This window comes from Microbispora cellulosiformans (assembly GCF_008728085.1).
GTDB classification, from domain to species: domain Bacteria; phylum Actinomycetota; class Actinomycetes; order Streptosporangiales; family Streptosporangiaceae; genus Microbispora; species Microbispora amethystogenes.
This window is the reverse complement of record NZ_VYTZ01000004.1, coordinates 561,825-619,495: the sequence shown is the minus strand read 5'-3', so window position 1 is coordinate 619,495 and position 57,671 is coordinate 561,825. Positions and strand designations below refer to the sequence as shown.

General features: G+C 71.5%; 46 protein-coding genes (2 of these 46 cut by a window edge). 28 read left to right on the top strand and 18 right to left on the bottom strand.

The features are described from left to right. Both F5972_RS14085 and F5972_RS14080 read left to right on the top strand, forming a co-directional pair. On the top strand, positions 1-755 hold the 3' portion of the coding sequence (locus tag F5972_RS14085; RefSeq protein WP_150933878.1) for a putative RNA methyltransferase. It extends 61 nt beyond the left edge of the window; 755 of the gene's 816 nt are visible here — the last part of the coding sequence; its start codon lies off the left edge, out of view; its stop codon occupies positions 753-755. 110 nt (positions 756-865) lie between these two features. Next, complete coding sequence (locus F5972_RS14080) at positions 866-2,647, top strand: S9 family peptidase (protein ID WP_150933877.1); 1,782 nt, start codon at positions 866-868, stop codon at positions 2,645-2,647. An 18-nt stretch (positions 2,648-2,665) separates the two neighbouring features. Here the strand turns inward: F5972_RS14080 and F5972_RS14075 are convergent, their stop codons facing one another. Next, a complete protein-coding gene (locus F5972_RS14075; RefSeq protein ID WP_225311458.1) occupies positions 2,666-4,198 on the bottom strand; it encodes a PP2C family protein-serine/threonine phosphatase in 1,533 nt (510 codons plus the stop codon). A 158-nt stretch (positions 4,199-4,356) separates the two neighbouring features. Here F5972_RS14075 and F5972_RS14070 point away from each other — a divergent pair, with 158 nt between their 5' ends. The 3 genes from F5972_RS14070 (at position 4,357) to F5972_RS38110 (ending at position 10,452) form a co-directional block, all read left to right on the top strand. Next, positions 4,357-8,571 carry a HAMP domain-containing protein gene (locus F5972_RS14070; RefSeq protein WP_150933876.1) on the top strand — a complete coding sequence of 1,405 codons (4,215 nt, stop codon included), beginning with the start codon at positions 4,357-4,359 and terminating at the stop codon, positions 8,569-8,571. A 3-nt stretch (positions 8,572-8,574) separates the two neighbouring features. Continuing rightward, positions 8,575-9,207 carry a response regulator gene (locus F5972_RS14065; RefSeq protein WP_150933875.1) on the top strand — a complete coding sequence of 211 codons (633 nt, stop codon included), beginning with the start codon at positions 8,575-8,577 and terminating at the stop codon, positions 9,205-9,207. A 99-nt stretch (positions 9,208-9,306) separates the two neighbouring features. Next, a complete protein-coding gene (locus F5972_RS38110; RefSeq protein WP_225311457.1) occupies positions 9,307-10,452 on the top strand; it encodes a MerR family transcriptional regulator in 1,146 nt (381 codons plus the stop codon). A 241-nt stretch (positions 10,453-10,693) separates the two neighbouring features. On the opposite strand, the gene F5972_RS38105 is transcribed toward F5972_RS38110, so the two are convergent. Next, positions 10,694-12,850: an NYN domain-containing protein gene (locus F5972_RS38105; protein ID WP_225311456.1), complete on the bottom strand. Its 2,157-nt coding sequence runs from the start codon at positions 12,848-12,850 to the stop codon at positions 10,694-10,696. Between the two features lie 228 nt (positions 12,851-13,078). Continuing rightward, a complete protein-coding gene (locus F5972_RS14045) occupies positions 13,079-16,120 on the bottom strand; it encodes an RNA polymerase sigma factor (protein WP_191910103.1) in 3,042 nt (1,013 codons plus the stop codon). A 141-nt stretch (positions 16,121-16,261) separates the two neighbouring features. On the opposite strand from F5972_RS14045, the gene F5972_RS14040 reads away from it, so the two are divergent. Next, positions 16,262-16,804, top strand: a complete 543-nt coding sequence (locus F5972_RS14040) for an orotate phosphoribosyltransferase (RefSeq protein WP_150933873.1) — start codon at positions 16,262-16,264, stop codon at positions 16,802-16,804. Here F5972_RS14040 and F5972_RS14035 read toward each other — a convergent pair. Further along, entirely contained in the window at positions 16,776-17,222 is a 447-nt protein-coding gene (locus tag F5972_RS14035; RefSeq protein ID WP_150933872.1) for a hypothetical protein, read from the bottom strand. The two genes, F5972_RS14040 and F5972_RS14035, sit on opposite strands and share 29 nt — an antisense overlap. A 65-nt stretch (positions 17,223-17,287) precedes the next feature. Next, positions 17,288-17,992, bottom strand: coding sequence for a DedA family protein (locus F5972_RS14030; RefSeq protein WP_225311455.1), 705 nt, complete (start codon positions 17,990-17,992; stop codon positions 17,288-17,290). Between the two features lie 177 nt (positions 17,993-18,169). Here F5972_RS14030 and fbaA point away from each other — a divergent pair, with 177 nt between their 5' ends. The 4 genes from fbaA (at position 18,170) to F5972_RS14010 (ending at position 22,164) form a co-directional block, all read left to right on the top strand. Beyond that, positions 18,170-19,192 carry a class II fructose-bisphosphate aldolase gene (gene fbaA, locus F5972_RS14025; protein ID WP_150933871.1) on the top strand — a complete coding sequence of 341 codons (1,023 nt, stop codon included), beginning with the start codon at positions 18,170-18,172 and terminating at the stop codon, positions 19,190-19,192. Between the two features lie 102 nt (positions 19,193-19,294). After that, positions 19,295-19,717, top strand: coding sequence for a DUF3151 domain-containing protein (locus F5972_RS14020; RefSeq protein ID WP_150933870.1), 423 nt, complete (start codon positions 19,295-19,297; stop codon positions 19,715-19,717). 160 nt (positions 19,718-19,877) lie between these two features. Then, entirely contained in the window at positions 19,878-21,161 is a 1,284-nt protein-coding gene (locus tag F5972_RS14015; protein WP_150933869.1) for an adenylosuccinate synthase, read from the top strand. Between the two features lie 73 nt (positions 21,162-21,234). Then, positions 21,235-22,164: a glycerophosphodiester phosphodiesterase family protein gene (locus F5972_RS14010; RefSeq protein ID WP_150933868.1), complete on the top strand. Its 930-nt coding sequence runs from the start codon at positions 21,235-21,237 to the stop codon at positions 22,162-22,164. A 178-nt stretch (positions 22,165-22,342) separates the two neighbouring features. On the opposite strand, the gene F5972_RS14005 is transcribed toward F5972_RS14010, so the two are convergent. Both F5972_RS14005 and F5972_RS14000 read right to left on the bottom strand, forming a co-directional pair. Further along, a complete protein-coding gene (locus tag F5972_RS14005) occupies positions 22,343-22,546 on the bottom strand; it encodes a ferredoxin (RefSeq protein WP_150933867.1) in 204 nt (67 codons plus the stop codon). 21 nt (positions 22,547-22,567) lie between these two features. Then, positions 22,568-23,764, bottom strand: a complete 1,197-nt coding sequence (locus F5972_RS14000) for a cytochrome P450 (protein ID WP_150933866.1) — start codon at positions 23,762-23,764, stop codon at positions 22,568-22,570. 175 nt (positions 23,765-23,939) lie between these two features. Here F5972_RS14000 and F5972_RS13995 point away from each other — a divergent pair, with 175 nt between their 5' ends. Continuing rightward, a complete protein-coding gene (locus tag F5972_RS13995) occupies positions 23,940-24,632 on the top strand; it encodes a TetR/AcrR family transcriptional regulator (RefSeq protein WP_150933865.1) in 693 nt (230 codons plus the stop codon). Further along, complete coding sequence (locus tag F5972_RS13990; RefSeq protein ID WP_150933864.1) at positions 24,629-25,003, top strand: nuclear transport factor 2 family protein; 375 nt, start codon at positions 24,629-24,631, stop codon at positions 25,001-25,003. Before F5972_RS13995 ends, F5972_RS13990 begins: the two co-directional genes overlap by 4 nt. Positions 25,004-25,030: 27 nt before the next feature. Here the strand turns inward: F5972_RS13990 and F5972_RS13985 are convergent, their stop codons facing one another. Next, positions 25,031-26,149, bottom strand: coding sequence for a magnesium and cobalt transport protein CorA (locus tag F5972_RS13985; protein WP_150933863.1), 1,119 nt, complete (start codon positions 26,147-26,149; stop codon positions 25,031-25,033). A gap of 362 nt (positions 26,150-26,511) precedes the next feature. Here F5972_RS13985 and purD point away from each other — a divergent pair, with 362 nt between their 5' ends. From purD to F5972_RS13965, 4 genes are all read left to right on the top strand, one after another. Beyond that, a complete protein-coding gene (gene purD / locus F5972_RS13980) occupies positions 26,512-27,753 on the top strand; it encodes a phosphoribosylamine--glycine ligase (RefSeq protein WP_150933862.1) in 1,242 nt (413 codons plus the stop codon). Beyond that, positions 27,750-28,637 carry a phosphoribosylaminoimidazolesuccinocarboxamide synthase gene (locus tag F5972_RS13975; protein WP_150933977.1) on the top strand — a complete coding sequence of 296 codons (888 nt, stop codon included), beginning with the start codon at positions 27,750-27,752 and terminating at the stop codon, positions 28,635-28,637. Before purD ends, F5972_RS13975 begins: the two co-directional genes overlap by 4 nt. Positions 28,638-28,811: 174 nt before the next feature. Continuing rightward, positions 28,812-30,089 carry a UDP-N-acetylglucosamine 1-carboxyvinyltransferase gene (gene murA, locus F5972_RS13970; protein WP_150933861.1) on the top strand — a complete coding sequence of 426 codons (1,278 nt, stop codon included), beginning with the start codon at positions 28,812-28,814 and terminating at the stop codon, positions 30,087-30,089. A 262-nt stretch (positions 30,090-30,351) separates the two neighbouring features. After that, positions 30,352-31,596, top strand: coding sequence for a transcriptional regulator (locus F5972_RS13965; RefSeq protein ID WP_191910115.1), 1,245 nt, complete (start codon positions 30,352-30,354; stop codon positions 31,594-31,596). 117 nt (positions 31,597-31,713) lie between these two features. Here F5972_RS13965 and hisC read toward each other — a convergent pair whose 3' ends face one another. After that, complete coding sequence (gene hisC, locus F5972_RS13960) at positions 31,714-32,769, bottom strand: histidinol-phosphate transaminase (RefSeq protein WP_191910101.1); 1,056 nt, start codon at positions 32,767-32,769, stop codon at positions 31,714-31,716. Positions 32,770-32,801: 32 nt separating this feature from the next. Then, positions 32,802-33,314: a hypothetical protein gene (locus F5972_RS37220; protein ID WP_191910100.1), complete on the bottom strand. Its 513-nt coding sequence runs from the start codon at positions 33,312-33,314 to the stop codon at positions 32,802-32,804. Positions 33,315-33,488: 174 nt separating this feature from the next. Here F5972_RS37220 and F5972_RS13950 point away from each other — a divergent pair, with 174 nt between their 5' ends. Together F5972_RS13950 and F5972_RS13945 are read left to right on the top strand one after the other, a co-directional pair. Further along, entirely contained in the window at positions 33,489-35,621 is a 2,133-nt protein-coding gene (locus tag F5972_RS13950; protein WP_150933860.1) for a glycoside hydrolase family 6 protein, read from the top strand. Positions 35,622-35,673: 52 nt separating this feature from the next. Continuing rightward, on the top strand, positions 35,674-36,417 hold the full coding sequence (locus F5972_RS13945; RefSeq protein ID WP_150933859.1) for a polysaccharide deacetylase family protein: 744 nt from the start codon (positions 35,674-35,676) through the stop codon (positions 36,415-36,417). Here the strand turns inward: F5972_RS13945 and F5972_RS13940 are convergent. The 6 genes from F5972_RS13940 to F5972_RS13915 all read right to left on the bottom strand — a co-directional run bounded on the left by F5972_RS13940 (position 36,396) and on the right by F5972_RS13915 (position 44,379). Then, positions 36,396-37,556 carry an acyltransferase family protein gene (locus F5972_RS13940; protein WP_150933858.1) on the bottom strand — a complete coding sequence of 387 codons (1,161 nt, stop codon included), beginning with the start codon at positions 37,554-37,556 and terminating at the stop codon, positions 36,396-36,398. The two genes, F5972_RS13945 and F5972_RS13940, sit on opposite strands and share 22 nt — an antisense overlap. Before the next feature lie 55 nt (positions 37,557-37,611). After that, positions 37,612-38,286, bottom strand: a complete 675-nt coding sequence (locus tag F5972_RS13935) for an NUDIX hydrolase (RefSeq protein WP_111700359.1) — start codon at positions 38,284-38,286, stop codon at positions 37,612-37,614. Between the two features lie 63 nt (positions 38,287-38,349). Next, positions 38,350-40,185, bottom strand: coding sequence for a DUF4434 domain-containing protein (locus F5972_RS13930; protein WP_150933857.1), 1,836 nt, complete (start codon positions 40,183-40,185; stop codon positions 38,350-38,352). 62 nt (positions 40,186-40,247) lie between these two features. Then, complete coding sequence (locus tag F5972_RS13925; RefSeq protein WP_191910099.1) at positions 40,248-41,336, bottom strand: glycosyltransferase; 1,089 nt, start codon at positions 41,334-41,336, stop codon at positions 40,248-40,250. A gap of 14 nt (positions 41,337-41,350) precedes the next feature. Next, positions 41,351-42,613, bottom strand: a complete 1,263-nt coding sequence (locus F5972_RS13920; protein ID WP_150933856.1) for a nucleotide sugar dehydrogenase — start codon at positions 42,611-42,613, stop codon at positions 41,351-41,353. Positions 42,614-42,711: 98 nt separating this feature from the next. After that, positions 42,712-44,379: a glycosyltransferase family 4 protein gene (locus F5972_RS13915; RefSeq protein WP_150933855.1), complete on the bottom strand. Its 1,668-nt coding sequence runs from the start codon at positions 44,377-44,379 to the stop codon at positions 42,712-42,714. 56 nt (positions 44,380-44,435) lie between these two features. Between F5972_RS13915 and wecB the strand changes: the two genes are divergently transcribed. The 9 genes from wecB to F5972_RS13870 all read left to right on the top strand — a co-directional run bounded on the left by wecB (position 44,436) and on the right by F5972_RS13870 (position 56,085). Beyond that, the gene (gene wecB, locus F5972_RS13910) at positions 44,436-45,563 is read left to right on the top strand and encodes a non-hydrolyzing UDP-N-acetylglucosamine 2-epimerase (RefSeq protein ID WP_150933854.1); all 1,128 of its coding nucleotides are present in this window, start codon (positions 44,436-44,438) and stop codon (positions 45,561-45,563) included. Between the two features lie 214 nt (positions 45,564-45,777). Next, positions 45,778-47,847 (top strand): glycosyltransferase family protein, encoded by a 2,070-nt coding sequence (locus F5972_RS13905; RefSeq protein WP_150933853.1) that lies wholly within the window; start codon positions 45,778-45,780, stop codon positions 47,845-47,847. A gap of 198 nt (positions 47,848-48,045) precedes the next feature. Continuing rightward, positions 48,046-48,987, top strand: a complete 942-nt coding sequence (locus F5972_RS13900; protein WP_150933852.1) for a CPBP family intramembrane glutamic endopeptidase — start codon at positions 48,046-48,048, stop codon at positions 48,985-48,987. Positions 48,988-49,029: 42 nt separating this feature from the next. Continuing rightward, positions 49,030-50,304, top strand: a complete 1,275-nt coding sequence (locus F5972_RS13895; RefSeq protein WP_150933851.1) for a sensor histidine kinase — start codon at positions 49,030-49,032, stop codon at positions 50,302-50,304. After that, positions 50,292-50,951 carry a response regulator transcription factor gene (locus F5972_RS13890; RefSeq protein WP_150933850.1) on the top strand — a complete coding sequence of 220 codons (660 nt, stop codon included), beginning with the start codon at positions 50,292-50,294 and terminating at the stop codon, positions 50,949-50,951. The genes F5972_RS13895 and F5972_RS13890 overlap by 13 nt, the downstream gene beginning before the upstream one ends. A 203-nt stretch (positions 50,952-51,154) precedes the next feature. After that, on the top strand, positions 51,155-53,485 hold the full coding sequence (locus F5972_RS13885) for a DUF222 domain-containing protein (RefSeq protein WP_225311454.1): 2,331 nt from the start codon (positions 51,155-51,157) through the stop codon (positions 53,483-53,485). Beyond that, positions 53,443-53,634, top strand: a complete 192-nt coding sequence (locus F5972_RS13880) for a hypothetical protein (RefSeq protein ID WP_150933848.1) — start codon at positions 53,443-53,445, stop codon at positions 53,632-53,634. Before F5972_RS13885 ends, F5972_RS13880 begins: the two co-directional genes overlap by 43 nt. A gap of 234 nt (positions 53,635-53,868) precedes the next feature. Continuing rightward, positions 53,869-54,396, top strand: a complete 528-nt coding sequence (locus F5972_RS13875; protein WP_150933847.1) for a DUF1697 domain-containing protein — start codon at positions 53,869-53,871, stop codon at positions 54,394-54,396. A gap of 60 nt (positions 54,397-54,456) precedes the next feature. Beyond that, complete coding sequence (locus F5972_RS13870) at positions 54,457-56,085, top strand: ABC-F family ATP-binding cassette domain-containing protein (protein ID WP_150933846.1); 1,629 nt, start codon at positions 54,457-54,459, stop codon at positions 56,083-56,085. A 5-nt stretch (positions 56,086-56,090) separates the two neighbouring features. Here the strand turns inward: F5972_RS13870 and F5972_RS13865 are convergent, their stop codons facing one another. Next, positions 56,091-56,603 (bottom strand): NUDIX domain-containing protein, encoded by a 513-nt coding sequence (locus F5972_RS13865; RefSeq protein WP_263641826.1) that lies wholly within the window; start codon positions 56,601-56,603, stop codon positions 56,091-56,093. Positions 56,604-56,691: 88 nt separating this feature from the next. Between F5972_RS13865 and F5972_RS13860 the strand changes: the two genes are divergently transcribed. Beyond that, the gene (locus F5972_RS13860; protein WP_150933845.1) at positions 56,692-57,156 is read left to right on the top strand and encodes a hypothetical protein; all 465 of its coding nucleotides are present in this window, start codon (positions 56,692-56,694) and stop codon (positions 57,154-57,156) included. A gap of 11 nt (positions 57,157-57,167) precedes the next feature. Here the strand turns inward: F5972_RS13860 and F5972_RS13855 are convergent, their stop codons facing one another. Continuing rightward, positions 57,168-57,671 carry the end of a cytochrome P450 gene (locus F5972_RS13855; RefSeq protein WP_150933844.1) on the bottom strand. 708 nt of this gene lie beyond the right edge of the window, so 504 of the gene's 1,212 nt are visible here — the last part of the coding sequence; its start codon lies beyond the right edge, outside the window — the gene reads right to left on this strand; it ends in the stop codon at positions 57,168-57,170.

Sequence of the window (57,671 nt, the reverse complement as noted above, 5' to 3'; positions counted from 1 at the left end):
AAGGGGGATCGGTGCGGTGCGGGAGCGGCCATTCCTTCGACGTCGCGCGCCAGGGATACGTGAACATGCTCACCCGGCCCGCCGGCACGGCCGACACGCCCGGCATGGTCGCGGCGCGGGCGCGCTTCCTCGACGCGGGCCACTACTCTCCGCTGGCCCGCCGCCTCACCCGGCTGTGCGCGGGCGCGGAGGTGGTCGCCGACGCGGGCGCGGGCACCGGCCACTACCTGGCGGCGGCGCTCGGCGACGGCGCGGTGGGGATCGCGCTCGACGTGTCCAAGCACGCGCTGCGGCGGGCCGCCCGGGCCCATCCCCGTGTCGGCGCGGTCGTCGCGGACGTGTGGCGGCCCCTGCCGGTCGGCGACGCCCGCGTCGACGTGCTGCTGAACGTCTTCGCGCCGCGCAACGCGCCGGAGTTCGCCCGGGTCCTGCGGCCGGGCGGGACGCTGGTCGTCGTGACGCCCGGCCCCGGCCACCTGCGCCCGCTCGTGGAACGGCTCGGCCTGCTGTCGGTGGACGAGGACAAGGAGCGCCGCCTGGAGGAGAGCCTCGGCGGCGTGTTCACCCGGGAGGGCGAGGAGATGGAGGAGTTCACACTCTCTCTCGGCCACGAGGAGGCCGGAGCGGTGGTCGGCATGGGCCCGAGCGCCTGGCACACGCGGCCGGAGGAACTGGCCGCGCGAATCGGCGACCTGCCCGATCCGGTCGAGGTGGCCGCCTCGTTCCGCGTCTCCCGCTGGACGGCCCGCACCTGACCTTTCCTCTGTGGGCGGAATCGTCGCCCGACATCACCCATTTAGCGGTCATTGTCGCGCCTCACAGGACATACTGAACGCGACCCCGTAGGTGCGCAGGGGAGGGCGGCATGAAGGCCGAGGAACGCTGGCAGGCCAGGTTCCGGGCACCGCGCGTGACCCTGCCCACGTGGGCGCGGCAGGCGCCGCATCGTGCCGTCTACCGCGGCAACGCCTCCGGCGCCTGGGAGATCTACGCCTGGGACCGGTCGAGCGGGCGCACCCGCCAGGTCACCGACCGCCCCAACGGCACCCGGCACGGCGCGATCGACCCGACCGGCCGCTGGGTCTGGTGGTTCGGCGACTCCGGCGGCGACGGGCAGGGCGTCTGGTCGCGGCAGCCGTTCGACGGCGGCCCCGACGTGCCCCTGTCCATGCCGCCCGGTCATCCGGGCGGGCTCGCGCTCGCCTCCGACGGCACCGCGGCGGTCGGCCGTTCCTCCCGGGACGGTTTCGAGATCCTGCTGGCCAGGCCGGAAGACGAGCCGGTGCGGCTCTACCACCACGACGAGTACGCCGTGGTCGCGGACATGTCCCTCGACGGGGCGGTCGTCGCCGTCAACCACAGCGAGTACGGCGACCTGCTGCACCCGGCCGTACGGGTGCTGAAGGCGAACGGATCGGTGGCCGCCGAGCTGGACGACGGGCCCGGCAAGGGGGTGATCGGAGTCCGCTTCGCCCCCGTGCCCGGCGACCGGCGGCTGCTGGTCCTGCACGAGCGCCGGGGCCGCCGCGAGCCGCTCGTGTGGGACACGGTGACCGGCGAGCAACGGGAGATCTGGTTGCGTGGGCGCGGGGAGATCTCCGCCGACTGGTACGACGACGGCCGCGCCCTGCTGATCGTCCACAACCACCGGGGCCGCACCGAACTGTTGCGCTACGACCTCGCCGGGGGCGGTCTCACCCCCATCGACAGCCCGCACGGGGTGATCGAGGCGGCGGCGCCGCGGCCCGACGGCACCGTCGAGTACGCCTGGTCGAGCGCGGCCCACCCTCCGGTGATCAGGTCGAGCAACGGCCACGTCGTCTTCAGCCCCGGCCGTACGCCACCGCCGTCCGTGCCGCTGGAGGACATCGACGTGGAGGGCCCGGCCGGCCGCATCCACGCCCTCGTCTCCCGGCCGGAACGGGCCGCCGCGCCGTACCCTGCGGTGTTCCTGTTGCACAGCCAGCCGGCCGCGTTCGACGGCGTCCCGGGCGGGCAGGACGACGACTCCTTCCAGCCGCAGGTGGCGGCGTGGGTGGACAGCGGCTTCGCGGTGATCCGGGTGAACCACCGCGGCTCGGCCGGGTACGGCTCGGCCTGGCGCGACGCGCTGCGCGGAGACGTCGGCCACATCGAGCTCGCCGACGTGGCGGCGGTGCGCGACTGGGCCGTGGAACACGGCATCGCCGACCCCGACCGTCTCGTGCTCGCCGGGGCCTCGTGGGGCGGCTACCTGACCCTGCTCGCGCTCGGCACCCAGCCGAAGGCGTGGGCGGCGGGGATCGCGACCATGCCCATCCCCGACCACGCGGCGATGTACGAGCAGGAGGCCGAGTGCCTGCGCGCGGCGCACCGGGCGCTGCTCGGCGGCTCTCCGGCCGAGGTGCCCGACCGGTACGCCGCCTCCTCCCCGATCACGTACGCCGACATGGTCGAGGCGCCGCTGCTGATCATCGCGGGGGACGACGATCCGCACTGCCCGATGGAGCAGATGGAGCGCTACGTGCGGGCCCTCGCCGACCACGGCCGCGAGGCGACCCTCTACCGGTACGCGGCGGGGCCCGACGGCACGCCGGCGGTCGAGGAGAGGGTCCGGCAGATGGCGGCGTCCATCGACTTCGCCGTCCGCGCCCTGGGCCGGGCCTGACCAGCCTGAGGCAGCCGGTCAGGGAGCGCGCAGGACGAGGATGGCGAGGTCGTCGGCGCTCGGTTCGGGCGCGAAGTCCTGCACGGCGCGGCGGATGCGCTCGGCGACGGCGCGGGCGGACAGGTCGGCGCACTCCGCCAGCAGCCGGGCGAGGCCGCCGTCGTCGTCCAGCAGCCGGTCGCCCGACCTCCGCTCGGTCACCCCGTCGGTCACGCCGAGCAGCACGTCACCGGGCGTGAGCCGCAGCTCGTCCTCCTGGAACCTCGCCTCGGGGAACACCCCGAGCAGCGACTGCGGCGAGGCGACGACCTCGACCTCGCCGTTCGGCCGCAGCCGCATCGCCTCCGGGTGCCCGGCGGAGACGAGCCGGATGTCGAGCCCTTCGGGCACGACGTTGATCTGGCCGTGCAGCAGCGTCAGGAAGCGGGCGCGCTCCCCCTCCTCCAGGATCGCCTGGTTGAGGCGGCCCACGACGGCGGCCACGCCGTACCCCTCGCGGGCGAGCAGCCGGAGCGTGTGCCGGGCCAGCCCGGTCACGGCGGCGGCCTCGGGGCCGGTGCCGCACACGTCGCCGATCGCGAACCGCCAGACGCCCTGGGCGACCGGGAACAGGTCGTAGAAGTCGCCGCCGACCTCGTTGGTCTCCCCGGCCGGCTCGTAGATCACGTGGAAGTCGAGACCGGGCGTGTCCGGCTCGTCGGGCGGCAGCAGGCTGCGCTGGAGCGCCCGGTTGGCCGCGGCCTGCTGCGCGTACAGGCGGGCGTTGTCGAGCGCCAGCGCCGCGCGCCGGCCGAGGTCCTCGGCGATCTGCATCGCCTCGTCGGGGAAGTGGTCGCGCCGGCCCAGGCACATCACGCCGAGCCGCCGCCCGCGCGCGGTCAGCGGGTACGCCAGCGCCTGCCACTCGCCGAGCGGCAGCACGGCGGGCCCGTCGTCCCCCGGCAGCGCGACGTCCTCCAGCTCGTCGCGCATGACGTCGATCTGCGTCTCGTCCGCGTGCCACAGGTACGCGGGGCGCAGGTCGCCCGAGCCGTCCTGCGCGGTGTAGACGGCGCACCAGCTGGCCAGGCGCGGCACCACGATCTGCGCGATGATCGCCGGCACCATCTCGGGGTTGAGCGTGCCCGCCAGCAGGTCGCTCGCGTCGGCCAGAAAGCCGAGCCAGCCCGGGCCGTGCGCGGCCTCCAGCAGCCACTCGTCGCTCTGCACCGGCTCACCGCCGGGCAGGTCGAGCCGGGCCCACCGGGTGCGCAGGGACGAGGTGAACGTCACACCCCAGGTCGCGGCCTCGGCCTGCGGCCCGAAGTCGGGGTCGTCCGACTTCTCCCGCACCTCCACCTGGACGGTCTCCCCGTGGTGCAGCCAGGCCACCTCGAAGGGCCCTCCGGACGCCCCGGCGACGAGTTCGCCCACCAGGCGCTCGGCTTCCGGGCACACGGACAGGGCCGCCCACGCGGTCATCACTTCACGCGTGAACCGCTTCGCGTCGGGTACGGCCGTCTCGCCCGGCGTGAATGACGCGGCGAGAACGGCACGAGGGGAAACAGCCACCGCTTCTTGCTTACCACACTTCGGGCTGACGCCGGGTCAGGCAAGGGGGCCCCGCACCCCACGGAACGTGACAGACTGGCATGGAGTCCACGGCTGGACAAGGCCGTACTGGCCGCTGCCTTGGTCGCGTCAGCCCCGATCGGGGTAAAGGAGGCTAGATGTCGCCCGCCAACGTCGAACTGGCCGGGACCGAACGGACCTACACCGAATCCGATCTCGTTCCCTTTCTGGAAACCCTCATCACCTGGCGGGACGGCGACTTCCGCCGGCGCGTCTCCCACGCCCCCGCGGGGATCCTCAGCGAGATCAGGCTGCTGCTCAACGAGGTGGCGGACCGGCGTGAGCACCTGGCCAACGAGCTGGCCCGGGTGCGCCGCGAGGTCGTCAAGGAGGGCCGGTTCACCGAGCGGCTGAGCCCGGGACCGGGCGTGGGCGCCTGGGCGGAGAGCGTGGGCTCGGTCAACGACCTCATCGACGCGATCGTCACCCCGGTCAGCGGCGCCGCCGACGTCATCGACGCGGTGGCCAAGGGCGACCTGTCCCGCCGGATCGACGTGGACCGCGCGGCCCGGGGCGAGGTGCGGCGGCTCGGCAAGGCCATCAACGGCATGGTCGACCAGCTCTCGCTGTTCACCTCGGAGGTGACCCGGGTCACCCGCGACCTCGGCACCGAGGGCCGGCTGGGCGGCCGGGCCAACCTGCGCGGCATGTCGGGAAGCTGGCGCGACCTCACCGAGGCCGTCAACACGATGTCCGACCGTGTCTCGGCGCAGGTGCGCGACATCGCCGAGGTGACGACCGCGGTGGCCAAGGGCGACCTGAGCCGCAAGGTCACCGTCGACGCCGTCGGCGAGATGCTGGAGCTCAAGCACACCGTCAACACGATGGTCGACCAGCTCTCGGCGTTCGCCGAGGAGGTCACCCGGGTCGCCCGCGAGGTCGGCACCGAGGGCAAGCTGGGCGGTCAGGCGCAGGTGCGCGGCGTATCGGGGACGTGGAAGGACCTCACCGACAACGTCAACTTCATGGCGAACAACCTGACCTCGCAGGTCCGGCAGATCGCCGTGGTGTCCACCGCCGTCGCGAAGGGCGACCTGTCCAGGAAGATCACCGTGGACGCCCAGGGCGAGATCCTGGAGCTCAAGGAGACCCTCAACACGATGGTCGACCAGCTCTCGGCCTTCGCCGACGAGGTCACCCGGGTCGCCCGCGAGGTCGGCACCGAGGGCAAGCTGGGCGGCCGCGCCGAGGTGAAGGGCGTGTCGGGCGTCTGGAAGGACCTCACCGACAACGTCAACTCGATGGCCAGGAACCTCACGTACCAGGTGCGCAACATCGCCCAGGTGACCACGGCCGTCGCCAACGGCGACTTCACCCGGAAGATCGACGTCGACGCCCAGGGCGAGATGCTCGAACTCAAGAGCACCATGAACACCATGGTCGACCAGCTGTCGTCCTTCGCCTCGGAGGTGACCCGCGTCGCCCGCGAGGTCGGCACCGAGGGACGCCTCGGCGGCCAGGCGCAGGTGCGCGGCGTCTCGGGCAACTGGAAGGACCTCACCGACAACGTCAACTTCATGGCGAACAACCTGACGTCCCAGATCCGTCAGATCGCCGTCGTGTCCACCGCCGTCGCCCAGGGCAACCTGTCGAAGAAGATCACCGTGGACGCCCAGGGCGAGATCCTGGAGCTCAAGGACACGATGAACACGATGGTCGACCAGCTCTCTGCGTTCGCCGCGGAGGTGACCCGCGTCGCCCGCGAGGTCGGCACCGAGGGACGCCTCGGCGGCCAGGCCCGGGTGCCGGGCGTCTCGGGCGTCTGGAAGGACCTCACCGACAACGTCAACTCGATGGCCAACAACTTCACCTACCAGGTGCGCAACATCGCCCAGGTGACCACGGCCGTCGCCAACGGCGACCTGACCCGGAAGATCGACGTCGACGCCCAGGGCGAGATCCTCCAGCTCAAGAGCACCATGAACACCATGGTCGACCAGCTGTCGTCCTTCGCCTCGGAGGTGACCCGCGTCGCCCGCGAGGTGGGTTCGGAGGGTCAGCTCGGCGGCCAGGCCCGGGTCGAGGGCGTCGAGGGCACCTGGAAGCGGCTCACCGAGAGCGTGAACGAGCTGGCCGGCAACCTCACCACGCAGGTCCGCGCGATCGCCGAGGTGACCAGCGCCGTCGCCAGGGGCGACCTCACCCGGTCGATCACCGTGGAGGCCCCCGGCGAGCTGGCCCAGCTCAAGGACAACATCAACACGATGGTGTCCACCCTGCGCCAGACCACCAAGACCAACCAGGAGCAGGACTGGCTCAAGTCCAACCTGGCCCGGATCTCCCGCCTCATGCAGGGCCACCGCGACCTCATGGAGGTCGCGCGGCTGATCATGAGCGAGCTCACCCCGCTCGTGTCGGCCGGGCACGGCGCCTGCTACCTCTACGACGACGGCCGGCTCAACCTCATCGCCGGGTACGGCATCCAGCCGGGGTCCTCCCCCAAGCCGCGCTTCGAGCTGGGCGAGGGGATCATCGGCCAGGCCGCCCTGGAGGCCAAGCAGATCATCCTGGAGAACGTCCCGGCCGACTCGATCACGATCGAGACCGGGCTCAGCCGGTCGCACCCGGCGCAGATCGTCGTGCTGCCGATCCTGTTCGAGAACAAGGTGCTCGGCGTCCTGGAGATGGCCTCGTTCACCCAGTTCAGCCAGGTGCACGTGGCGTTCCTCACGCAGCTCGTCGAGACCATCGGCGTCACCATCAACACGATCATGGCGAACTCCCGGACCGAGGCGCTGCTGACCGAGTCGCAGCGGCTCGCCATCGAGCTGCAGGAGCGCTCCGACGAGCTGCAGCGCCAGCAGGAGGAGCTGCGCCGGTCCAACGCCGAGCTGGAGGACAAGGCGGCGCTGCTGGCCAAGCAGAACCGGGCCATCGAGATCCAGAACTTCCAGATCGAGCAGGCCCGGCGGACGCTGGAGGAGCGCGCCGAGCAGCTCGCGGTGTCGTCCCGCTACAAGTCCGAGTTCCTGGCGAACATGTCCCACGAGCTGCGTACCCCGCTGAACAGCCTGCTCGTGCTCGCCAAGCTGCTCACGGAGAACGCCGAGGGCAACCTGACGCCGCAGCAGGTCGAGTTCGCCCGCACCATCCACGACGCGGGCTCGGCGCTGCTCCAGCTCATCAACGACATCCTCGACCTGTCCAAGGTCGAGGCGGGCCGCATGGACATCCACCCGCAGGCCATGTCGGTGGCCGCGCTGGTCGAGTACATGGAGGCGACGTTCGCCCCGCTCGCGCGCGACAAGGGGCTCTCCTTCACCGTCGACGTCGATCCCTCGGTGCCCGGCGACGTCAGCAGCGACGAGCAGCGCCTGCAGCAGGTGCTGCGCAACCTGCTGTCCAACGCGGTGAAGTTCACCCACGAGGGCGAGGTCAGCCTGGAGGTGACCCGCGCGGCCGCCGACGTGCCGTACGTGGACGAGAAGCTGCAGGGCGCGCGGGACATGCTCGCCTTCAAGGTCGTCGACACCGGCATCGGCATCGCGCCGGACAAGCTCGAAGTGATCTTCGAGCAGTTCCGGCAGGCCGACGGCACAACCAGCCGCAAGTACGGCGGCACGGGCCTCGGCCTGTCGATCTGCCGGGAGATCGCCCGCCTCCTCGGCGGCGAGATCCACGTCCAGAGCACGCCCGGAGCGGGCAGCACCTTCACGCTCTATCTGCCGCCGAGCTACTCCGGGCCGCTCGCCGCGTCCGACGGCGGTGCGATCACCTCGCTGGCGTCCGTGGACGGACCCGAGGTGGACGTGCCCGAGCTGCACATAAAGGAGATCCTCCCGGAGATCCCGCTGCCGACCGACCCGCCCATGGCGCAGCTCGCCCCGTTCCCCGACGGCCACGTCCACGACTGGCAGGGCGACGACCCGCTGTCCGGAGCCAAGATCCTCATCGTGGACGACGACATCCGCAACGTCTTCGCGCTGACCAGCGTGCTGGAACGGCACGGCTCGACCGTCGTCTACGCCGAGAACGGCCGTGAGGGCATCGAACAGCTCGAACGCAACGAGGACGTCGCGCTCGTCCTGATGGACATCATGATGCCCGAGATGGACGGCTGGGCGACGACCTCGGCGATCAGGAAGATGCCGCAGTTCGCCGATCTCCCGATCATCGCGCTGACGGCGAAGGTCATGCGGGGCGACCGGGAGAAGAGCATCGCGTCGGGCGCGTCCGACTACGTGCCGAAGCCGGTCGACGTGGACCGGCTGCTCGAACGACTGCGCGGATGGCTCATGCGCGGGCGGAACGTGGGCACAGAAAGGACGAGGGGCGTGCCGGCCCCCGAGCCCCGCGACTCCCAGGAGGCATGATCGATGCCTGACCGCGCCAGGGTCCTGCTGGTCGACGACCGCGAGGAGAACCTGATCGCCCTCGAGGCGATCCTGAGTTCGCTGGACGTCGTGCCCGTACGGGCACGCTCCGGCGAGGAGGCGCTGAAGGCTCTCCTGTCGAGCGACTTCGCCCTCATCCTGCTCGACGTGCGCATGCCCGGCATGGACGGCTTCGAGACGGCCGCGCACATCAAACGCAGAGAGCGCACCAGAAACATCCCGATCATCTTCCTGACCGTGGTCGACAGCGCGCCCGACTACGCCTTCCGCGGGTACGCCGCCGGAGCGGTCGACTACCTCACCAAACCGTTCGACCCCTGGGTGCTGCGCGCGAAGGTCTCCGTGTTCGTGGAGCTCTACGCCATGAACCGGCGGCTCACCGAGCAGGCGGCGCTGCTGCGCGAGCGGCTGGCCGGTGAACTGCCCGGAGGCGGCGGGACCGACCTGACGTCCGTCCTGGCCGAGCTGGCCAAGCGGCTGGCCGCCGTCGAGGACGACCTGCGCCGGGTGCGGGAACTGGCCGGCGAGCCGGACGAGTCACCGCTGAGCGGCGCGATCTCCGACCTGGGCGAGCGGGTCGCCCACCTGCGGGCCGGCTTCGACGCCCTCGGCTGAGGCTCGACGCCCTCGGCTGAGACATCGCCTCATCCCCGCCGGACCGGACCTCCTCCGCCGGCTTGCACCTCCCCCAGGGGGAGACGGAAGGGTGGAGGCATGGACGGCGACACGTTGTGTTCGATCGGCGAACTGGCGGCGCGAACCGGGCTGACGATCAAGGCGATCCGGTTCTACTCCGACCGCGGGATCGTGCCGCCCACCGACCGAAGCCCGGCCGGCCACCGCCGCTACGGCCCTGACGCCGTGGCCCGCCTGGACCTCGTACGCACACTGCGCGACCTGGGAATCGACCTTCCCACGATCAGGAAGGTTCTCGACCGGGACGCCACCCTGGCCGAGGTCGCGGCGGCGCACGCCGAGGCGCTGTCGGTGCAGATCCGCGTGCTGCGGTTGCGGCACGCGGTGGCGCTCGCGGTGGCCAGGCGCGGCTCCACCCCTGAGGAGACGGATCTTATGCACAGACTCGCCCGGCTCACCGAAGACGAACGACGGCGGCTGATCGACGACTTCCTCGACGCCGCCTTCGGCGAACTGGACGCCGACCTGACCGGGATCAGACGCACGATGACCCCCGAACTCCCCGACGACCCCGAACCCGAGCAGGTCGAAGCCTGGGTCGAACTCGCCGAACTGTCCGCCGACCCGGCCTTCCGGGCCGCCCTCAGGCGCATCGCCGAGCAGCACGTAGCCGACCGCGCAGCCGCCACCGCCCCACGCCCGGACACCGCCGTCCCACGCCCGGACATCGCCCCACATCGGGGCACCGCCCCACGTCCAGAGGCCGCCCCACGCCCGGGCACCGTCCCACGTCCAGAGGCCGCCCCACGCCCGGGCACCGTCCCACGCCCAGAGGCCGCCCCACGCCCGGGCACCGTCCCACGTCCGGACGCCGCCCCACGCCCGGGCACCGTCCCACGCCCGGACACCGTCCCACGCCCGGACGCCGTCGCGATCGTCCGCGACCAGGTCGCCCCCGCACTTGCGGCGGGCGTCGATCCTGCCTCGTCCGGCGCCGGACCGTACCTCGCCGCGATCACCGCACGGTATGCCGCGACCCTGCGCCGCCCGGACGACGCGGCCCTGCGCCGTCGGTTGCTCACGCTGCTGGAAACCGCGAACGACCCGCGCCGCCAGACCTACTCCCGGCTGCTCGCCGTGGTCAACGGCTGGCCACCCCCGGACGACCCGACACCCGCCCTCACCTGGTGCGTCCGGGCCCTGCGCACCCGGACTCCGGGTTAGCGGGGACTCCACGAACCTTGGCCGGGCCGGTCACGGCGCCGGAAGGCCCACGGTCCTCCTTTGGCCGGGCCGGTCACTGAACCGGAAGAAACCCCCGGCCTTCCCCTGGCCGAGTCGGTCACTGCGCCGGAAGCAACCTCCGGTCCTCGCGAAGCCCGCTTCGCTGGGCCTTCGCTGCGGTCCTCGGTCCCTTCCGCTCCGCTCCCTCCAGCCCGTTGATCGTTGGCGCTCACGGCGCCGGCTAGCGGCGGGCCCGCTCCAGGGCGTCCCAGAAGCCGCGCCGCAGCGCGTGCCGGACCTCGTCGTGGAGGAGGAAGTCGATCGGGAGCGACGACCCCTGCAGAAGCCTGGCCTCCAGGTCGGACGGCATGCGGGGCTTCCGGGCGAGCACCGCCTCCAGCCAGAGCGCGGGAGCGTCCCTGGCCACGGACTCGCCGAAGTCGTGGCCCTCCTTGTGCGCGGCCTGCACCGCCTCGGCCAGCGTCGTGGTGCCTCCGGGCTGCATCGGCACCGGCGCTGGCTGCGGGCCGGTGTACGGCCCGAGCTGGGAGGGCGAGTAACCGCCGGGGCCGGAGGCGTACTGGGTGTGCAGCGGTGTCGTCGGTGGCGCCTGACCTGCGGGTGGCGACGGCGGAGGGGGCGCCGGCAGCGGCATGGACGGGGGCGGCATCGATGAGGGTGGCGAAGCCGGGCGCTGCTGCGACTGGCCGAGCGACTGCTGGGCTTCCGGCGGATAGCCGTTGTAGACCGGTGGGGACGGCTGCGCCGGAAGCGCCGGGCGGGCGTGCCCGGAAGATCGGCCGCCACCGTGGGCCCCGGAGTGGGCGGCGGAGTGGGTCCCGGAGCCGTACGCGCCCGAACCCTGCGTTCCCGAGCTGTGGGTCTCCGAACCGTGGCCCCCTGAACCGTGGGTCTCAGAGCTGTGCGTCTCTGAGCCTCGCGTGCCCGAACCGTGAACACCCGAACCGTGAACACCCGAACCGTGAACACCCGAACCGTGAGCGCCGGGGCCGAACGCATCCGCGTCCTGCGCACCGGAACCATGCGCACTCGACCCGTGCGCACCCGAACCATGTACACCGGATCCGAGGCTGCCCGACATGGGACCGCCGGACGCATGACCGCCCGACGAGTGACCATCCGACGAGTGGCTGCCCGACGAGTGACCGTCCGACGAGTGGCTGCCCGACATGTGGCCGCCCGACCCCGTGGTGCCCGACGCGTGAGCGCCGGACGTATGGCTGCCGGACGAGTGGGCGCCCGTGCTGTGTGCCCCTCCGCCGAGCGACCCGCCCAGTGACGATCCTCCATGCGACGCCGAACCGAGCGATCCCGGATCATGCGAACCGGCACCATGCGAAGTGGCGCTGTGCGAACCGGTGCCGTGCGAACCGGCACTATGTGAACCGGCGCTGTGGGAGCCGGCGGCGTGCGACCCACCGCTCTGTGCCAGCCCATCGGACGCCGGCGCACCAGATGCCGGAAGACCCGGCGTCGAAGCGTCTGACGACGAGGTGCCCGGCGTCGAGGCGTCTTGTGCGCCCGGATCACGTGAGCCGGAGCCGTGCGCATCCGGACCGCTCAGGGCCGGACCGCTCAGGCCCGAGCCGTACGAGGCGCTGTCGTGCCCGCCGGCGGCGGGAAGGCCTGCGGTGTGCGAGCCGAGGATGTAGCCGGCCTGCGACTGCGATCCTTGGGGCCGCGGCCCGTTCGGCGGCGAACCGTGCAGGTGGGAGCCGTTGACCTGGGTGCCGGCGGGCAGCGAGCCGTTCGTGTGGGCGACGACGCCGTTGCCGTGGTGCTGGCCGTTACCCGCCGTCAGCTGGTGCTGCCCGTTGCCGATGTTCTGGCCCGCGTCCGCCGTGGTCGAGAGCGCGACGTACGGTCGCAGGTGCGCGCCCGCGATCTCCACGAGGTCGTCGCATTCCTGGCGCAGGGTGCGCGCGGCGGACCAGGCGCCGTCCGCGGCCAGTTGCATGACCGTCACGCGGATGCCGAGGTCCTGCGCGTCGCTCACCACCTGGGTGAGATCCTCGTCACCGCTGACCACGACCGCGTCGCAGACGGCGTTGTTGCGGGCCAGGGTCATCAGGTCGCGGTGGACCTGCGCGTCCACGCCCTCGCGGCGGCCCGGGCGGATGCGTCCGAGGCGGAGCTTGAGACCGGGAATGTCGGCCAGCACGTCGTGCTCGGGCGTCCGGCGGCCCTCGACGGTCGCCTCGTACCAGTAGCAGCGCAGCAACGGCAGGCCAGTGCGCTCACGCGACAGGTTCGTCAGGAACCGCAGCAGCCCGGGATAGTCCCAGGAGACGGCCTCGCGATGGCGGGTCCCATGGACGGCCATCGCGCCGTCTGCCAGCAAGTAGCCGGCGTCAACGAACAGCGCGCAGCGATCCACGCGACACCGCCCTTCCTACGTGGCTCTCTCAGGGTAGTCAAGCGTGTGTTCCCGCGAGGGTGATTCCCGGCGATTCAGCCCTCGCCCCCTAATGGGAGATCGGGACATCCGCGGCCCCTGGAATCGGAAGCGTTCAGCCCGACCGTACCAGTTTGTCCAGGTATTACCTGCCACTCATTCGTTATCGGTCACCTTCGGGAAAAGCTCCCCTCGGACAGGCGGAATATGTCAGGACCACGTCCTCGCGCTCACGACCGCGACCCCGAAGAAGGCCGGCTCGCGCCTGGTGGCCAGACGCAGCGTGGGGCGGCGCCCGAGCAGCGTGTGGAGTGAGTCCACCGCGACGCCGCCGGTGGTGTCCGCCGCGAGGACACCCGCGTCCCGCCGGTCCTCGCCGCGACCCCGGCCGCGCTCGGTGGCGATCCCGGCCCTGACCCCCTCGGCGTTCCACACCATTAGATCGATGCGCGCCGGGGCGCCGCCGGGAGCCAGTCCGTCGAGGGGGATTCGCAGAGCCTCCTCCTCGACCCCGACGACGGCCGCGGCGTCCAGCACCACCACCCGCGTGTACGGCTGCCGCTCGTCCACGGCCAGCACCACCAGGCCCCAGGCGGCGTGGCGGACCGTCCCCGTACGCGCCGGGGCCGCCCCGGCGACCCACCAGCGGCCCCCGCCCGCGGCGCGGACCAGGGACGTGACGTCGGCGAACGCCTGGTAGCCGGGTCCCGTCGGCAGATTCCGCCGCGCGATCTCGGCCGCGCGCACGGTGACGTACGCCGGGCTGCCCGGCGCCCGCACCCTGACGTCGCCGGTGGGATGCGCCCGCCTGCCGTCCGCCGACCAGTAGAGCCCGGCCCACAGCACCCGGCCGGCCCTGGGCAGAGCGAGATCGGCGCAACTCGACGTCGGCGTCGAGTCGTCCGCGTCGAGGTCGACGGGCACGCTGGCGCCCGCGCCACGACCGGGAGCGGCGGAGGCGGCGGCGCCGCAGGGGACGGGCGGCGCGGCGGTGCTCAAGAGCGCGTTGCCGACGACCCTCGTCACGAGACGGCCGTCGGCGGCGAACCTGGCCGCCACACCCGACCCGCGTACTCCCGCCGTCGACCGCGCGGCGGCCTCCGTCCGCCCCGAGCGGACCCGGACTGTGAAAGCCCTTCCCGTGGGCGCGTCCGCGGCCACGGCCACCTTCAGGAAGAGCGCGGTCACCTCCCCGGCCGCCAGCGGCCCGCGGGCACACCGCACGACCCGGCCCTCCGCCGTGCAGGCCCACCCGTCCCCCGTGCCGCCGTCCTCCCTATCGCCGTCCCCCGCGCCACCACTCCCCGTGCCGCCGTCCTCCGTACCACCGCGCCCCGTCCCGCCGTCCTCCGTGCCGCCGCTCCCCGCACCACCTCTCCCCGTGCCGCCGCTCCCCCTCCCACCGTCTTTCGTGCGCCCGCCCTGATGAGCGCTGGAAGGCGCCCCGGCCTGCCCGTATCGGCTTCGGGCGACGAACCTGACTCCCGGCGGGAGCGTCACGGTCGCGACGACCTCGTCCTTCCCTGCCGCCTTCTTCCCCTCCTCGTTCTCCCCCTCTGTGGGTGCGCCGCCCGCGTTGCGCAGCCGTACGGCGACGAGGCCCGGCTGCCCGCGCAGCAGTGCGCCGAGCGGGTCGATGGCGACGACCGGCCCGGCCGCGCCGGGGTGCGGGGTACGCGTGGCGTGCCGCTTCCCGCTCTCGCCGCCGGGCCGGGCGCGCCGGACGGCGTGATCCTGGGCAGCGTGATCCCGGACGGCGGCGCGGGTCTGCCCGGGAACCCGCTGACGCACCTCCTGGCGGGTGGGGAACTGCTGGTGCGCCTCCCAGCGGCCCTGTTCGCGGTTCGTCTCGTACGGCGCACGAGGAACCTGCCGGCGCACCCGCTGCCGTTCCGGGGCCGAGGAGCGGCCCTCCTGTGCGGGGGCGTGCCCCGCGTTCACCCGGACGTCGGAGGAGTGCCGGGGAGCCGGAGGCCACCCGGCGTGCCCTCGGCCGTCAGGCGGTGGCGGGACCGGGTCGTCCGGCCCGGCCGGCTCCGGCATCGCGGCCGTCCCGGCCGGTGTCGCGGGACTGACCGGCTCGTCCGGCTCCGCTCCCCGCGCGAGAGCCGGGCCGGGAGTGCCTGTGCCGGTGGCGGGTCCCTGCCGGTCCGGGGCCTCTCCCGGCTCGCCCGTCCGGTTCGGTGATCCCGAGATGCTCACCGGAAGCACGCCCGCCGGTTCGGCGACGAGCAGGAAGGCCACCGTCGCCAGGCCGGCCACGGCGATGCCGCCCAGCACCGCGCGGTACGGCGCCGGCACGCTTCGCACGAGGGCCGGCAACCGCATGAGGGGCGTCCGCACCCGGTCGCCGGTGGCCCCGAGCGTCGCGACCGCGCCCGTCCAGGCGCTTCGCACGGAGACCCCGGCCCTGTCATAGACGGCCCGCAGGCCGGCCAGGGGGCTGCCGCCCATTCGGGCGCCCGCCCTGGCCTCCCCGCCGGGGGCCTGATCGTGCCGCCTGTGCGCGGCGAGGTCCGCGAGGTAGTCGTCCACGGCCGGCCCCGCGACAAGCTGGCCGACGACGTCCCGCAGCCCCTGCGTGAGGTCCACCATCTCCAGGAAGACCGACCGGCAGTCGATGCACTCGGCGACGTGCCCGTCGACCTCGGCGGCCTCCTGCTTCGGCAGGCCGTTCTCCATGTAACGCAGGATCGTGATGAGGATCGGCCGGCACTCCTCGCGCGGACCGCCGTCCAGGCGCAGCCGCACGTACGCCTCCCGCAGCGCGCGGCGGGCCCTCCCCGTGAGCTCGACGGTCGCCCTTCCCGAGAGCCCGAGCAGCGGGCCCGCCTCCGCCGGATCGGCTCCCTCGATCTCCATGTGCCACAGCGCCATGCGCCAGCGCTCCGGCAGCGAGAGATAGGCGCGGGCGAGCGGCGCGCGTTCGAGCCCCTTCAGCTCGGGGTCCACGTAGAGGGAGTCGCCGTCGGCCAGGTCGACCGCCCCGGTGGCGGCGTACCGGCGCAGCGACGCCAGCAGGTAGGGCCGGAAGGCGGAGGCCGGGCCGCCGCCGCGCCGCACCAGCTCCAGCACCCTCGCGAAGATCTCGACGAGGAGGTTCTCGACCGCCTCCTCACTCTGCGTGAGCTGCCGGGCCAGGGACCGGGCGGCGGCGGAGTGACGCCGGTAGAGCGTTCCGTACGCCGCCGTGTCGCCTCCCCGGACGGCTTCGAGCAGCTCCACGTCGGTAAGCCGGACTTGTCTACGCATTGCGACCTCGCGATTACGATGAGTTGCATCGCCAATCATTCCGCAGTCCGCGTCCTGGCTAAACCGCAGCCGGGCCTTTACTCTGCGTAGCCGTCGGCCCCTGCGAACCGTCCCGCCGGGCCGGCCGTACGCTGAGGTTCCATGAGTGACCGCGAGAAGCTGCTGGACGAGATCAAGAACAAGGGCATCGTGCACGGGCGGGTCGTGCTGTCCTCGGGCAAGGAGGCCGACTGGTACGTCGACCTGCGCCGCATCACCCTCGACGGCGTGGCGGCGCCTCTGGTGGGGCGGGTCATGCTGGACCTCACCGAGGATCTCGGCTACGAGGCGGTCGGCGGCCTGACGCTGGGCGCGGACCCCGTGGCGACGGCGATGCTGCACGCGGCGGCGGCCCGGGGGCGCACGCTCGACGCGTTCGTCGTCCGCAAGGCGGGCAAGGCCCACGGCCTGCAGCGCAGGATCGAGGGCCCGGACGTCGCCGGACGCCGGGTGCTCGCCGTGGAGGACACCACCACGACCGGCGGGTCGGTGCTCACCGCCGTGGAGGCGCTGCGCGAGGCGGGCGCGGAGGTCGTGGGCATCGCGACGATCGTGCACCGGGGCGGCGACGAGGCGCTGGCGGCGACCGGGGTGCCGTACCGCTCCGCCTACACGCTCACGGACCTGGGGATCGCGTCACACTGAACGCCTGCCGCTCGCCGGGCGGCCCGGGCGACCTGGCGGTTCCGTTCGCGAAGACCTCGACCGTGCTCGCGTCGTCCAGGACGACGTCGAGCTCGGGGTCGAAGTAGGACGCCTGCTCGCCCCGGGCCAGGTCCCGGTCGACCAGCACGTCGCCGCCCGGCACCCGGACGAACACCGGGCACCGGTCGGCCTGGCACACCACCCGTACGGTGGGCACGCGGGGCGGGGACGTCGCGGTGGAGGGCCGGGCCGCCGGGGACGGGGACGCGGCGGCCGGAGTGCCCCCCGGCTCCCCTGATCCGAACGTGGAGAACAGCGCTCTGCCGCCGATCACGATCACGGCGAGCAGCAGCACGACCGCCAGGCCGACGAGTGCCAGCCTCGCGATTCCGAGGGGATCAGACCTGTGGCGTCCCACAACCCGGAGAGTAGCGGTTGTGCGGGAAATTCATTGCTGAGCTGTCATTTATCGTCGGGCACTCGTCAGACGCCGGGGTGGTTCCGCTGTTCCACGCCGGCGTGGTGGCGGCCCTTCGGCACGACGACGGCGGCCCGGCGGCTCTTGATCACTTCACGCACGATGGGGATGATCGACAGGAGGACGACGACGAAGACGCCGGGAAGGATGTACTTGTCGATGCCGTCGACCTTCTTGCCGAGGAAATAACCGAGCAGCAGCAGCGCCTCGACCCAGACGACGCCGCCGACGACGTTCCAGACGAAGAACCGGCGCGCGTCCATCTCCAGGACGCCGGCCACGGGATTCATGAAGGTGCGGACGATCGGCATGAACCGCGCGACGACCACCGCCTTCGCCGGGCCGAACTTCTCGAAGTAGTGCTCCGCCTTCTCGACGTGCTCTCTCTTGAACAGCCGGGAGTCCGGCTTGTCGAACATCCTCCGGCCGACTTTCGCGCCCAGGAAATGACCCAGCTGCGCCCCCGCGATCGCGGCCAGCGGTGCGCCGATCAGCAGGGTCGGCAGCGACAGCGGCGCGATCCCGAAGCCCTGGGCCGCCGCGGCCGTACTGAAAATTCCAGCGGTCACGAGCAGCGAGTCGCCGGGCAGGAAGAACCCGACGAGCAGCCCCGTCTCCGCGAACACGATGGCGATGACACCGATCGTGGCGAAGGCGCCGAGCATGCCCAGCCACCACTTCGGGTCAAGAAGGTCCAAGAGCACGTCCACGGCCCGAGCCTACCTGTCCGGGATGAGACGAGACTGAGATGCGACAACGGCTGTGGAAAACCCGGGTCGCGGAATGACCGCGGCTTTCGGCGGCCTGCACCCGGCCCGGCTTTCCGGATCGGCCCGGCCTTCGGGATACTGGCCACGCCGCATACCGTCAGAAGGAGATGACTTCGCATGCCTATCGCGACTCCAGAGGTCTACGCCGAGATGTTCGACCGCGCCAAAGCGGGCGGCTTCGCGTACCCGGCGATCAACGTGACCTCGTCGCAGACCCTGCACGCCGCGCTGCGTGGCTTCGCGGAGGCGGAGAGCGACGGGATCATCCAGGTGTCGACCGGAGGGGCTGAGTTCCTGTCCGGCACCACGGTGAAGGACATGGTCACCGGGTCGGTGGCGTTCGCCGAGTTCGCCCGTGTGGTCGCCGAGAAGTACCCGGTGACGGTCGGTCTGCACACCGACCACTGCCCCAAGGACAAGCTGGGCTCTTTCGTCCGCCCGCTGCTGGACATCTCCGCCGAGCGCGTCGCGCGCGGCCAGGACCCGCTGTTCCAGTCGCACATGTGGGACGGCTCCGCCGTGCCGCTGGACGAGAACCTCCAGATCGCCAGCGAGCTGCTGGACAAGACCGCCGCCGCCAAGGTGATCCTCGAGATCGAGATCGGCGTCGTCGGCGGCGAGGAGGACGGCGTCGTCGGCGAGATCAACGAGAAGCTCTACACGACGCCCGAGGACGCGCTGGCCGTCGCCGAGACCCTCGGCCTGGGCGAGCGGGGCCGCTACATCGTGGCCGCCACCTTCGGCAACGTGCACGGCGTCTACAAGCCGGGCCACGTCAAGCTCCGCCCGAGCGTGCTCAAGGAGATCCAGGAGGCCGTCGGCGCGAAGTACGGCAAGGAGAAGCCGTTCGCCCTCGTCTTCCACGGCGGCTCCGGCTCGGCCATGGAGGAGATCCACGAGTCGATCTCGTACGGCGTGGTGAAGATGAACATCGACACCGACACGCAGTACGCCTTCACCCGTCCGATCGTGGACCACATGTTCCGCAACTACGACGGCGTGCTGAAGATCGACGGCGAGGTGGGCAACAAGAAGGCCTACGACCCGCGCGCGTACGGCAAGCTCGCCGAGGGCGGCATGGCGCAGCGCATCGTCGAGGCCTGCCAGCACCTCAAGTCGGCGGGCACCAAGCTCAAGTAGCGGGCGGACCCGGTGGGAACGGAAGATCATTCTCGTATCGATCTTCCGTTCCCACCGGCCGGACCATACCTTTCGGGGTGTTCGGCAGGTAGAACTGTCCCCATGGAAACGCACGAGAACCTCCTCGCCGGCCCGCCGCCCACCCTGCTGCCCGACAACGCCGAGGCGCGGCAGATGCTCGAGTCGGGCGCCAAGGCGGCCGACGTGGCCGCGCGCTTCCCCGCCTACCCGGCGGCCTGGGGCGCGCTCGCCGACGACTACTTCGCCTCGGGCCACGCCGTCACCTCGTACGCGTTCGCCCGCACGGGTTACCACCGGGGTCTCGACCAGCTTCGCCGCGCGGGCTGGAAGGGCCACGGCCCGATTCCGTGGGAGCACGAGCCGAACCAGGGGTTCCTGCGTTGCCTGAACGCCCTGGCCAGGGCCGCCCAGGCGATCGGCGAGAAGGACGAGGCCGAGCGCTGCGCCCAGTTCCTGCGCGACAGCAGCACGTCCGCCGCGGAGGCGCTCGCGACGGCCTCCTGACGAGCTCCCCGCACGACTCGGGCACACAGCGGCATCCGGGGCCGTCTCGCGAGTTAAGACGCCGTTCACCGCCGGCGCGGCCCTCGGGTAGTCTCTGTGTGCAAGAGGCCCCTGCCGCGCTTGCGCCAGGGGCTTTCGTCGTGGTTCGGGAGATTTGACCATGCCGGCTGTCGTTCTCGTTGGTGCCCAGTGGGGCGATGAGGGCAAGGGGAAGGCCACCGACCTGCTCGGTGGTGACGTCGATTACGTCGTCCGTTACCAGGGCGGCAACAACGCGGGTCACACCGTGGTCATCGGCGACCAGAAGTACGCCCTGCACCTGCTGCCGACCGGGGTGCTGTCGCCGGACGTCGTTCCGGTGATCGGCAACGGGGTGGTCGTCGACCCGGGCGTCCTGCTCTCCGAGATCGACGGCCTCGCCGAGCGCGGCATCTCCTGCGAGCGGCTGCTGATCTCCGCCGGCGCGCACCTGATCATGCCCCAGCACAAGGCGATCGACAAGGTCAGCGAGCGTTTCCTCGGCAAGGCCAAGATCGGCACGACCGGCCGCGGCATCGGCCCGGCCTACGGCGACAAGATCTACCGCATGGGCATCCGGGTGCAGGACCTGCTCGACCCGGGCATCCTCGGCAAGAAGATCGAGGCCGCGGTGGGCGAGAAGAACCAGGTCCTCACCAAGATCTACAACCGCAGGGGCCTCGACCCGGCGAAGGTGCTGGAGGAGTACCTCGGCTACGCCGAGCGGCTGCGCCCGCACATCGCCGACACCTCGCTGGTGCTCTCGCGGGCGCTCGACCAGGGCAAGGTCGTGCTGCTCGAAGGCGGGCAGGGCACGCTGCTCGACATCGACCACGGCACCTATCCCTTCGTGACCTCCAGCTCCCCCACCTCGGGTGGCGCCTGCGCCGGCTCCGGCATCCCGCCGACCCGGCTGACCAGGATCATCGGCATCCTCAAGGCGTACACCACGCGGGTGGGCTCCGGGCCGTTCCCGACCGAGCTGCTGGACGAGCAGGGCGAGTGGCTGCGCCAGACGGGCGGCGAGTACGGCGTGACCACCGGCCGCGACCGCCGCTGCGGCTGGTTCGACGCGGTCATCGCGCGCTACGCCACCCGGATCAACGGCGTGACCGACTTCTTCCTGACCAAGCTCGACGTGCTGTCCGGTCTGGAGCGCATCCCGGTCTGCGTGGGGTACGACGTCGACGGCACGCGCCACGACGAGATCCCCATGACGCAGACCGAGTTCCACCACGCCACGCCGGTCTACGAGGAGCTGCCCGGCTGGCAGGAGGACATCACCAGCGCCAAGACGTTCGAGGACCTGCCGCCGAACGCGCAGGCGTACGTCAGGGCGCTGGAGGAGATGAGCGGCGCCCCGATCTCGGCCATCGGCGTGGGCCCCGGCCGCACCCAGACCATCCAGATTCGCCCGCTGATCTGATGGTTCCTGGCGTACGCGCCCGGAACCGGGGGATCACCCGCGCCGCCCCGGCGGGGCGGTAGGGTACGCCGCTGTGCACGGATACGTTGAGCTGCACGGGCACCGTGGAGCGCGGGGGCTGAGGCCCGAGAACACGCTGCCCGGCCTGGCCTTCGCGCTGGAGCTCGGGGTCGACGCCCTCGAGTTCGACGTCGCCATGTCGGCCGACGGGCAGCTCGTGCTCACCCACGATCTGCACGTCTCCCCGGTGACCAGCGCGGACACCGGCATGGCCACGCCGGGGGACGAGATGTTCCCGTACGTCGGCAAGCCGATCATCGCGCTCACGCTGCCGCAACTGCGGACCCTCGACGTCGGCGTACGGCTGCCGCAGCGGCCGGACGACCGCTTCGCGCTCACGCAGGTGCCGCTGCCGGACACCCGGATGCCCACGCTCGGCGCGGTCCTCGGCCTGATCGGCGCCCTCGGCGCGGACGACGTGCGGCTGAACGTGGAGCTCAAGTCGGATCCCACCCGTCCCGGCCTGTGCCCGGACCCGCGGCGGTTCGTGACGCAGGTCGTCGACGAGCTCGACCGGCACGACCGGCTCTCCAGGTCGGCCCTGCTCAGCTTCGACTGGCGGCTCCTGGAGATCGCCCGGCCGCTGGTCGAGCGGCGGTACGCCCTCGTGGAGCGCGACACGATGACGCCGGAGTGGATGAACGGCATCCGCCTCGGCGAGGTGGGCGGCGACCTCGCGGCGGCCGCCGCCGCGGTGGGCGCGACGACACTTTCCCCCGACCGGGTGCTCGTCGACGCGACGCTGATGGCGGGGGCGGCGCGGCACAGCCTGCCCGTCGTGGTGTGGACGGTGAACGAGCCCGACGAGGCGGCCCGGCTCATGGACCTGGGCGTGGCCGGCGTCGTCACCGACTACCCCGACCGCATGCGCCGGTTGTGGAAGGCACGCGGGCTGCCGCTGCCCCGGCCGGTCAGCCCGTTGCGCCCCGTGGGAGCGCCGTGACCCTGTTGTGAGAAGACACTGTTGTGAGAAGACATGGGAAGAGCCCCGCCGGCAGACGGGGCTCCAGGGTCACCCACAAGAATGGCTTACACAGCCACTTATCAGACAACCTCATCGCAGGGTGCGCGTCAAGTAGCTGAGCGTCACAACATCCCGCGTGTCACGCCGGGCCGCTCCCTCACTCCTCGATCGAGTCGAGCGAGAGGGCACCGGACGGGCAGAGCTGGACGGCTCTGCGCACCGCCGCCGCCCGTTCGGCCGACGGCTCGGGGTCGAGAACCTCGACCGTCCCGTCGTCCTCGCTCTGGTCGAAGACCTCGGGCAGCGTGAGCGCGCACATCCCCGCCCCGACGCACCGTCCGGTATCCGCCTTGATCTTCATCGTTTCCTCCCGCGCATCGCCTCACCAGAGCACCGGCAGGCGGCGTACCCCGTAGACCGCCGAGGTGGCCCGCATCGGCACCTCCTCCGGCGGCACGGCCAGGCGCAGACCGGGGAACCGGCGCAGCAGGGCCGGATAGGCGATCCGCATCTCGACGCGGGCGAGCTGCTGGCCCAGGCACTGATGGATGCCGTGGCCGAAGCTCAGGTGGCCCTGGGCCGACCGGGTCACGTCGAGCGTGTCGCCGCCCTCGAACCGCTCGGGGTCGCGGTTGGCCGCGCCCAGGGACAGGGTCACCGTCTCCCCGGCTCTGATCATGGTACCGCCGATCTCCACGTCCTCCAGAGCCGTCCGGGTGGGCCCGATGTGCAGGATGCTGAGGTAGCGCAGCAGCTCCTCCACCGCGTTCTCGACCGCGTCCGGGTCGTCCCGGACGACGGCGAGCTGCCGGGGGTTCGTCAGCAACGCGAAGGTGCCGAGGCCGAGCATGTTGGCCGTCGTCTCGTGGCCCGCGATGAGCAGCAGCAGGCCCATGCCGGCGATCTCGGCGTCCGTCAGCTCCTCGGAGGCGGCCAGGCCGCTCAGCATGTCGTCGCCCGGGTCCTTCCTCTTGGCGGCGACGAGATCGCTCAGGTAGGCGAGCAGGTCGTACATGGCCGTCCGGATCTCGTCGGTCGACGCCTCCAGATCGAGGATCACCGACGAGTCGTGCTGGAACTTCTCCCTGTCCTCGTACGGCACGCCGAGCATCTCGCAGATGACCAGCGACGGGATGGGCAGCGCGAAGGACCGGACGAGGTCGGCGGGGGCGCCCTCGCGCTCCATGGCGTCGAGGCGGCTCTCGGTGATGTCGTGGATGCGCGGTTCAAGCTGCTTCATCCGCCGTACGGTGAACTGCCCTGTCAGCAGCCGCCGGTACCGGGTGTGGTCGGGAGGATCCATCTGCAGGAAGAATCCCGGCGGCAGGGGGTCCCGCCGGAGCTCCACCCGCTGGGGAAGCGCCGAGTGCATCAGTTCGGGCCGGGTGCTGAAGCGGGCGTCGGCGAGGATGGCGCGGGACTCGGCATAACCGGTCGCCAGCCAGCCCTCGTGCCCGTCCCCGTACGTCATCCGCTGGAGCGGCGCCTCGGCGCGGCGGCGCGCCAGCTCGTCCGGCGGGTCGAACGTACGCTCACGCGCGAGGGGAAAAGTGGACAACCGGGGTGTCGCCTCTGTCATGACACGCTCCTGCGGAAGTGGAAACGGTCGATGTGCGCGAGCGGCCCGCTCCCCCTCACTCAACAACATCATCTGACATATCGCAATGACGATTGCGTACAGTTAATTGCGGACCGATCAGTCCTGGACCGATCGGTCCGCTACGGCTACAGTGAGATCGGCGGAAGGAACGCGAATGGCCCGACGGCAGGCGCCCGGCACGAGGGAACGGATTCTGCGGGTCGCGTCCCGTCTCTTCCAGGAGAACGGGGTGCGGGCCGTCGGCATGCAACAGGTCGTCGAGGAGGTCGGCCTGGGCAAGAGCCTGCTCTACCGGGAGTTCGACGGGAAGGACGACCTCGTCGCAGCCTGGCTGCGGGAGAGCGACACGGCGTGGTGGGCCGCGGTGGACGCGGCCCTCGCGCCGCACGACGGCGACCCGGCCGGGCAGCTGCTCGCGCTCGTCGAACTGGTGGCCGCCGCGGCCGCCTCACCCGGCTTCCACGGCTGCGTGTTCTACAACACCTCCAGCGAGTTCCGGGACGACGACCACCCCGCCCGCCAGGAGGCGCTCGCCCATCTGCGCAGGATGCACGGGCGCCTGGAGACGCTGGCGGAGGCGGCCGGAGCCGCTCACCCCGGCGCCCTCGCCGACGAGCTCATGCTGGTCGTCGGCGGGATGTACGCCACGGGTGCGGCCCTCGGCCCGGACGGCCCCGTACGCGCGGGCGTCGCGGCGGCCGGGTCCGCGATCGCCCGGCACTGCGCGACCGGCACTGAGCGACCGGGCACTGCGCGACCGGCACTGCGCGACCGGGCACTGAGCGACCGGGCACTGAGCGACCGGCGACATGAACGCGACACCCCCCAGGAGGATGACCCGAGATGACCGAAATATCCCAGGCGACCGACGAGACGACCATGACGATCATGCGGCGGTTCAACGACGCTTTCCTCACCCACGACCCGGGCCTGCTCGACGGGCTGATCGCCGAGGACTGCGTCCTGGAGAACTCCGGCCCGCCCCCGAACGGCTCCCGGCACGTGGGACGGCGGGAGTGTCTCGCCTTCTGGTCCGGCATCGCGGCCTCACGCGAGTCCACCTTCGAGCCGGAGGAGATCTGGACCGCCGGCGACCGCGCCGTCATCCGGTGGACGCTGCGCTGGGGACCCGGCCCGGCGGACCGGGTGCGCGGCGTCAACGTCATGAGGGTCCGGGACGGCCTGATCGCCGAGGGCCTGGGCTACGTGAAGGGCTGACGGGCGGCCGGGGAGAGGGGAAGGCGGTCAGAGCCAGCCGTTGCGGCGGAAGGCGCGGTGCAGGAGCGTGCAGGCGACGACCATGACTCCCAGCACCAGCGGGTAGCCGTACACCGCCTTCACCTCGGGCATGTGCTCGAAGTTCATGCCGTAGATGCCCGCGATCATCGTGGGCACCGAGATGATCGCGACCCAGGACGAGATCTTGCGCATGTCCTCGTTGGCGAGCGCGTTCGAGCGCGCCAGCGCGGCCTGCAGGATCGAGTCCGACAGCTCGTTGGAGGCCTGCACCTGCTCGCACACCCGGGAGAGGTGGTCGCCGACGTCGCGGAAGTACTCGCGCATCTCCGACGGGATGCTGCGCCGCTGGGGAAGGGCGTTGAAGGGGGTCTGGAGCGGCCCCACGGCCCGCTTGAGCTCCAGCATCTCCCGCTTGAGCTGGTAGATCCGGTTGATGTCCCGGGAGCTGACCTCGGCGAAGACCGCCGCCTCGACCTCTTCGAGCTCCGCCTGCATCAGGTCGGCGACCTGGAGATACTTGTCCACCACGTGGTCGGCGATGGCGTGCAGCACGCCCGCCGGGCCGCGGCTGATCAGCTTCGCCTTCGACTCCAGCTTCTCGCGGACGTCGCCGAGCGGGCAGTAGCGGCCGTGCCGTACGGTCACCACGAAGTCGGGGCCGACGAAGACCATGATCTCGCCGGTGCCGATGATCTCGCCGCTCGCCGTCGGCACCTCGCCGTCGAGGAAGGCGACGGTCTTGAGCACCACGAACAGCGAGTCGCCGTACCGCTCGACCTTGGGGCGCTGGTGGGCCTTGATGGCGTCCTCGACGGCGAGGGGGTGCAGGCCGAACACCTCGGCGAGCCACTCCACCTCGGGCGCGGCGGGCTCGTGCAGGCCGACCCAGACGTACGCGCCGGGCATCTCGTTGGCCTCGTTGTGCTCGCGGACCATCCGGACGGCCTCGGGGATGCCGTTCGCGGCGACCTTCTTGCCGTCGATGTACGCGCCGAACTCGACGAGGGAGCTGGCCGGCGGCACGCAGCGGACGACGGGGTCCGCGCTCACGTTCGAGGCGCCGAGGTGTGTGGGCAGAACCCGGGTGTGCCTGTTGATGCGGGGAAACAGCAGAGTGGAGCGCATGGCGGTCCCTTCCCGCCCGAGCCGGCACGCTCTACGCGCGACGTGATGTCACCCCTTCATGCAGGCGTGAGCTGCCCCTCGGGACTCGTGTCGAAGTGGTCGGGAGTGCGCACGACGTACGTGCGCGAGCACGTACTGACGGGATCACCAGAGTTCATCCCAGACCACCTCCAATCACTACGAGACAGCGCGAAGCCTGTCCAACCTAGCACATCACTGCCGGACGCCTGTTCCAGGGTACCGGCGTCAAGAGCCTTCGATCATGCACTTCTTGCCAAAAAGGGGTCGGACAAACTGGTCACCCCTGTGTATCCAGGAGGCCGGACGGCGGAGGACGCGGAGAAGACTGCGAGAATGAACGGGTGCGCGTTCTTGTCATCGGTTCCGGGGGTCGCGAGCACGCTCTGTGCCGGGCCCTGCGGCTGGACCCCTCCGTCGTCGAAGTCCACTGCGCCCCCGGCAACGCCGGCATCGCCGATGTGGCCACCCTGCACCAGGTCACGCCGACGGACGGCGCGGCGGTCACCGCCCTCGCCGAGCGCCTGGGCGCCGGCCTCGTGGTGATCGGCCCGGAGGCGCCGCTCGTCGCCGGCGTGGCCGACGCGGTCAGGGCCGGGGGCATCCCCTGCTTCGGGCCGTCGGCGCGGGCCGCGGCGGTCGAGGGCTCCAAGGCGTTCGCCAAGGACGTCATGACGGCCGCGGGCGTGCCGACCGCGCGGGCGTACACGTGCGTGACCGAGGAGGAGGCCGCGGCGGCGCTGGACGCCTTCGGCCCTCCGTACGTCGTGAAGGACGACGGCCTGGCCGCGGGCAAGGGCGTGGTCGTGACCGACAGCCGCGAGGAGGCCCTCGAACACGCGCGGTCCTGCGAGCGGGTGGTGATCGAGGAGTTCCTCGACGGCCCGGAGGTGTCGCTGTTCGCCCTGTGCGACGGCACGAGCGCGGTGGCGCTGCAGCCGGCCCAGGACTTCAAGCGGGCCTACGACGGCGACAAGGGTCCCAACACCGGCGGCATGGGGGCCTACACCCCGCTCCCCTGGGCCCCGGAGGGCCTGTCGGAGCGGGTCATGGCCGAGATCGTCCGGCCGACGGTCGCCGAGATGGCCCGGCGCGGCACGCCGTATACGGGTGTGCTGTACGCGGGGCTGGCCCTGACCGCCGACGGTCCCCGCGTGATCGAGTTCAACGCGCGCTTCGGCGACCCGGAGACCCAGGTCGTGCTCGACCGTCTGGAGACCCCGCTGGGAGGGCTGCTGCTCGCGTGCGCGACCGGCGCCCTCGCGGACCATCCGCCGCTGCGGTGGCGCGACGGCGCCGCCGTGACCGTGGTGCTCGCCGCCGAGAACTACCCGGCCGACCCGGTGAAGGGCGACGTCGTCACGGGGCTCCCCGCGACGACCGAGGAGGCGTACGCGCTGCACGCCGGGACGACCCTCGACCCGGAGAACCGGCTGGTGTCGAACGGCGGGCGGGTGCTCAACGTGGTCGGCACCGGCGCCGACCTGGCCGAGGCGAGGACGCGGGCCTACGAGGCGCTGGAGCAGATCACCCTGCGCGGCTCCCACCACCGCTCCGACATCGCCCTGACCGCCGCCACCTCCTGACGCGACACGGGGTGAGGAGCTGGGAGAATGGCGGGGTGAAGCACCTGCACTCCGGCAAGGTACGCGACCTCTACGAGACCCCCGAGGGGTTGCTGCTGATGGTCGCGTCGGACCGTATCTCGGCCTTCGACTACGTGCTCGAACCCGGCATCCCCGACAAAGGGGAGATTCTCACCCGGCTGTCGCTGTGGTGGTTCGAGCAACTCAAGGACGTCGTGCCCAACCACGTCGTCTCGGCCGGCGTGCCCGCGGAGTTCGCCGGGCGCGGGGTGCTGTGCCGGAAGCTGCGGATGGTGCCGGTCGAGTGCGTGGCCCGCGGCTACCTCACGGGCTCCGGGCTGACCGACTACCGCAGGGAGGGCGTCGTCTCCGGCGTGCGGCTCCCGGAGGGGCTCACCGACGGGTCGCGGCTGCCCGAGCCGATCTTCACGCCGTCGACGAAGGCGCCGATGGGCGAGCACGACGAGCCGATGACGTTCGAGCAGGTCGTGGCCGAGGTGGGCGCGGACGTGGCCGGGCGGCTGCGCGACATCACCCTCGGCGTCTACCGCCGGGGGGCGGAGATCGCCCTGGAGCGCGGCATCATCCTGGCCGACACCAAGATCGAGCTGGGCTGGGACTCCGACGGCGTGCTGACCCTGGGCGACGAGGTGCTGACGCCCGACTCGTCGCGCTTCTGGCCGCTGGACCAGTGGGAGCCGGGCCGCTCCCAGCCGTCGTTCGACAAGCAGTTCGTCCGCGACTGGCTGCTGTCGCCCGCGTCGGGCTGGGACAGGGCCTCCGGCGAGGCCCCTCCGCCGCTGCCGGACGAGATCGTCGAGCGCACGCGCGGCCGCTACGTCGAGGCGTACGAGCGCCTCACCGGAGAGCGCTTCCGCGCCTAAGTCACACAGGTCACAGAAGTCATCTGACGTGACCTGTTCCCCCACGCGTTCTGGGGGTAGTTCCTCCCCGAAACGCCCGGGACAGCGGCTACTCTAGGCCGACGCATTCGCCGACGACGTGGCTGCCGGCCGACGCGAGTCCCCCACCTTTCCCCCAAAATAGGAGTCAGATTCATGGTCAGTTACCGCGTGCGCGGTGGCAACGTACTGCGTGGAACCGCCTTCATCCAGGGCGCGAAGAACGCCGTACTGCCCATGATCGGGGCGGCGCTGCTCGCGGCCGAAGGCCGTACGGTGCTCCGCAACGTGCCCGTCATCGAGGACGTGCGCCGGGCGGTGGAGCTCGCCGAGGCCATCGGCGCGAAGGTGGAGTTCCACGAGAGCGAGCGGACGCTCGTCATCGACGCCTCCCGGTTGACCAGCCCGGTCCTGCCCGCCGAGATCGCCCGCCGGTTCCGGGGATCGGTGCTGTTCGTCCCGGCCCTGCTCCACCGCCTCGGTGAGGCGATCATCGAGGGCATCGGCGGCTGCAACCTCGGCAGCCGCAACCTCGACTTCCACTACCTCGGCTACAAGCGCCTCGGCGCGATGGTGGACGAGGGCGAGTCCGTCATCCACATCAAGGCCGGCGGCCTGGTCGGCGCTCCGCTCTATCTCGACACCCCCTCCCACACCGGCACCGAGAACCTGATCATGGCCGCCTCGCTCGCCCGGGGCACCACCGTGATCGAGAACGCGGCGCTCGAACCCGAGGTGCTCGACGTCATCACGATGCTGAGCCGGATGGGGGCGCGCATCCGCGGCGGCGGCACCGGCTTCATCACGGTCGAGGGCGTCGACGAGCTGACCGCGGTCGAGCACACGGTGATGCCGGACCGGCTCGACGCGGGAGTGTTCGCGATGGCCGCGGCGATCACCGGGGGCGAGGTGAGCCTGGTCGGCGCCTCGCTGGAGCACCTCGGCGTGGTCCGGTGGAAGCTGGAGCAGATGGGCGTCGAGTTCGAGGAGCACGGCGCGGTCCTGCAGGTGCGCCGCGACCGGCCGCTGCGCCCGATCAACGTGATCACCGACACCTACCCCGGCTTCGCGACCGACCTGCAGTCGCCCCTGATGACGGTGGCCTGCCTCGCCGAGGGCTCCAGCTACATCCACGAGCGCATCTTCGACGGCCGCTTCGCGCTCGCGGGCGAGCTCAACAAGATGGGCGCGAACGTCGAGGTGGAGGGGAGCCGGGCGGTGGTGCACGGCCCGACGCCGCTGCACGGCGCCGACGTGACGGCCCACGACCTCAGGTCCGGAATCGCGCTCGTGCTCGCCGGTCTCGCCGCCGAGGGAGAGACGTCGATCGGGACGGGTTATCTCATCGACCGCGGCCACGGCGCGCTCGCCCAGCGCATGCAGGCGCTTGGCGCTGATGTGGTGCGTGAAATTTCCACTTCGGACGGCCACTGAGTCCGAAAACCTTTACTAACGCCCTGACCAGGGGGTATCCGGGATATTACGGATGCGGCTCGACCACCCAGAATGGTATTCCGGAAAATCTGGGCGTGACATTACGGCCTTAACCAGCGATCGTTCCAAAGAGAAGCCACAACAACGAGGGCGACGTGGGATGGGACGAACATTGGTCGAGCGCACGGAAGACACTCCGCGCGGGTCACGTCTAGGGACGGTGACACCCGACCTCACCATCGGCGTGGTGGGGTCACATGATTTGGTCGAACGCGTCATGCTCATGGGGCACTCGGCGGCCCCGGTGCCCTGTCGGCTGGTCGCCGCCGCGTACAGGGACGAGCAGGAGGCCGCGGACAAGGTGACCCGGCTCGGGCCGGGTGTGGACGCCTGCCTGTTCGCGAGCCCGGTGCCCTTCGAGCTCGCCCGGCGGGCCGGAGTGCTGACGATGCCCGCGACACACGTGCAGCTCGGCGGAGCGGCACTGGTGGCGGCGATCGCGCGGGCCTCGCTGGACGAGCGGACCGATCCGCGCCGGGTGAGCGTGGACGTGCTCGCGCGGCCGGACATCGACGAGGCGTACGCGGACCTCAACCTCCCCTCCGGGGAGGTGCACAGCCGCGATGAACCGGGGCCGATCGGCACGGTCACGGCCTTCCACGAGCGGTTGTTCCGCCAGGGGGCCACCACGGGCGCGCTCACGTGCGTCCAGGGAGTGGCCGACCGGCTGACCTCCGCCGGGGTGCCGGTCGTGCCGATCCGGCCGACGTCCGCGGCCGTACGGACGGCACTGCACACGGCGGCGCTGCTCGGCGCCCGGCACCGGCTGGAGGAGTCGCAGCTCACGGTCGTGCTGGTGGAGGTGCCGACGCTGCGCGAGCCGGTACGCCGGGCCGCGCCGCGCTACTGGCGGGACGAGCTGCGGCTGTCACTGCACCGCCTGCTCGTGCAGGAGGCCAACCGGATCAACGCGAGCGTGTGGCCGATCGACGATCACAGCTACCTGGTCGTGGCGACCAAGGGCTCGATCGCGGCCGCCACCGACGGGTTCCGGGTGCTGCCCTTCGCCGCCAGGATCCGCGAGGAGCTGGGGCTCGCCGTCGAGGTGGGCGTGGGGATGGGCCGCACGACGCACGAGGCCGAGACGCACGCCAGGGGCGCGCTCGCCCGCACCCAGGGCGGCAAACAGCCCCAGGGCTTCGCGGTGGACCGGGAGGGCCGGGCCCTGGTGCCGCCGCCCCGGATGCCTCCCCAGCCGGGTGGGCCGATCAAGCCCAAGGGCGTCGAGGTGCTGGCGCGCCTGGCGGCCAAGCTGGAAGGCGGAGACACGGTCGTGGACGCGGAGGGGGCCGGGCGCATGCTCGGGGTCACCCCGCGTACGGCTCGCCGGTTGCTGCGCACGCTGGTTGACGAGGGACTCGCGTGGCCGCTTCCGCCGAACCGCACTCCGCAGCCGGGCCGGCCGCGCCAGCTCTACCGGCTGATCGTGGAGAAGCTCACCCGGTGACCAGGTGAACGAAGGGTGTGGACGGCGCTCGGCGCCGGGCCGACGGCGTGGGGCCGGCGTGCCCCGGCAGCGCGGTCGCCGTCCGCACCCCGCTTGGACAACCGCTCATACAACCGCTCAGACGAAGGCCTGGGCGACGGCCAGGAAGACGTCGTTGGCCTCGGGGTCGCCGATGGACACCCTGGCCCCCTCGCCGTCGAACGGGCGCACGGCGACGCCCACTGCCGCGCACTTCGCGGCGAACTCCATCGTGCGCTCGCCGAGGCGCAGCCACACGAAGTTGGCCTCGGTGGGCGGGACCGTCCATCCCTGCGACAGCAGGGCCTCCCGCACGCGCGTGCGCTCCTTGATGACGGTCTCGACCCGCTCCAGCAACTCGTCCTCCGCGTGGAGGGACGCGATGGCGGCGGCCTGCGCGAGGTGGTTGACCGCGAAGGGCAGCAGCGTCTTGCGGACGGCCGCGGCCACCGGTTCGTGCCCGATCAGGTAGCCGACCCGCAGGCCCGCCAGGCCGTACGCCTTGGAGAACGTCCGCAGGACGGCGACGTTCGGGTGCTCCCGGTAGAGCGCGAGGCCGTCCGGCACGTCGGCGTCCCGCACGTACTCCCGGTACGCCTCGTCGAGGACGACCGTGACGTCTCCGGGCACCCGGCCGAGGAACCGCCTGAGCTCCTCGGTCCGGTTCACGGTGCCGGTCGGGTTGTTGGGGTTGCACACGAAGACCAGGCGGGTCTCCGGCGTGAGAGCGTCGGCCATCGCGTCGAGGTCGTGCGTCTCCTCGCGCAGCGGCACCCGGATCGAGCGGGCGCCCGAGAGGTCCGCGAGCAGCGGGTAGGCCTCGAAGGAGCGCCAGGCGTACATGACGTCCGCGCCGGGCTCGCCCACCGCCGCCAGGATCTGCTGCGCCACCGCCACCGACCCGGCGCCGAGCGCGACGTGCCCGGCGGGCACGTCGTACCGCTCGGCGAGCGCCTCGGTGAGCCGGACGGCTCCTGGGTCGGGGTAGCGGTGGACCTCGGTGGCCGCCCGCGCGACCGCCTCGACCACCGACGGCAGCGGCCCGTACGGGCTCTCGTTGGAGGACAGCTTGTACGACCGGCCCTCCGGGGAGACCACGGCCTTGCCGGGCTTGTAGGGCGGCATGCTGTCGAGGATCGAGCGGAATCGCGGCATACCGTCACCTTAGAAGATGACCCCCGGAGGCTCTACTTGTAGTAGGCGTACAGCGTCTTCCAGGTGCCGGCGTACTGGCAGTTGATCGACGGCTTGGCGGCCTTGCCCTCGGAGCAGACCTTGAGCTCGACCTCCCCGACGTTCTTCATCGTGAAGGCGAACTTCTTCTTCACGTTGTACGAGCAGGTGCGGTAGTTGCGGTAGGCCAGGTGCGGCGTGTTGGAGGAGTCGAACCAGCTGACGCGGAAGAGCGCCCAGCCGCAGGCGGACGAGGAGCGGGTCCGGTCGACGACGCTGCCGGAGACCTTGACCCACGGCGCGGGCGCGCTGGGGTCGTCCTTGGCCGCGGCCGTCAGCGAACCGCTCACCTTGGCCTTCGAACCCGCCGCGAAGTACGGGCCGAAGGGCTTGAACGCGGCCTGGGCGGCGGTGCCCTGGGTGGTGGCGGCCTCGGCGGCGGAGGCGGCGGTGGCGGTGGCCAGCGGGGCGAGAGCGAAGATGCCGGCCGCCAGCGTGATGCCGGCCAGGGAGCGGGTGAGCGCCATTGCGGGGTTCCTTTCCTCTGTTGTTGGCCTCACTTTGTCGCAGGCCGGTTTCAATGCGCTTGACGCCCGCTGTACGCCGCTTTCAGTAGGTATGGATTGTCCCCCTTGGAAGGGGCGGCATCCGAACCCCGGTTTTGGTTAGGATCGCGCCTGAACCGGCGATCGGGGAAAAGCATGACGAACGGCGCTGAGGGTGACGGACCGCGATACGGCGAGCCCCGGCGCATCGGGCCGTTCCACATTCTCGGCCGGCTCGGCCAGGGCGGCATGGGCACGGTCTATCTCGGCCGGGACGACGACGGCCGGGAGGCCGCCGTCAAGGTGATCCACCCGCAGTGGGCGGCCGACCCCGCCTTCCGGCGCCGGTTCCAGCGGGAGGTCGCCGCCGCCCAGCGGGTCGCCCGCTTCTGCACCGCCGCCGTCCTCGGCGCCGGTCTGGACGGCGAGGTCGCCTACCTGGCGACCGAGTACGTCCCCGGGCCCACCCTCCAGGAGGTCGTACGGGACCGCGGGCCGCTGTCGGGATCGAGCCTGGAGGCGGTCGCGGTCAACGTGGCCGTGGCCCTGCAGGCGATCCACAGCGCGGGGGTGATCCACCGCGACCTCAAGCCGTCGAACGTGCTGCTCTCGCCGGTCGGCCCCAAGGTCATCGACTTCGGCATCGCCCAGGTCACCGACAACACCGCGGACATGAGCGGCATCGTCGCCGGGACTCCGTCCTTCATGTCGCCCGAGCAGGCGAAGGGCGACCGCCTGACCCCCGCCTCCGACATCTTCGGCTGGGGCGCCCTGGTGGCGTACACCGCCTCCGGGCACGCGCCGTTCAGCGGCGGGTCGATCCCGAGCATCCTCTACCGGGTGCTCCACGAGCCTCCGCAGATCTCGGGGCTCGATCCCCGGCTGCGGTCGATCGTCGACCTGGCGCTGGCGAAGGAGCCGGCCCAGCGCCCCACGGCGCAGCGCCTCGTCGAGATGCTGACCGGCCACGAGCCGGTCGAGTCGGTCGCACCGGTCGCGACGGTCGCGCCTGCCGCGACGGTCACCGGGCTGCCGACGGTCGCGGGAGGCGCGGCGAGCCGACGGTCCCGCCCCGGCCTCCTGCTCGGGGTCGGGGGCGTCGTCGCCGCCCTCCTGGTGACGGCGGGGGTCGTCGTCGCCGTCCAGACCGCGTCGTCCGGCAAGCCGTCGTCCGGAGAGCCGCAGGTGCCCCTGGCGGCGTCCGGGAAGCCCGCCGAGCGCGCCACCCCGGCCCCGACGACCACCACAGCGGGCGGCGCGGGCTCGGGCAACCCGCTGCGCGGGCGGGACGTACGGCTCTACGCCGACCCGGCGGGCGACGAGGCGCGCCAGGCGGAGGCCTGGGCGGCGGCGGGGCGCGGCGACGACGCCGAGACGATGCGGAAGCTCGCCGCGGTGCCGAGGGCCGTGTGGCTGGGCGGGCCGAGCGCCGCCCAGGCGGGCCGTACGGCGAGCGCCGCACTGGAGGCCGCCGCGCGACAGGACGCCGTGCCGGTCTTCGTCACCGACGACATCCCGCTGCACGCGTGCAACGAGGGCGGCGCGGCCGGCTCGGCGCAGTACCTCGCCTGGATCGACGCCGTCGCCTCGGCCGTCGGCGACCGCAGGGCGGTGTTCGTGCTGGAGCCCAACAGCCTCACGGAACTGCCGGGCTCGCCGGAGTGCTCGCTCGGGGACGCCGCCGACCAGCGGGCCAGGCTGCGGATGCTCGCCTCGGCCGTGAAACGGCTCGGCGGGCTGCCGAACACCGCCGTCTACCTCGACGGCAGCCTGGAGGGCTGGCCGTCGCCGGAGGTCATGGCCACGCGGCTGGTCGAGGCGGGGATCGCCCAGGCCGACGGCTTCTATCTCAACGCCGCCGGATATCAGGAGACCGGCTCGCTCGTCGCGTACGGCACCCGCCTCGCCGCCTGTGTGAAAACGAGGGCGTCGGGGAGCGGCACGTGCGCGGATACGAGCACGGACACGGCCGGGCTGCCGCACTTCGTCGTCGACACGGGCCGGAACGGCCGGGGCGCGTGGACTCCGCCGGAGGGCAAGTACAAGGACCCCCAGGAATGGTGCAACCCGCCGGGACGCGGCGCCGGGGCGCGGCCGACCACCGACACCGGCAACGCGCTCGTGGACGCGTACCTGTGGCTGCGCCCGGCCGGGATCTCCGACGCCCGGTGCACCCGTGGCGAGAGCGGCTCCGCCGACCCCGTGTACGGCGTGGTCACGCCGTACGGCGGCCAGTGGTGGGCCGAACTCGCCCTCCAGCGGGCCAGGGACGCCGTTCCGCCGCTCTGAGGAGTGCTTCGAGGATTACCCTCTCCGGCGATATTCACTAAGATCGCGCGACATGTGGCGGAAAGTCAGAATCGCGATGGCCGGTGTCTGCGTGGCCGGGGTCTGCACCATTCCCACCCCGGTCGCATCGGCGCCGGTCGCGGCGGCGAAGACAGTGAAAACGGTGAAGGCGGCGAAGCCGTACTGCGCCCGGTACAAGTGCATCGCGCTCACCTTCGACGACGGGCCGTGGCCCTACACGCCCGCGCTGCTCGACACGCTGAAGAAGCACAAGGCGAAGGCCACGTTCTTCCTGCTCGGCCGGAAGGTGGCCAACCGCCCCGAGCTCACGCAGCGGATCGTGCGGGAGGGCCACGAGATCGGCAACCACACCTGGAACCACCCCGACCTGACCAAGCTGCCCGACGAGGAGGTGCTCAGCGAGCTCACCAGCACCTCGGACGTCATCTACGAGACGATCGGCAGGAAGCCGGAGATCATGCGCCCGCCGAACGGCGCGACGAACGCCCGCATCTCCGGTCTCACGGCGCAACTCGGCCTGCCCCAGATCCTCTGGACGGGATCCACGCTCGACTGGCAGGCCAGGAACACGAAGGTCATCGCCGCGCGGACGCTGAAGCTCGCCAAGCGCGACGGTGTCATCCTGCTGCACGACATCGTCCCGGAGACGGTCAAGGCGATGCCGGGCGTGCTGGCCAAGCTGGAGAAGCAGCACTACAAGTTCGTCACGCTGACGACCCTGCTGCAGGGCCGCACGCTGCACGGAGGCGAGATCTACCCGCCCCGGGGCAAGTAGGCGGCCGGCGCCTCCGCGAGCGGCGCCGGCGCCGGCGTCTGCGTGACGTCCGCTGTGACATCCACGGTGAGCGACCGCTCCAGGGCCGCCCGCAGGCGGGGCTGCAGGGGCCGCTCCACCAGCCGGTGCACGGCGTACGCGACGGCGAGCGCGGCGGCCGTCGCGACGGGCAGGGCGAGCCGGTTGCCGAGCGGCTCGTGCAACGCCTGGATGAGCAGGAACCCCACGTGGTGGTGGAAGAGGTACAGGGGGTAGGTCAGCGCGCCGAGCGCGGTCAGCCACCGCCAGTCGAGCCGGTCGAGCGCGCCGACGGCGACCGCGACCATCGCCAGGAAGATCAGTGAGATCACGCCGACGACGAGCGCGGACCCCAGCGCCGGGCCGAACCGGTCGACCGCCGGGAGCTTCTCCCCCAGCACCGACACGATCGCGAGCGCCCACCCCGCCCCGACGAACAGCCAGGGGAACATCGATCCGCCGAAGCGGTGGATCAGGAACAACGCCATGCCCGCGATGAAGTACGGCGCGCTGAACGGCAGCAGCACGGCCTGGAGGAGATCGGCGTCCACCCGCTCGGCGACGACGAGCAGGAAGACCCAGCCGCCGAGGAACGCCAGGCAGCGGCGGTAGGTGATGCCGATCGCGGCGAAGCACGCGATGAGCACGTAGAAGACGAGCTCCTGCCAGAGCGTCCAGTAGACGATCTCCAGGTCCCGCACCCGCAGGCCGTGCTGGAGCATGGTCATGTTGGCCAGCAGCTCGGCGAACGTCGGCCGGTGGTCGGTGATGAGCCCGCCGACGGCCAGCGCGCCGAGGACGAGCACGCTCGCCCAGTACGCCGGGTAGAGCCGGGCGATCCGCGACGCCGCGAAGTGCCCGGCCGTACGGCCCCACGCGCTCATCAGGATCACGAACCCGCTGATCAGGAAGAACAACCGCACGCCGTACACCCCGAACATGGTCACCGCGCTCAGCGCCGGGAAGGCGTTCGGGGTGCCCCACGCGCGGGTCTCGCCGAAGTGGAACAGGACGACGCCGAGAGCCGCGCAGAACCGCAGGAGGTCGAGGACGCGCAGCCGCGACGGTCCGCGGAGGATGGCCGGCGCGTCGGGGGCGACGCGTGGGGCCGCAGCGAGCATAGGCCGGAATATATCCTGAAAGATCCCTGTGAGGCGGACGATCCGGCTGCGGTAGCTACTGGGGGGCGGCGGCGCCGGCGCGGAGCATCGGGGGATGCAGCAGCACGGCGGGGCCGCGGCGGTGCAGCATGGCGGGCCGGCCGCCGTCCCGGGTCGTCGTGCGTCCGGTGGGCACCAGGAAGCCCTCGGTCTTGGTGACCTTCCGGTGGAAGTTGCGGGGGTCGAGCGGGCGGCCCCAGACGATCTCGTACACGCGGCGAAGCTCCGCGACGGTGAACTCCGGCGGGCAGAAGGCGGCGCCGAGCGAGGTGTACTCCAGCTTGCTCCGCGCCCGCTCCACGCCGTCGAGCATGATCCTGCGGTGGTCGAAGGCCATCTCGGTCAGCTCCGCCACCGGCTGCCAGCTCATGTGCGCCTCGGTCGACGCGGGCAGGTCGGGGGCGAGGCCGAGGTAGGCGACGCTGACGACCCGCTGGCGGGGGTCGCGGTCCGGGTAGCCGTAGGTCTGCAACTGCTCCAGATGCACCGGGGCGCCGGGCAGGCCCGCCCGTTCGGCGAGCACCCGGGCGGCGGCGGCCGGCAGGTCCTCCTCCAGCTTGATGAAGCCGCCGGAAAGCGCCCACCTGCCCTCGTACGGCGGCCGGTCGCGCCGCCAGACGAGGGCGCTCAGCTGCTGGGACCTGACGGTGAGCACGACGAGATCCACGCTGACCGGGATGCGTGGGATCATGAGCGAACGCTATCAGTACGCGGCCGGTCGCCCGGTGTCTCAACGGTGTCTATAGCCGGTGTCTCAGCCGGTGTTGTGGTAGTAGACGGGCTCCGCCGACTTACGGCCGTCGGCGGAGGTGACCTCCACCCGCACCCACACGTCGCCGGGCACCGTCGCCCAGTCCACCGGGATCCAGATCGTCTCGATGCCCGCGGGAAGCCCCGGGATCGGTGTGCCGTCGTGCCAGCCGACCGTCGCCGAGTCGACGACCCGGGGGGTGTCCAGCTCCGGCCAGCTCAGCGTGACCTTCGCGTCGCCGAGGTGGTAGCCGCGGATCTCCAGGCCGTCCTGGATCTGGCGTTCGCGCCGCTGCGCCTCCACCGGGATCGGCCGGTCCCAGTCCTGCGCGATCTCCTCCGACAGCGACGGCGAGCCGCAGGTGAAGAAGTCGCTCCACATGTACGAGATGACCTTCGAGACGTACGGCCCGGCCAGCGTGACCTGGGTGTCGAGCCGGGGCTTGTCGGTCCTGCCCCGGGTGCCCTGCCGGCCGCAGTTCTCGGTCGAGGACGGCTCGAAGGCCTCCACGTTGGCCCAGAGCTCCACCTCCACGCCCTCCTCGGCCAGCTGCGCCCGCGCCTTGGACATCTCGCGGTAGTAGTCGCGGGTGCCGCCGTAGTAGGCCGTGGCGTAGGTGCTCTCGCCGACGACCGGCTTGAGGCGGTCGTCCACCGGCTTGTTCTTCCAGTTGGGCCAGAACAGGCCGACCTTGCCCGTGCCCCGGCCGTCCTGCGGGGCGATGATCTCCACCCCGGTCCGGGCGAGGGCCTTGAAGCCCGCGGCGACCTGCGCCGGCGTGGAGGTGTACTTCAGCCGCCTCCGGCTGTCGATGTACGGGCTGACCAGGATGGGCTTGCCGGGCAGCTCCTGCTCGACGATCCGGTGCTGCTCGGCGTACACCTGCAGTGTCTGGACCTTGGCGGGGTCGGGCCAGTCCCTGAGCTGCAGCTCGAACGGCTGGTAGACGCCGCCCAGCGACTGACGGTCGCCGAAGCGGTTGCCGTAGTCCTGCAGGATCCGCCGGGTCAGGGTGGTGAGCGTGCCGATGTGCCGGGGGTCGGCGCGGGTGGACTCGGCCGGGTCGCGCGGCGCGAGGGGCAGCGCGGGGAAGACCCGGATGCCGAACCGGTCGCCGAGGTCGAGCAGCTCGCTGAGGCTGTCCTGCTGGCCCGCCGAGACGAGGATCAGGTGGTAGGCCCGCCCCTTGGTGGTGAAGTCGCAGGTGGGGTCGTCGGAGCCGTCCTCCGGCGCGATGAGCCGGTAGAAGACCGCGCCGTTCACGACGATCTTGCGTTCCACCTGCGGGCAGCGGAAGATGCCGGGCCCGAACTGCTCGTCGGTGCGGTAGACGTACGTCCAGCTGATGCGGTTGCCGGGGTTGGCGGTCCGGAGGTCCTGCTCCGCCGCCTTCGTGCAGCTGAGCCCGCTCTCCACGCAGACGGCGTACCGCTTGTCGAGCGGCGGGGTCTTCTCCGGCTCCTTGTCGTCCACCGGCTGGAGCACCTGCCCGTCCTCGTCCGTCTGGCGCGGCGACAGGCCGAAGCCGAGGCGCACGACGGTGTCCCCGCCGAGGCGGTGGATGGCCTGGAGCTGACGCCGCCAGGTGCACGGGTCCGAGGTCGGGATGAGCCAGTACCCCATCACGGCGTACGGCGTGGCCGCGGCGGTGTCGAACGTGCCGCAGGGATCGGTGAACTCGCTGTGCGCGGGGGTGGGGCTGGGGCTCTCGGTCGCCGCGGAGAGGGTCTGCCCGGCTCCGGCTGCGCCCGGATCGGAGTTCCCGTCCCGCAGGACGATCACGACGGACGCGACACCCGCGAGAATCGCCACACCCAGGATGAAGGTGAGCCAGCGCACTTTCAGGACACTACCCGCCCGTCGATCGTCGAACTTGTCACGCCGAAGTGTTCACCGGGGCTTCAGCTCTTGACGCCGGCCCACGCTTCCAGCTGGTCGACGAAACGACGCGCCGAGTTGGGCCAGTGGTGGTTCGCCCGCGCGGCGGCGTAGCCGCGCCCGCCGGTGCCGCGCCGTTCGAACGGGTTGTCCCTGAGCTGGAGCACCGCGCGCGCCACCGCCTGCGGGTCCCGCCAGGGGACCACCATGCCGCACTGGTAACGCTCCACGAGCTCGACGGCCCGCGGCGAGGGGGTGGTGATGACCGGGATGCCGTGGGCCATGTACTCCACGATCTTCGTGGGCATGGAGTGGCGGTAGTTGGGCTCGTCGTGCAGCAGCGACAGCCCCGCGAGCGCGCCGTCGAGCCGCTTGAGCGCCTCGTCGTTCGGCATGAAGTCGCGCCACTCCAGCACGCCCTGCGCGACCGCCTCGTTGAGCAGCGGCCTGCTCTGCGGGTCGGCGTACCCGATCAGCTCCACGGCCACCCGGTGCGGCTGCAGCAGGCGGGCCACCTCGACGGCCTCCTGCACGCCCCGGGCCTCCGACAGCCAGCCCAGGTAGACCACCCGGTCGTCGCCGGGCGGGCTGACGCTGTCGGGCACCCAGGTCTCGTTCGGCACCACCAGGTGCCGCTGCCGGAACCGGCCGGCGTACGCCGCCTCGGCCAGCAGCAGGTGCATCCGGCGCTCGGCCGTGCCCTCCAGGAGCCGGGCGAGGTACCGCGTCGGCGGGCGCAGGAACGCCGGCAGCCACGGCTTGAGCGACAGCGTCGCGGGGGTGTCCTCGTGGACGTCCCAGACCACCGGCGGGCTCTTGCGCACCCCGGCGACGGCGAACAGCAGCTCGGGGTCGTGGATGAGCGCCAGGTCGACCTTCCCGCGCATGCTCTTGAAGAGCTTGCGGGCCGCCCGCACCGCCGACAGGCGGCGCCGCTCGGCGGCCCTCGGCAGGTCGACTCCGGTCACCCACGAGCGCGGCACGACTCCCCGCGCGGTGTACGGCGCGGCGTACGTGACCTCATGACCGGCATCGACGAGTGCCCGGATCTGCCGGTGCAGGATCCGGGCGTCCTCGGGGTGATGCACCACCGTCATGACGAGCACGTGCACGGCGCGGACCCTTCCTACAGCCGCTCGACGCGTTCGCTCGTGGCGAGCACGCCACGAGTGTCCAGGACGAGAAGGGCGTGGTCCTCCACCACGTCCAGGTCGAACGCCGCGTGCTGCTGCAACAGGACCACCACGTCCGCGGCGGCCACGGCCGACCGCAGATCCTCCTCGCGGGGGATCGCCCTGCCCTCGACCGACCATTCCTTCACGTACGGGTCGCAGAACGACAGCTCCGCGCCCAGCTCCAGCAGCGCCTCGGCCACCGGTATCGCGGGCGTCTCCCGCTCGTCGGCGATGTCTGGTTTGTACGTCACGCCGAGGAGCAGCACGCGTGAGCCGTTCACCGGCTTGCGGGCCCGGTTGAGCAGCCGCTGCACCCGGGCCACGACGTACGACGGCATCCGCTCGTTGATCTCCTGGGCGAGCTCGACGAAGCGGAAGGGATAGCCGAGCTTGCGCACCGTGTACGACAGGTACGAGGGGTCGACCGGGATGCAGTGCCCGCCGACGCCGGGGCCGGGCAGGAACTTCTGGTAGCCGAAGGGCTTGGTGGAGGCCGCCTCGATGGACTCCCAGAGGTTCACCCCGAGCTCGTCGCAGAAGATCGCCATCTCGTTGACGAGAGCGATGTTGACGTGCCGGTAGGTGTTCTCCAGCAGCTTGGCCATCTCCGCCTCGCGGGTGCCGCTGACCGGCACGACCCGCTCGACGAACTGGGCGTAGAAGGCGACCGCCCGCTCCTTGCAGGCCGCGGTGTAGCCGCCGACGACCTTGGGGGTGTTGCGCAGGCCGAACTTCGGGTTGCCCGGGTCGATCCGCTCCGGCGAGAACGCCAGGTGGAAGTCGCCGCCCGCGGTGAGCCCCGACTCCTCCAGGATCGGCCGTACGAGCTCGTCGGTGGTGCCGGGCCACGTGGTGGACTCCAGCACGACGAGCGTGCCCGCCTGGAGGCGCTCGGCCACGGCCCGGGTGGCGCCCTCGACGGCCGACAGGTCGGGACGGTGGTCCTCGTCCAGCGGCGTCGGGACGCAGATGACGATCGCGCGCGACCGCGACAGCACCGACGCGTCGAGCGTGGCGGTGAAACCCGCCGCGAGCATCGCGTCGAGGTCGGCGTCCGTCAGGTCGTCGATGTAGGAGCGGCCGGCGTTGAGCGCGTCCACCTTGCGGGGATCGACGTCCAGACCAGCCACCCGCAGACCGGCCGCCGTGGCCTCCTTGGCCAGCGGCATGCCCACGTATCCCAGCCCGATGATCGTGAGATCGAAGGCGGTCACGATACGGCCTGAGGGCGGAAACAACACTTCATGGTGGCAAAGGTTATCTCAACTCGGCACCAGGCATGCCTGATGCAACACATCGGACTTCGTGCGTTTTATCGGTTTTCGGTCAGGGACTGGTAGATCCCCCGGTAGGTCCTGGCCAGGCTGCTCCAGGTCCGGTGCGCGGCGACCTCGGCCTTGCCGGCCTCACCCATGACCCGGCGGCGCTCCGGATCGTCGCGCAGCGCGGCCAGCCCCTTGGCGAGCGCGGCCGGGTCGCCGGGCGGCACCAGCAGGCCCGCGCCCTCGCCGCCGACGAGCTCCGACAGCGCGGGCAGGTCGCTGAGCACGACCGGCTTGCCCAGCGCCATCGCCTCGACCGGCTTCAGCGGCGTGACCAGGCGGCACACGCGCAGGTCCTCGCGCGGGCAGACGAAGATGTCGATGGCGGCCTGCGCCTGCAGCGCCTCGTCCGGGCCGACCCGTCCGGGCAGGATCGCGTCCGTCAGGCCCAGTCGCTCGACCTGTTCGAGCAGTGCGGGCCGCTCCGCGCCGTCGCCGACGAGCAGCACCCGCACCGGCGTCCCGGCGTCGCGCAGCAGCGCGGCGGCGTTCAGCAGGGTGGCGAAGCCCTCGTAGCCCACGATGCTCGACACCGAGCCCACGACGATCTCGCCGCGGCCGACGCCGTACGCCTGGCGGAACGCCTCGCCGTCGTAGTCGGCGGTCAGCAGGGAGTCGTCCACCGCGTTGGGCGCGAGGAAGATGCGCTCCCGGGGGACGCCGCGCTCCATGATCTCGGTGGCCATGGTCTCGGCGAGCGTGACGACCGCGTCGGCCTCGCGCATGATGCGCGCCTCACGCTCGCGCTGCAGGACGTGCCGCTCGCTGCCGACCCGCTCCGGGTCCCGGGAGACCCAGGTCTCCTCCAGGAAGCCGCGCACCTCGTACACGAAGGGGGTGTTCGTCCGCTCGCGGACGGCGAGCGCGACCGAGCCGTTGCGGTGGTCGGTGGCCGCGTGCAGGACCTGCGGGCGGAGCGTGCGGACCAGCTCCGACACGTCCGCGGCGCCGCGGATCATCCGGCCCTGCGTCTCGAACGGGACGTCGTCCTTGGGCAGCAGCCGGTAGTAGGGGACCCCGTCGATCTCCTCGTACGGCTCGGCGTCGGTGTGCCCCTGGAGCATCGGCCAGCCCCAGCTCGTCACGACGTGCGGGTCGAGCCCGGCCGCCCGCTGCGCGCTGACGATGCGGTGGGTGCGCACCGTGTATCCCGCCTGCGTGTACGGCAGCGCGTTGGTGACCATGTGCAGCACCCGGCCGGGCACGCGCTCGCCCATGATGACCTTGGGCTTCGGCGGGATCGGGTCCGGGCCCAGCGCGGCGAGCTCGCCCTCGTAGTAGGCGATCCTGCGGCGGACGAACGGCCACCGGGACTGCGCCTGGAGCACTCTGATCGACTCGGACATCCGCCCGGCGTCGAAGTGCGCCTTCGCCTCCTTCAGCGGACCCTTGGCGGCCCGCTGGAGGATCTTGCGCGTACGCACTTTGACGAAGCGGGCGGCGGGCCAGGCGACGCGGCCGACGAACGGGCGCATCCCGGCCGGCATCGCGTCTGCGGCCGCCTGGGCGACCCGCATCGGGTCGGACTTGACCTTGCCGGCGACGATCCGGGAGACGATGACGGGGTTCTTCGCGAACCCCCGGAGGAAGCCGCCGAGACCGGCCTTCGCGGAGGCGGCGGACACGGCCTTTACGGGCTTGTTGGCCTCGGTTTCCACGGCGCGACCGTACCATAGGCAACGTTTGTCCCAGGGTTAGGTGAAAGGCGAGGTAGATGAGAGACCACCCCCTCGTCCTGCACGTTTTGGGCGCCCGGCCCAACTTCGTCAAGGCGGCTCCCGTCGTCAAAGGACTGGCCGCACTCGGCGTCCGGCAGGGCATCATCCACACGGGCCAGCACTACGACGCACTGATGTCGGACGTCTTCTTCGCCGACCTCGGGCTGCCCGAGCCGATCGCGAACCTCGGCGTCGGCAGCGGCACCCACGCGCGGCAGACGGCGGCCCTCCTCACCGGGCTTGAGGACCTCGTCCTGGAGCACCGCCCGGCGCTCGTGGTCGTCTACGGCGACGTGAACTCCACGCTCGCGGCGATCCTGGTCTGCGCCAAGCTGGGCGTGCCGACCGCGCACGTCGAGGCGGGCCTGCGCTCCTTCGACCGGGGGATGCCGGAGGAGGTCAACCGGATCGTCACCGACGCGCTGTCGGACCTGCTGTTCGCCACCTCGCCGGACGCGCTGTCGCACCTCGCCAACGAGGGCGTGGCCCCGGCGAAGGTGCACCTCGTCGGCAACCCGATGATCGACAGCCTGTTCGCCGCGCTGCCCTCGCTCGACCCCGCGCCGGTCCAGGAGCGCCTCGGAATCACCGGGCGGTACGCCGTGGCGACGCTGCACCGCCCGGCGAACGTGGACGACCCCCAGGCGGCCCGCGAACTGGTCGACGCGGTGCTCGGGGTGGCCGAGCAGGTGCCGGTGATCGTGCCGCTGCACCCCCGCGGCCGGCAGCGCCTCGCGGAGGCCGGCCTCGTCGACCGCGACGGGCTGCGGATCGTGGACCCGCTGGGTTACGTGGACTTCCTGTCCCTGGTCCGGGGCGCCGCCCTGGTGGTGACCGACTCCGGCGGCGTGCAGGAGGAGACGACCATGCTGGGCGTCCCGTGCCTGACCGTACGGCCGAACACCGAGCGGCCGATCACGGTGACCCACGGGACGAACCGGCTCGTGACCCCGGCGGCGCTGCCCGCCGCCGCGTCGAAGGCGCTCGCGGACGGCGCGGCCACTCCGAGCGGGGAACTGCCGCCGCTCTGGGACGGCGCCGCCGGGCCGAGGATCGCCCGCGTCATCGACGCCTGGCTGCGCGGCGACAACCTCTCCCCCGCGGCCAAGGGCCAGGCGCGCTAGCGCCTGGCGAGCGATCCGGAGGGGCGCGCCGCCGGTCTGGACCGAGGAGCGAGGAACGAGCGACGAGGGAAGACGGCGGACGTGAGCGCCCCGATGGTGAGCGGGAAACACAGGCCAGGCGCGCTAGCGCCTGGCGAGCGATCCGCTAAATCCCCTATTTCGGCATAAAGGCGGCGGCGACAGCCGTACGATGGCTCTTCCTTGAGGGGGAAGCATGGCTGAGACCGACGAGACTCCTGAAGAGCCGCGTTTCCAGCGGCTGGGGCCGGTGAACTGGCTGCCCGAGGAGCGCAAGCACGTCGAGCAGTACGAGGCGCGCATCCGCGACCTGGAGAACCGGCTCGCCTACCAGGAGGCCCGCGCCGACTACGCGCTCTGGCGGCTCCAGGCCACCCAGACCCAGAAGCCGTACCGGGTCGCGCAGGTGCTGACGAACGCGGCCAGGCCGAAGAAGATCGTCCGGCTGCCGCGCGACCTCAGCAAGGCGATGAAGGACGGCAGAAAGGCGCCGAAGGCGCCGCCGTCCGCGATCGAGGTCGCCGCCGCGGCCGAGGCGCGGGGTCCCGAGGTCAAGATCCCGACCCTCCAGTGGCCCGACGGCCCGGTCGTACGGCCCGACATGCGGGTCGCGGTGATCCTCGACGACTTCTCCCGCATGGCGTTCAAATACGAGTGGGACCAGATCGAGTTCGGGCTGCAGGACTGGCGCGAGATCTTCGCGGAGCGGCGTCCGGAGATGCTGTTCTGCGAGTCGGCCTGGCACGGCAACCAGGGCCGCTGGCGTTACCAGATGACCGGGACCAACGCGCCCAAGCAGGAGCTGCGCGACCTGATCGCCTGGTGCCGGGAGGAGGGCATCCCCACGGTCTTCTGGAACAAGGAGGACCCGCCCAACTTCGACTTCTTCATCGAGACGGCCAAGCTGTTCGACCACGTGTACACGTGCGACGGCGACATGATCCCGAAATATCGCGAGATGCTGGGTCATGACCGTGTCGGCGTGCTGCAGTTCGCCGCCCAGCCGCGGATCCACAACCCGATCCAGACCAAGCAGGGCCGGCCGTACGACGTCGTCTTCGCCGGCATGTACTTCCGCGACAAGCACCCCGAGCGGCGCGAGCAGATGGAGACGATCCTCGCGCCCGTACGCCCCCTCGGCCTGCACATCTTCGCCAGGAACGGCACGGTCGCCGACAAGTACGCCTGGCCGGAGGAGTACCGCCCCCACATCGCGGGCGAGCTGCCGTACGAGCAGATGCTGGCGGCGTACAAGATGTACAAGGTCTTCCTGAACGTGAACTCGGTGATCGACTCGCCGACCATGTGCGCCCGGCGCGTCTTCGAGCTGTCGGCCTGCTCGACCACCGTGCTGTCGGGCTGGTCGCGGGCCATCGAGGAGACCTTCGGCCCGCTGATCCCGGTCGCGCACTCGCAGGAGGAGGCGTACAACCGGGCGATCTACTTCATCAACAGCCCGGAGCTGCGCGCCCGGCAGGGGCACCTGGCGATGCGCGAGGTGTTCGACAAGCACCTGTTCTCCCACCGGGTCGACCAGATCCTCACCGACCTCGGCCTGCCGGTCGTGTCGCGCTCGCGGTCGATCTCCGTCGTGCTGCCGACCAACCGGGCCGGCCAGCTCGAACACGCGATCACCCAGGTGGCCCGGCAGCGGCACCGCGACCTGGAGCTCGTGCTGGTCATGCACGGCCTGTCGGAGGACCCGGCGGTCGTGCGCGACAAGGCGCTCGCGGCGGGCATCCCGGCCGTGAAGGTGCTCACCGCCGACCCGTCCTGGACGCTCGGAGAGGTGCTCAACCACGGCATCGCCCACGCCGACGGCGAGCTGATCTCGAAGATGGACGACGACAACATCTACGGCGAGCACTACCTGTCCGACCTGGTCCGCTCCTTCGACTACGCCGACGCCGAGATGGTCGGCAAGGGCGCCCACTACACCTACTTCCCCGACCAGGACGTCACGATCTTCCGCCTTCCCGGGCTGGAGCACCGTTACGCCCACCTCATCCAGGGGGCGACCATCCTGGCCAGGACCGACCTGCTGCGGGCGTTCCCGTTCGAGGCGGTCAACGCGGGCGAGGACACCCGGCTCGTACGGCGCTGCAAGGAAGAGGGCGTCCGGATCTACTCGGCCGACCGCTACAACTTCATCTACATGCGCGGCTCCGACGCCACCGCGCACACCTGGCAGGCCGCGGACTACAAGCTGACCCGCAACGCCCAGTTCTGCTTCGCCGGCAACCCCGAGCCGCACGTGCTCATCTGAACGTACTCGTCCGGAGAGAGGGTCGCGGTCCTGCTCCGCGACCCTCTCTCCGTCTCGCGGCCGACGCTCTGACCTGGTCGCTTTCTCCTTGGTACCCCTGGCTGTACCTCCATTGGGGTGTACGCGGGAGCGACCGGGAGGGCCCGCGGCTGATGTGCTGATCACTGTCAGTCGAGCGCTCCCACAGGAGAGAGTGAAATGGCAGTCGACAGCCGGCCGGAGGCCGAGCGGTACACGAGTCAGAGCGGGCTTCGGGGCTTAATCCGCAACCATCCGCTGATCAGCTTCTTCGTCCTGGCCAACCTGATGAGCTGGGTCGCCTGGGTGCCCTACATCCTCTCGGCGACCGGCCTGGCGGTCTGGGACTTCGCCTTCCCCCGGTTCCTCGGCAGCACGCAGATCGCCGGGGTGCTGCCCGGCGCCTATCTCGGCCCCATCTTCGCCGCGTACATCGTGACCAGGGTCGCGGACGGCAAGGAAGGCGTCCGCCGGTGGCTGCGGAGGATGACCAAGTGGCGGGTCGGCTGGGTCTGGTACCTCGTGGCCGTCCTCGGCGTCCCCGCCGCCATCATCGCCGCCTCTCTCGCGTTCTCCGGCGAAGACATCCGCATCCCGCCCGTCGCGGTGCTGGTCGCCTACGTGCCCAGCCTGCTGATCCAGATGGTCACCACCGGTCTCGCCGAGGAACCCGGCTGGCGTGACTTCGCCCTGCCCCGCATGCAGCGCAGGTTCGGCCCGCTGGGCGCCACGGCCATCCTCGGCCTGCTGTGGGGCGTCTGGCATCTGCCGCTGTTCCTGAGCGAGTGGGGTGGGTGGCCGGACGTCACCATGATGAGAGTCGGCGAGTTCGTCGCCTTCTGCTGCGCCTTCAGCGTGGTCGTCACCTGGATGTTCAACCGGACCGGTCAGAGCCTGCCGCTGGTCATGCTGCTGCACGTGAGCGTCAACAACTTCATGTCGCTCCCCTACGGGGAGATGTTCCCGTCGATCGCCAGCGCCGAGCAGGCGAGCCATGTCACCCTGCTCGCGGCCACCACGGCGGCGATCCTGCTGCTCATCGCCACCCGCGGCCGTCTCGGCTACCGTGCGGCCGGGGAACACGCGCCGGAGCTCGCCCAGGCAGAGCTGAACGCTGCTTGATCGACGATTCCTGTTCTAAGCTCTCTGGCCCGAGGGGGGTGCATGATGGCGGCGCACCAGCCGGAACCGGCCGACACCCGGCGAAACGATCGGAGGGGTGTCGCCGCACGCGCCCGTGACGTCTTCCACGCGTTCGAACACCTCGTCGGCGGCCTCAGCACGGCGCTGCTGGCACTCGCCGCTCTGGTGTGGCTCGCCGTGGCCGGACTGACCTGTGTGATCGGTGTGGGCCTGCTCCTGCTGCCCACCGTGCCGCGTGTCGTACGGTCCGTCGCCGAGCGCGAGCGTGACCGGTTGTCCCGCTGGGGTCCGGAGATCGTCCGCTTGGGGCCCGCGCCGACCGGCGTACGCGCCGCGCTCACCGATCCGGCCGTACGGCGGGAGCTGTGCTGGATCCTCGCGCACGGCACGCTGGGCCTGTTCCTCGGCGTGGCCGGGTTGACCATGGTGTTGAACGCCGTGCAGAACATCACGTATCCGCTGTGGTGGCGGGCGCTGCCCGCGGAGGATCCCACCCCGACCCTGGTGTTCTGGGACGTGCGTGACGACGCCGGCGCCATGGCGGTCGCGATCCTCGGCGTGGGAATGGCCGCCTGCTTCCTGGTGCTCGGGACGGGAATGGCCCGCTTGCAAGCGTGGCCGGGACGCCGGCTGCTGGCGCCCACCGCCGACGTCGACCTGTCTCTGCGGATCGCGGAGCTGTCGGCCACCCGCGCGGCGGCGCTGGACGCCCACGCCGCGGAGTTGCGGCGGATCGAACGCTCGCTGCACGACGGGGCGCAGAACCGGCTGGTCGCGGTCACCGTGATGCTCGGCGCGGCCCGCCGCGCGCTGGCCCGTGACCGGCCGGACGCGGAGGACATGCTCGAACGCGCCCAGGAGACCGCCGAGCAGGCGCTGGCCGAGCTCCGTACGGTCGTCCGCGGCATCCTGCCGCCCGTGCTGGCCGACCGGGGGCTCGCCGGCGCGCTCGCCGGGCTCGCGGCGAACTGCGGTGTGCCCTGCCGGGTCGACGTCGACGCGCTCGGCAGGTGCCCCGCCTCCATCGAGGCCACCGCCTACTTCGTGACCGCCGAGGCACTCACCAACATCTCCAAGCACAGCCGGGCCCGGCACGCCACGGTGACCGTACGGCGTGAAGGCGACCGGTTGTCCCTGCGGATCGAGGATGACGGCGTCGGCGGCGCGGACGAACGGCACGGTTCCGGGCTCACCGGCATCCGCAGCCGGGTCGAGGCGCACGACGGCCGTCTCACCCTGACCAGCCCGCCCGGCGGGCCGACCGCACTCGAAGTGGAGTTGTCATGCGGATCGTGATAGCCGAGGACGATCCGCTGCTGCGTGAAGGCGTCGCGCTGCTGCTGCGCGCGGAGTCCTTGGACGTGGTGGCCACGACCGACTCCCCGGACTCCTTCCTGGCGGCCGTCGACGCCCACCGGCCCGACGTGGCCATCGTCGACGTCCGGATGCCTCCGACCCACACCGACGAGGGCATCACCGCGGCGGTCGAGGCCAGGCGCCGTCAGCCCGGCCTGGCGGTGCTCGTGCTGTCCGCCTACGTCGAGCAGGCGTTCGCCACCGAACTGCTCGCCGGCGGAACCGACCGGCTCGGATACCTGCTCAAGGAGAGAGTCGGCCGCGTCGACCAGTTCCTCGACGCCCTGCACCGGGTGGCCGCGGGAGGCACGGCCATAGACCCCGAGGTCGTCGCGCAGTTGCTCACGCGCACCCGCACCGACAGCGGGCTGGAACGGCTGACCGCCCGGGAGTTCGACGTGCTCGCCCTGATGGCCGAGGGACTGGGCAACACCGCCATCTCCGAACGGCTCTTCGTGAGCGAAGGCGCCGTCCACAAGCACATCCGCAGCATCTTCGCCAAACTCGACCTGGCCCCCACCGACCGGGCGGACCGGAGGGTCACAGCCGTCCTGCGTTACCTGGAGGAGACCCAGCGCCGCGGCTGACGTCGTACACACGCCGCACCCCGCCGAAGCGGCGGTCTGCCTGGTCGGAGCGACGGTCATTATGTACGCCCCGCACCGGTGAACGTCTGCGCCTTCACTTTTTGTGACTCCAGGTAATTGCCATGGCGGCTTGTTCTATACAGAGAGTGATGAAAGGATTAGGGCAAGAGTTCGAATCACAGGGGTGATCGGAGGAGGGGCGCATGGAGTCTCCGACGTTCGACGTGTCAGCGCCTCGTCCTCCGGCTGATCCCTGGTGGGCCAGGATCATCGACGGCCCGCCCTTCTGGTCCTCGGATGACTCTCCTGCGTCCGAGCCCGGCGCCGAGGATTCACGTCGTCGCCCTGTCGTCGCGCCAAACCTTGCTGCCGTCGCGCCGAACCACCCTGCCATTGCGCCGAACCACGCTGTTGACGGCGGCCGCTCCCAGGACAGCGCGAGCGAGAACCCCACTGCCGCAGGTGGCGGCACTTCCACCCCGAGGCCAGCTGGTGGGATCCCGACGAGCCCGGCCGACGATGCCGCTGACACCGACGAGCACGGGGACGCCGGGCCCCGGAGGAGCGCGGCCGAAAGCACCCCCGGTGGCGCTGCCGCTGGCACTGCCGGTCCTGGCGGAGCTCCCACCGGGGTGTCCGGCCGCGCCCCCGGCACCGGACACCCCGGTGACAGCGACGCGGGCCGTGACCGGCATCGGGATGCCAGTGGTGCGTCCGGTGACGTTCCTGGCGGCGCTGCCGGTGCTTCTGGTGGTGCTTGTGATGGTGCTTGTGATGGTGCTTGTGATGGTGCTTCGAGCGCGGGGTCGTCGTCGTGGGTGGCGGTGGCGGCGGTTGCTGAGGCGGCGCGGGCGGTGGCGCTGGTACCGGTGCCGGAGGACTCGGGCGTGTGCCTGGCCGAGGCCGAGGAGTTGTTGTCGGCCCGGGATCGGATCACTTCGGCGTTGGCTGCCCGGGTCGGGCGTGTTCACCGGGCTGGGGAGGCGAAGAGCCATGGGCATGCGTCCACGAAGTTGTGGCTGCGTTCCGCTGGGGGGATGACCCCTGCGGGAGCCGGCCGGTTGCTGACGATGGGCATGGAGCTGGTCCGCCTGCACGAGGTGCGCCGCCTGTTCGCGGAGGGCGGCTTGCCGGAGGGCATTGTGGAGGTGATCTGTACGGCCACTTCCGGGTTGACCGACGACCAGGCGAAGACGGCTGAGGGGATCTTGCTGGAGCTGGCGAGATCGGCGGGTGCGGCGGAGGTGGCCAAGGCGGGGCGGTATCTGCGGGCGGTGCTGGATCCCGACGGCCACGAGAAGGACGAGCAGGCCGACTTCGACCGCCGGTTCTTCCGGGTACGCCGGCGCAGGAACGGCGGTGCGGAGGGGGAGTTCTACCTGCCGGTGGAGGCCGCCGCACGGTTGCAGCACCTGCTCGACGTCTACGCCAAGCCCAAGGCCGACGGCGATGACCGCACGCTGAGTGTGCGCAACGCGGACGCGTTCATCGCGTTCCTGGAAAACAAGATAGTCACAGAGCTTCTGGTGCTGGTCAACGCCGAATCCCTCCCCGACGACCCCGCGACGGCTCCCGGCAGCGGACCCCGCGCCGGTGATGCTCCGGGGCGTGACAGCGAGCGCTGCGAGAGCGACACCCCCGAGTGCGACAGCTGGCGCTGCGAGAGCGACATACCCGAGTACGACGGTGACCGGCCCGGGAGCGATGCGCCGATGCGGGGCGACGAGCACTGGGCTGACGCGCCTATCAGCCGGGACCCTGGCGTAAATGCTCCCCCCTGCGGCGACGAGCGTCCCGCTACGGAGCGCTCGGCCACGGGCAGCCCGAACGTAGCCGAGCCGCACTCCGACTCGGCCCCCGGCGACGAGCACGCCGAGCCGGGTGGCGGCGGGAACTGCACTGGACCCCAACGTGCGTCTGGCTGGCCCGATGAGGACCGCCCTGCCGGTGACTGCCCTGCCGACGACTACACGGCAGGGGACTACCGGCATGCCTTCACGCCGGGTGAGGCGCCGAGCGCGATGCCGGGGGTGGGAGCCGAGGCTCCGCCAGGTGCGGAACACGACGGCGATACCTGGCTGAGAGGTGACGCCCGGCCTGGAAGTGACGCCTGGCCGGGAGGTGACGGCTGGGCGGGTGAGGGAGCCGAGGCTCCGCCGGGTGCGGAACACGGCGACAGTGCCTGGCCGGGAGGTGAGGCCTGGGCGGGGGTGGGAGCCGACGCTCGACCGGGGGCGGGGGTGAACAGTCCGCCGGGGGTGTGGTTGCGGGGGTTGCCGGGGCTGATCCTGGCGACCGGGCAGTTGCTGCCCGCCTCCAGCGTGCACCGGCTGGCCCGCACCAGCACTCTGGTGAGGATCGTCATGGACGCCGCCGGGCAGGTGCTCGACATGGGCCGCAAGGTCCGCCTGGCCACCCCCGCACAACGCCGGGCCGTCTTCGCCCGGTACGCCACCTGCTGGGTCGACGGCTGCCCCCTGCCCGCCACCCTGTGCCAGACGACCACGCCGACGACTGGTGCAGCGGAGGACTGACCGACCTCAAACTGCTCGGACCGGCCTGCCAGTTCCACAACCGCGACCGCTACCGCCACCCCACCCGCTACACCCGCCGCGACATCGGCGACGACCGCTGGGCCTTCACCTACCGCAACCCCTACAGCAGTCGGCGAGCGAGGACATGATGCCGAACCACGTGCGGGCCGCCGGCATGGTCGCGGGTGGCGGGCAGTCAGGGGGCCATGATTGCCGGGGGTCATGGCTGCCGGCTGAGGCCGGTCGGGTCCGGCAAGGATTCGAGACGGTCGCGAGACGGGCGCGTGGATCAGAGCTCGAGTGGTCGGCCGGCATCGCGGCCCGATACCTGACGCTTCCTGACATGATCGGGCGATAGTCTCCCGCCGGAAGGAGGCGATGCGATGCGTTATGTGGCGCTGTTGCGCGGCATCAACGTCAATCCCGCCACCGCGGTGGCGATGACCGATCTCAAGGCACTGCTCGAACGCCTCGGGCACGGGAACGTGCGCACGCACCTGCGCAGCGGAAACGCCCTGTTCACGGCGGACGGTGACAGCGAGCCGATCGCCGCCGCGATCGAGCGCGGGCTCCAGGAGGAGCTCGGCCTGTCCACAACGGTGATCCTCCGTACGGCTGAGCAGCTTCGCGGTGTGGTGGAGCGCAATCCCCTGGAGGTCAGGGACCCGGCCCGGTTCGCCGTGGTCTTCCTGACCCGGCCGCCGGACCGTGAGGGGCTTGCGAGCATCGACCCGGCGGCGTACGCACCGGAGGAGATGCGGGTCGGCGAGCGGGAGCTCTACGTCTACTTCCCCGACGGGCTGCGGCGTCCCAAGCTGCCGCCGCTGCTGGAGAAGCACTCGGCCGGCCCGGCGACCATGCGCAACTGGAACACCGTCACCCGCCTGCTCACGCTCGCCGAGGACCTCTAGGACTGTTCGAGCAGGACTGTGCGGGCTCCCCCGTCGGGACCCAGTAGGGTCGGTGTCCTGATGAGCGCCACTCTTGTCGCGAAGGAACTCGCCGCCGGGCACGGCGACCGCGTCCTGTTCACGGATCTCGATCTGGTCGTCGCGCCCGGGGACGTCGTCGGGCTGGTGGGAGTCAACGGCGCGGGCAAGTCGACGCTGCTGCGCCTGCTGGCCGGCCTCGACGCCCCCGAGCACGGCAGCGTACGGCTCAGCCCGCCCGCGGCCAACGTCGGCCACCTGCCGCAGGAGCCCGAACGGCGGCCGGGTGAGACCGTCGCCGCCTTCCTCGCCCGCCGAACCGGGGTCGCCGCCGCACAGCGGGCCCTCGACGCGGCCACCGAGGCGCTCGTCGCCGGCGATGCCGGCGACGCGTACTCCGAGGCGCTCGATCGGTGGCTCGCCCTGGGCGGCGCCGACCTGGAGGAGCGGGCCGCGGAGGTGTCCGCCGACCTCGGGCTCACGGTCGGCCCGGAGCAGGAGATGGCGTCCCTGTCCGGCGGGCAGGCGGCCCGGGTGGGGCTGGCCTCGCTGCTGCTCAGCCGTTATGACGTGTTCCTGCTCGACGAGCCCACCAACGACCTCGACCTCGACGGCCTGGACCGGCTCGAACGCTTCGTGACAGGGCTGCGCGCCGGAACGGTGGTCGTCAGCCACGATCGCGAGTTCCTCGCCCGTACGGTGAACAGGGTGGTCGAGCTCGACCTCGCCCAGCAGCAGGTCCGGGCGTACGGCGGTGGGTACGACGCCTACCTGGAGGAGCGCGAGGTCGCCCGCAGGCACGAACGCGAGCAGTACGAGGAGTACGCCGACACCAGGTCCTCGTTGGAAGCCCGGGCCAGGGCCCAGCGCGCCTGGATGGAGAAGGGCGTCAAGAACGCGCGTCGCAAGGCCCCCGACGGCGACAAGCTCGGACGGAAGTTCCGCACCGAGGCGACGGAGAAGCAGGCGGCCAAGGCCCGGCAGACCGAGCGCATGATCGAGCGGCTGGATGTCGTCGAGGAGCCGCGCAAGGAATGGGAGCTGCGGATGGAGATCGCCGCCGCCCCCCGCTCCGGGGCCGTGGTCGCGACGCTGCGCGGCGCGGTCGTGCGACGTGGCTCCTTCACGCTCGGGCCCGTCGACCTGCAGATCGACTGGGCGGACCGGATCGCGATCACCGGCGCGAACGGCTCGGGCAAGACCACCCTGCTCGGCGCGTTGCTCGGCCGGGTGGCCCTCGATGAGGGCACGGCGGCGCTCGGCCCCGGCGTGGTCGTCGGCGAGGTCGACCAGGCGCGCGCCCTCTTCGAGGGCGACGAGCCGCTGCTCGGCGCGTTCGGCGCGCTCGTCGACCTGCCGCCCGCCGACGTCCGCACGGTGCTGGCCAAGTTCGGCCTGCGCGCCGACCACGTGCTGCGCCCGGCGGCAACGCTGTCACCGGGCGAGCGCACGCGGGCGGCCCTCGCCCTCCTCCAGGCCCGTGGGGTCAACCTGCTCGTCCTGGACGAGCCCACCAACCATCTCGACCTCGCGGCGATCGAACAACTGGAGTCGGCACTCGCCTCGTACACGGGAACCCTGCTGCTCGTCACCCACGACCGGCGCATGCTGAAGGCCGTCCACACGACCCGCCGTGTCGTCGTCGAGGCCGGCCGGATCCGCGAGGGCTGAGCCCGCTACGGCTGGTGAGCCTCACGGCTGAAGTAGCGGGCCACGACCTGCGTGTGGAGCGGGAACGCCAGCTCCTGAGGGGTGTCGATCACCACCCACTCGCTGGTCTCCGCGGTGGGCGCGACCGGCGGGAGTGCGTCCGCGGTCGTGCGCGGCCCGAGGCCGAAGATCAGCACGGTGCCGTCGGGCGCGCTGAGCACGTCGAACAGCCGCACACCGGCCGCGTCGACGACAACGCCCGTCTCCTCGCGGACCTCCCGTACGGCGGCCTGCTGCCAGGACTCGCCGATGTCGACGAAGCCGCCGGGCAAGGCGAGCAGGCCGCGGTGCGGCTCGACCGCCCGGCGGACCACGAGAAGGCCAGACGTCCGGGCGCTGTCCACCGGAAGCACCATGACCGCGACCGGCAGGGGGTTGAGATAGCTCGTGTTCCCGCACTCCTGGCAGGTCCTCGGCCAGGGCCGGCCGGGCGCGTAGGCCGCTCCGCAGAAGGAGCAGTGGGAGTTCCTGATCGCCACGCTCGCGAGGGTAGCAAGATTCACCGCCCGGACAGCTTGACGTCAGGACAGCTTGACGTCAGGGTAACCTGACGCAATGCTTGATGGCATGACTACTCCTGAAGAGCTTGAGCGTCAGTTCACACTGCTGACCGCGGCCGCGCGCCATGACGCGCTCCGCACTCGCGAGGCCCTCGCCTCACCGGCCGAGGAGGACGGGGAGGACGATCTCGGACCCTTGTCCGGCGACGAGGACGCCGAGCCCCTGACGCGGGAGGAGACGCTGGAGCTTCTCGCGCTGGGCGAGGTGATCGCACGGAAGGCGAGCTACGGGCGTCAGCTCACGGTCCGATCGGCTCGCAGGGCCGGAGCCTCGTGGTCGCAGATCGGCGCCGCGCTGGGAACCACCAAGCAGTCGGCCTGGGAGGCGCACCAGCGATGGATCGACGAACAGGCCCGGCACCGGAGCGAAGGCCACTGGGGCTGGGACGGCGACGAAGTGGCGGCCGCCCGCGCACTCGCCGGCGCGCCCGAGGACCAGAAAGCCCAGGAAGACCAGGAAGCCGCCGGATAAGCCCGCCGGCGTTACCCAGCCGAGGTGACGTGCAGGGCGACCGGCCGGAGGACCAGGCCGTCGGCCCATGTCACCGACTCCGGCGGAGTGGCCAGGCGGAGGGCGGGCCGCCGGGTGACCAGGGCTCTGAACGCCTCGGTGAGCTCGACCCTGGCGAGGCTGGCGGCCAGGCAGCGGTGCGGGCCGTACCCGAACGCCACATGCGGGTTGGGCGGGTGGCCGGTGAAACGGTGGATGTCGAACCGGCCGGGCTCGGGGAACGCCCGCGGGTCGTGGTTGGCCGCGTTCAGGTTCGGCATGACGACCGTCCCCGCGGTCAGCGGGCCGCTGGGCAGTTCGGTGTCCTCGGTGACGCGGCGCATGAAGGCGTTGGCGGGCGGCCCGTCGAAGCGCAGGACCTCCTCGACGGCGGTGGCCGTCAGGGCGGGGTCCGCGACCAGTTCGTCCCACTGGCTCCGGTGCAGGAGCAACCGGAACACACCACGGGCGATCATCGAGGCCGTCGTCTCGTACCC

What these genes read in the sequence shown, in the direction of transcription:
- F5972_RS14080 (WP_150933877.1), top strand. Translation starts at nt 866, where the DNA reads ATGAAGGCCGAGGAACGCTGGCAGGCCAGGTTCCGGGCACCGCGCGTG.
- F5972_RS14070 (WP_150933876.1), top strand. Translation starts at nt 4,357, where the DNA reads ATGTCGCCCGCCAACGTCGAACTGGCCGGGACCGAACGGACCTACACC.
- F5972_RS14065 (WP_150933875.1), top strand. Translation starts at nt 8,575, where the DNA reads ATGCCTGACCGCGCCAGGGTCCTGCTGGTCGACGACCGCGAGGAGAAC.
- F5972_RS38110 (WP_225311457.1), top strand. Translation starts at nt 9,307, where the DNA reads ATGGACGGCGACACGTTGTGTTCGATCGGCGAACTGGCGGCGCGAACC.
- F5972_RS14045 (WP_191910103.1), bottom strand. Translation starts at nt 16,120, where the DNA reads ATGCGTAGACAAGTCCGGCTTACCGACGTGGAGCTGCTCGAAGCCGTC.
- F5972_RS14040 (WP_150933873.1), top strand. Translation starts at nt 16,262, where the DNA reads ATGAGTGACCGCGAGAAGCTGCTGGACGAGATCAAGAACAAGGGCATC.
- fbaA (WP_150933871.1), top strand. Translation starts at nt 18,170, where the DNA reads ATGCCTATCGCGACTCCAGAGGTCTACGCCGAGATGTTCGACCGCGCC.
- F5972_RS14020 (WP_150933870.1), top strand. Translation starts at nt 19,295, where the DNA reads ATGGAAACGCACGAGAACCTCCTCGCCGGCCCGCCGCCCACCCTGCTG.
- F5972_RS14015 (WP_150933869.1), top strand. Translation starts at nt 19,878, where the DNA reads ATGCCGGCTGTCGTTCTCGTTGGTGCCCAGTGGGGCGATGAGGGCAAG.
- F5972_RS14005 (WP_150933867.1), bottom strand. Translation starts at nt 22,546, where the DNA reads ATGAAGATCAAGGCGGATACCGGACGGTGCGTCGGGGCGGGGATGTGC.
- F5972_RS14000 (WP_150933866.1), bottom strand. Translation starts at nt 23,764, where the DNA reads ATGACAGAGGCGACACCCCGGTTGTCCACTTTTCCCCTCGCGCGTGAG.
- F5972_RS13995 (WP_150933865.1), top strand. Translation starts at nt 23,940, where the DNA reads ATGGCCCGACGGCAGGCGCCCGGCACGAGGGAACGGATTCTGCGGGTC.
- F5972_RS13990 (WP_150933864.1), top strand. Translation starts at nt 24,629, where the DNA reads ATGACCGAAATATCCCAGGCGACCGACGAGACGACCATGACGATCATG.
- F5972_RS13985 (WP_150933863.1), bottom strand. Translation starts at nt 26,149, where the DNA reads ATGCGCTCCACTCTGCTGTTTCCCCGCATCAACAGGCACACCCGGGTT.
- murA (WP_150933861.1), top strand. Translation starts at nt 28,812, where the DNA reads ATGGTCAGTTACCGCGTGCGCGGTGGCAACGTACTGCGTGGAACCGCC.
- hisC (WP_191910101.1), bottom strand. Translation starts at nt 32,769, where the DNA reads ATGCCGCGATTCCGCTCGATCCTCGACAGCATGCCGCCCTACAAGCCC.
- F5972_RS37220 (WP_191910100.1), bottom strand. Translation starts at nt 33,314, where the DNA reads ATGGCGCTCACCCGCTCCCTGGCCGGCATCACGCTGGCGGCCGGCATC.
- F5972_RS13950 (WP_150933860.1), top strand. Translation starts at nt 33,489, where the DNA reads ATGACGAACGGCGCTGAGGGTGACGGACCGCGATACGGCGAGCCCCGG.
- F5972_RS13945 (WP_150933859.1), top strand. Translation starts at nt 35,674, where the DNA reads ATGTGGCGGAAAGTCAGAATCGCGATGGCCGGTGTCTGCGTGGCCGGG.
- F5972_RS13940 (WP_150933858.1), bottom strand. Translation starts at nt 37,556, where the DNA reads ATGCTCGCTGCGGCCCCACGCGTCGCCCCCGACGCGCCGGCCATCCTC.
- F5972_RS13935 (WP_111700359.1), bottom strand. Translation starts at nt 38,286, where the DNA reads ATGATCCCACGCATCCCGGTCAGCGTGGATCTCGTCGTGCTCACCGTC.
- wecB (WP_150933854.1), top strand. Translation starts at nt 44,436, where the DNA reads ATGAGAGACCACCCCCTCGTCCTGCACGTTTTGGGCGCCCGGCCCAAC.
- F5972_RS13905 (WP_150933853.1), top strand. Translation starts at nt 45,778, where the DNA reads ATGGCTGAGACCGACGAGACTCCTGAAGAGCCGCGTTTCCAGCGGCTG.
- F5972_RS13900 (WP_150933852.1), top strand. Translation starts at nt 48,046, where the DNA reads ATGGCAGTCGACAGCCGGCCGGAGGCCGAGCGGTACACGAGTCAGAGC.
- F5972_RS13895 (WP_150933851.1), top strand. Translation starts at nt 49,030, where the DNA reads ATGATGGCGGCGCACCAGCCGGAACCGGCCGACACCCGGCGAAACGAT.
- F5972_RS13890 (WP_150933850.1), top strand. Translation starts at nt 50,292, where the DNA reads ATGCGGATCGTGATAGCCGAGGACGATCCGCTGCTGCGTGAAGGCGTC.
- F5972_RS13885 (WP_225311454.1), top strand. Translation starts at nt 51,155, where the DNA reads ATGGAGTCTCCGACGTTCGACGTGTCAGCGCCTCGTCCTCCGGCTGAT.
- F5972_RS13875 (WP_150933847.1), top strand. Translation starts at nt 53,869, where the DNA reads ATGCGTTATGTGGCGCTGTTGCGCGGCATCAACGTCAATCCCGCCACC.
- F5972_RS13870 (WP_150933846.1), top strand. Translation starts at nt 54,457, where the DNA reads ATGAGCGCCACTCTTGTCGCGAAGGAACTCGCCGCCGGGCACGGCGAC.
- F5972_RS13860 (WP_150933845.1), top strand. Translation starts at nt 56,692, where the DNA reads ATGACTACTCCTGAAGAGCTTGAGCGTCAGTTCACACTGCTGACCGCG.